The organism is Streptomyces sp. NPDC040405, assembly GCF_055595765.1.
In genome coordinates, this window is sequence record NZ_JBVIVI010000001.1 from 1523827 (window position 1) to 1580791 (window position 56965).

General features: G+C 72.7%; 46 protein-coding genes and 1 tRNA gene. 23 read left to right on the forward strand and 24 right to left on the reverse strand.

The window, feature by feature from the left end; all coding sequences use genetic code 11:
- Positions 1-156 precede the first annotated feature (156 nt).
- Positions 157-390, reverse strand: coding sequence for a hypothetical protein (locus tag ACZ59A_RS06085; RefSeq protein WP_470954067.1), 234 nt, complete (start codon positions 388-390; stop codon positions 157-159).
- Positions 391-498: 108 nt separating this feature from the next.
- Positions 499-1224, reverse strand: coding sequence for a Clp protease N-terminal domain-containing protein (locus ACZ59A_RS06090; protein ID WP_470954070.1), 726 nt, complete (start codon positions 1222-1224; stop codon positions 499-501).
- A gap of 115 nt (positions 1225-1339) precedes the next feature.
- Between ACZ59A_RS06090 and ACZ59A_RS06095 the strand changes: the two genes are divergently transcribed.
- Positions 1340-1912, forward strand: a complete 573-nt coding sequence (locus ACZ59A_RS06095; protein WP_470954072.1) for a TetR/AcrR family transcriptional regulator — start codon at positions 1340-1342, stop codon at positions 1910-1912.
- Positions 1909-3336, forward strand: coding sequence for an MFS transporter (locus ACZ59A_RS06100; protein ID WP_470954075.1), 1428 nt, complete (start codon positions 1909-1911; stop codon positions 3334-3336). The genes ACZ59A_RS06095 and ACZ59A_RS06100 overlap by 4 nt, the downstream gene beginning before the upstream one ends.
- On the opposite strand, the gene ACZ59A_RS06105 is transcribed toward ACZ59A_RS06100, so the two are convergent.
- Together ACZ59A_RS06105 and ACZ59A_RS06110 are read right to left on the reverse strand one after the other, a co-directional pair.
- Complete coding sequence (locus tag ACZ59A_RS06105) at positions 3281-3553, reverse strand: hypothetical protein (RefSeq protein WP_470954078.1); 273 nt, start codon at positions 3551-3553, stop codon at positions 3281-3283. The genes ACZ59A_RS06100 and ACZ59A_RS06105 overlap by 56 nt on opposite strands.
- Before the next feature lie 139 nt (positions 3554-3692).
- Positions 3693-6590, reverse strand: a complete 2898-nt coding sequence (locus ACZ59A_RS06110; protein WP_470954081.1) for a glycoside hydrolase family 48 protein — start codon at positions 6588-6590, stop codon at positions 3693-3695.
- A gap of 297 nt (positions 6591-6887) precedes the next feature.
- On the opposite strand from ACZ59A_RS06110, the gene ACZ59A_RS06115 reads away from it, so the two are divergent.
- Positions 6888-8411 (forward strand): cellulose binding domain-containing protein, encoded by a 1524-nt coding sequence (locus ACZ59A_RS06115; protein WP_470954083.1) that lies wholly within the window; start codon positions 6888-6890, stop codon positions 8409-8411.
- A complete protein-coding gene (locus ACZ59A_RS06120) occupies positions 8408-9832 on the forward strand; it encodes a glycoside hydrolase family 6 protein (RefSeq protein WP_470954085.1) in 1425 nt (474 codons plus the stop codon). Before ACZ59A_RS06115 ends, ACZ59A_RS06120 begins: the two co-directional genes overlap by 4 nt.
- A gap of 103 nt (positions 9833-9935) precedes the next feature.
- Here the strand turns inward: ACZ59A_RS06120 and ACZ59A_RS06125 are convergent, their stop codons facing one another.
- Complete coding sequence (locus ACZ59A_RS06125) at positions 9936-10982, reverse strand: LacI family DNA-binding transcriptional regulator (protein ID WP_470954088.1); 1047 nt, start codon at positions 10980-10982, stop codon at positions 9936-9938.
- 276 nt (positions 10983-11258) lie between these two features.
- Between ACZ59A_RS06125 and ACZ59A_RS06130 the strand changes: the two genes are divergently transcribed.
- The 5 genes from ACZ59A_RS06130 to qcrB all read left to right on the forward strand — a co-directional run bounded on the left by ACZ59A_RS06130 (position 11259) and on the right by qcrB (position 17816).
- Positions 11259-12599, forward strand: a complete 1341-nt coding sequence (locus tag ACZ59A_RS06130; protein ID WP_470954091.1) for an ABC transporter substrate-binding protein — start codon at positions 11259-11261, stop codon at positions 12597-12599.
- Positions 12600-12604: 5 nt separating this feature from the next.
- The gene (locus tag ACZ59A_RS06135; protein WP_470954093.1) at positions 12605-13621 is read left to right on the forward strand and encodes a carbohydrate ABC transporter permease; all 1017 of its coding nucleotides are present in this window, start codon (positions 12605-12607) and stop codon (positions 13619-13621) included.
- Between the two features lie 18 nt (positions 13622-13639).
- Positions 13640-14545: a carbohydrate ABC transporter permease gene (locus tag ACZ59A_RS06140; protein ID WP_470954095.1), complete on the forward strand. Its 906-nt coding sequence runs from the start codon at positions 13640-13642 to the stop codon at positions 14543-14545.
- Positions 14546-14621: 76 nt separating this feature from the next.
- Positions 14622-16052, forward strand: a complete 1431-nt coding sequence (locus tag ACZ59A_RS06145; RefSeq protein ID WP_470954098.1) for a GH1 family beta-glucosidase — start codon at positions 14622-14624, stop codon at positions 16050-16052.
- 165 nt (positions 16053-16217) lie between these two features.
- Entirely contained in the window at positions 16218-17816 is a 1599-nt protein-coding gene (gene qcrB, locus ACZ59A_RS06150; RefSeq protein ID WP_470954100.1) for a cytochrome bc1 complex cytochrome b subunit, read from the forward strand.
- Between the two features lie 31 nt (positions 17817-17847).
- On the opposite strand, the gene ACZ59A_RS06155 is transcribed toward qcrB, so the two are convergent.
- From ACZ59A_RS06155 to ACZ59A_RS06165, 3 genes are all read right to left on the reverse strand, one after another.
- Positions 17848-19002: a chitinase gene (locus ACZ59A_RS06155; RefSeq protein WP_470954663.1), complete on the reverse strand. Its 1155-nt coding sequence runs from the start codon at positions 19000-19002 to the stop codon at positions 17848-17850.
- Between the two features lie 145 nt (positions 19003-19147).
- Complete coding sequence (locus ACZ59A_RS06160) at positions 19148-20041, reverse strand: spermidine synthase (protein WP_470954102.1); 894 nt, start codon at positions 20039-20041, stop codon at positions 19148-19150.
- A 76-nt stretch (positions 20042-20117) separates the two neighbouring features.
- Positions 20118-20531: a hypothetical protein gene (locus tag ACZ59A_RS06165; RefSeq protein WP_470954105.1), complete on the reverse strand. Its 414-nt coding sequence runs from the start codon at positions 20529-20531 to the stop codon at positions 20118-20120.
- A gap of 187 nt (positions 20532-20718) precedes the next feature.
- Between ACZ59A_RS06165 and ACZ59A_RS06170 the strand changes: the two genes are divergently transcribed.
- Positions 20719-22173, forward strand: coding sequence for a tetratricopeptide repeat protein (locus tag ACZ59A_RS06170; RefSeq protein ID WP_470954108.1), 1455 nt, complete (start codon positions 20719-20721; stop codon positions 22171-22173).
- Positions 22174-22200: 27 nt separating this feature from the next.
- On the opposite strand, the gene ACZ59A_RS06175 is transcribed toward ACZ59A_RS06170, so the two are convergent.
- The gene (locus ACZ59A_RS06175; protein ID WP_470954110.1) at positions 22201-22794 is read right to left on the reverse strand and encodes a histidine phosphatase family protein; all 594 of its coding nucleotides are present in this window, start codon (positions 22792-22794) and stop codon (positions 22201-22203) included.
- A gap of 298 nt (positions 22795-23092) precedes the next feature.
- On the opposite strand from ACZ59A_RS06175, the gene ACZ59A_RS06180 reads away from it, so the two are divergent.
- From ACZ59A_RS06180 to ACZ59A_RS06210, 7 genes are all read left to right on the forward strand, one after another.
- Entirely contained in the window at positions 23093-24181 is a 1089-nt protein-coding gene (locus ACZ59A_RS06180) for a phosphatase PAP2 family protein (RefSeq protein WP_470954111.1), read from the forward strand.
- Between the two features lie 31 nt (positions 24182-24212).
- Entirely contained in the window at positions 24213-25349 is a 1137-nt protein-coding gene (locus tag ACZ59A_RS06185) for a hypothetical protein (protein ID WP_470954666.1), read from the forward strand.
- The gene (locus ACZ59A_RS06190; RefSeq protein WP_470954113.1) at positions 25340-26944 is read left to right on the forward strand and encodes a hypothetical protein; all 1605 of its coding nucleotides are present in this window, start codon (positions 25340-25342) and stop codon (positions 26942-26944) included. The genes ACZ59A_RS06185 and ACZ59A_RS06190 overlap by 10 nt, the downstream gene beginning before the upstream one ends.
- Positions 26941-28308, forward strand: coding sequence for an AAA domain-containing protein (locus ACZ59A_RS06195; RefSeq protein WP_470954115.1), 1368 nt, complete (start codon positions 26941-26943; stop codon positions 28306-28308). Before ACZ59A_RS06190 ends, ACZ59A_RS06195 begins: the two co-directional genes overlap by 4 nt.
- A gap of 166 nt (positions 28309-28474) precedes the next feature.
- Positions 28475-28840 carry a hypothetical protein gene (locus tag ACZ59A_RS06200; RefSeq protein WP_470954117.1) on the forward strand — a complete coding sequence of 122 codons (366 nt, stop codon included), beginning with the start codon at positions 28475-28477 and terminating at the stop codon, positions 28838-28840.
- 160 nt (positions 28841-29000) lie between these two features.
- Entirely contained in the window at positions 29001-29618 is a 618-nt protein-coding gene (locus ACZ59A_RS06205; protein WP_470954119.1) for a bifunctional DNA primase/polymerase, read from the forward strand.
- Positions 29619-29707: 89 nt separating this feature from the next.
- Positions 29708-29781, forward strand: a tRNA-Lys gene (locus ACZ59A_RS06210).
- A gap of 19 nt (positions 29782-29800) precedes the next feature.
- Here ACZ59A_RS06210 and ACZ59A_RS06215 read toward each other — a convergent pair.
- The 6 genes from ACZ59A_RS06215 to ACZ59A_RS06240 all read right to left on the reverse strand — a co-directional run bounded on the left by ACZ59A_RS06215 (position 29801) and on the right by ACZ59A_RS06240 (position 35870).
- Entirely contained in the window at positions 29801-31120 is a 1320-nt protein-coding gene (locus ACZ59A_RS06215; protein ID WP_470954121.1) for a nucleotide disphospho-sugar-binding domain-containing protein, read from the reverse strand.
- 14 nt (positions 31121-31134) lie between these two features.
- Positions 31135-31809, reverse strand: coding sequence for an SDR family NAD(P)-dependent oxidoreductase (locus tag ACZ59A_RS06220; protein WP_470954138.1), 675 nt, complete (start codon positions 31807-31809; stop codon positions 31135-31137).
- Positions 31806-32762: an NAD-dependent epimerase/dehydratase family protein gene (locus tag ACZ59A_RS06225; protein WP_470954156.1), complete on the reverse strand. Its 957-nt coding sequence runs from the start codon at positions 32760-32762 to the stop codon at positions 31806-31808. Before ACZ59A_RS06225 ends, ACZ59A_RS06220 begins: the two co-directional genes overlap by 4 nt.
- Before the next feature lie 124 nt (positions 32763-32886).
- A complete protein-coding gene (locus tag ACZ59A_RS06230) occupies positions 32887-34134 on the reverse strand; it encodes an FAD-dependent monooxygenase (RefSeq protein WP_470954159.1) in 1248 nt (415 codons plus the stop codon).
- Positions 34135-34139: 5 nt separating this feature from the next.
- Positions 34140-34739, reverse strand: a complete 600-nt coding sequence (locus tag ACZ59A_RS06235) for a cyclase family protein (RefSeq protein ID WP_470954162.1) — start codon at positions 34737-34739, stop codon at positions 34140-34142.
- A gap of 306 nt (positions 34740-35045) precedes the next feature.
- Positions 35046-35870 (reverse strand): AfsR/SARP family transcriptional regulator, encoded by an 825-nt coding sequence (locus tag ACZ59A_RS06240; RefSeq protein WP_468052300.1) that lies wholly within the window; start codon positions 35868-35870, stop codon positions 35046-35048.
- Positions 35871-36119: 249 nt separating this feature from the next.
- Between ACZ59A_RS06240 and ACZ59A_RS06245 the strand changes: the two genes are divergently transcribed.
- From ACZ59A_RS06245 to ACZ59A_RS06255, 3 genes are all read left to right on the forward strand, one after another.
- Positions 36120-36317: a hypothetical protein gene (locus ACZ59A_RS06245; protein WP_470954165.1), complete on the forward strand. Its 198-nt coding sequence runs from the start codon at positions 36120-36122 to the stop codon at positions 36315-36317.
- Positions 36318-36331: 14 nt separating this feature from the next.
- A complete protein-coding gene (locus ACZ59A_RS06250; protein WP_470954167.1) occupies positions 36332-38713 on the forward strand; it encodes a TOMM precursor leader peptide-binding protein in 2382 nt (793 codons plus the stop codon).
- A 149-nt stretch (positions 38714-38862) separates the two neighbouring features.
- Entirely contained in the window at positions 38863-40107 is a 1245-nt protein-coding gene (locus ACZ59A_RS06255) for a sensor histidine kinase (RefSeq protein ID WP_470954170.1), read from the forward strand.
- Positions 40108-40153: 46 nt separating this feature from the next.
- On the opposite strand, the gene ACZ59A_RS06260 is transcribed toward ACZ59A_RS06255, so the two are convergent.
- The 3 genes from ACZ59A_RS06260 to ACZ59A_RS06270 form a co-directional block, all read right to left on the reverse strand.
- The gene (locus ACZ59A_RS06260) at positions 40154-40759 is read right to left on the reverse strand and encodes a response regulator transcription factor (protein WP_470954669.1); all 606 of its coding nucleotides are present in this window, start codon (positions 40757-40759) and stop codon (positions 40154-40156) included.
- Between the two features lie 144 nt (positions 40760-40903).
- Positions 40904-42541 carry an AMP-binding protein gene (locus ACZ59A_RS06265; protein WP_470954172.1) on the reverse strand — a complete coding sequence of 546 codons (1638 nt, stop codon included), beginning with the start codon at positions 42539-42541 and terminating at the stop codon, positions 40904-40906.
- Positions 42542-42675: 134 nt separating this feature from the next.
- Positions 42676-43941, reverse strand: coding sequence for a M6 family metalloprotease domain-containing protein (locus tag ACZ59A_RS06270; protein WP_470954174.1), 1266 nt, complete (start codon positions 43939-43941; stop codon positions 42676-42678).
- A gap of 312 nt (positions 43942-44253) precedes the next feature.
- On the opposite strand from ACZ59A_RS06270, the gene ACZ59A_RS06275 reads away from it, so the two are divergent.
- Positions 44254-46242: a putative bifunctional diguanylate cyclase/phosphodiesterase gene (locus ACZ59A_RS06275; protein WP_470954176.1), complete on the forward strand. Its 1989-nt coding sequence runs from the start codon at positions 44254-44256 to the stop codon at positions 46240-46242.
- Positions 46243-46276: 34 nt separating this feature from the next.
- Here the strand turns inward: ACZ59A_RS06275 and ACZ59A_RS06280 are convergent, their stop codons facing one another.
- From ACZ59A_RS06280 to ACZ59A_RS06305, 6 genes are all read right to left on the reverse strand, one after another.
- On the reverse strand, positions 46277-47416 hold the full coding sequence (locus ACZ59A_RS06280; RefSeq protein WP_470954179.1) for an LLM class flavin-dependent oxidoreductase: 1140 nt from the start codon (positions 47414-47416) through the stop codon (positions 46277-46279).
- 146 nt (positions 47417-47562) lie between these two features.
- Complete coding sequence (locus tag ACZ59A_RS06285) at positions 47563-49401, reverse strand: phospholipase C (protein ID WP_470954180.1); 1839 nt, start codon at positions 49399-49401, stop codon at positions 47563-47565.
- Positions 49402-49569: 168 nt separating this feature from the next.
- Positions 49570-50850, reverse strand: coding sequence for an iron uptake transporter deferrochelatase/peroxidase subunit (efeB, locus tag ACZ59A_RS06290; protein ID WP_470954182.1), 1281 nt, complete (start codon positions 50848-50850; stop codon positions 49570-49572).
- Complete coding sequence (locus ACZ59A_RS06295) at positions 50847-52076, reverse strand: EfeM/EfeO family lipoprotein (protein ID WP_470954185.1); 1230 nt, start codon at positions 52074-52076, stop codon at positions 50847-50849. Before ACZ59A_RS06295 ends, efeB begins: the two co-directional genes overlap by 4 nt.
- Positions 52077-52248: 172 nt before the next feature.
- Positions 52249-52992 (reverse strand): maleate cis-trans isomerase family protein, encoded by a 744-nt coding sequence (locus tag ACZ59A_RS06300; RefSeq protein WP_470954188.1) that lies wholly within the window; start codon positions 52990-52992, stop codon positions 52249-52251.
- Positions 52993-53074: 82 nt separating this feature from the next.
- Positions 53075-54040 carry a maleate cis-trans isomerase family protein gene (locus ACZ59A_RS06305; RefSeq protein WP_470954191.1) on the reverse strand — a complete coding sequence of 322 codons (966 nt, stop codon included), beginning with the start codon at positions 54038-54040 and terminating at the stop codon, positions 53075-53077.
- Positions 54041-54248: 208 nt separating this feature from the next.
- On the opposite strand from ACZ59A_RS06305, the gene ACZ59A_RS06310 reads away from it, so the two are divergent.
- Positions 54249-55196 (forward strand): D-2-hydroxyacid dehydrogenase, encoded by a 948-nt coding sequence (locus ACZ59A_RS06310; RefSeq protein ID WP_470954192.1) that lies wholly within the window; start codon positions 54249-54251, stop codon positions 55194-55196.
- Positions 55197-55239: 43 nt separating this feature from the next.
- The gene (locus ACZ59A_RS06315; protein WP_470954195.1) at positions 55240-56652 is read left to right on the forward strand and encodes an amidase; all 1413 of its coding nucleotides are present in this window, start codon (positions 55240-55242) and stop codon (positions 56650-56652) included.
- The last annotated feature ends 313 nt before the right edge of the window (positions 56653-56965 follow it).

Sequence of the window (56965 nt, forward strand, 5' to 3'; positions counted from 1 at the left end):
AGCGCGGGCGGGGAGTTCTCTCTTCTTGCAAGCAGTCCCGTTTCCTCTCAGCCTTCCCCCCCCCCGGTCGCGGAGGGCGCCCGCCCTCATCGTCGCTCAGCCGGGTCCGGGGAGGGAACACGCGGCGGGGTCGCGCACCTCACACCGCGGGGGCCGTCAGCCGTCGGCCGGGGCCGGATGTCGTACGGACCTCTTCACCGCGGCCTCCAGCGCGGCCCGGCTGAGCCCCGCTTCCCGGGCGTGCTCGGTGACGGCGGCCTGCACGGTGACCGCGGCGTCGCGCCAGTGCTTCCACTGGGTGTCGCGGTCGGCGTCGACGAGGCCGGTCAGCTTGGTGTGCTCGGCGTCGGCGGCCTGCTGGAGGGAGATGAGTCTGTCGGGGATGTCCACGCGTTGGATCATAAGTCCGACGCTTCGGGCGTATGTGCGTACCTCTCACCCAGCGCGCCGCCCGCGTGACTCTTTCGGCGGGCGGCGCGCGAGGGGCGTGGGTGCGGGTTACGCGTCCTTCTCGGGGAAGTCCACCGCGATCTGCTCCAGCATCCGGGCGAGGGTCGCCTCGATACCGGCCTTGTCGATGCCGAGGCCGGCGAGCAGACCCGAGCCGTCCTCGTGTTCGAGGAGGGCGAGCAGGATGTGCTCGGTGCCGATGTAGTTGTGGCCCAGGCGCAGGGCCTCGCGGAAGGTGAGCTCCAGGACCTTCTTGCTGCCCGCGTCGAAGGGGACCAGCGCGGGCATGGGGTCGGTGGCGGGCGGGAGGGCGGCGGTGGCGGCCTGACGGACGGTGTCCAGGAGGACGTCCTGGGCGACGATCGCCTTGGCGGCCAGCCCCTCGGGCTCGACCAGGAGGCCGAGGACGAGGTGTTCGGTGCGGATCTCGGCGTTGGAGGCGGCGCGGGCCTCGTTCTGGGAGGAGACCACGACGTTCCGGGCGCGCGGCGTGTAACGGCTGAAGCCCTGGCTGGGGTCGAGGTCCGGGGCGGCGGAACCCTTGGGGACGAAGCGCTTCTGGGCCGCCTGCCGCGTCACCCCCATGCTCTTGCCGATGTCGGTCCAGGACGCGCCGGAGCGGCGGGCCTGGTCGACGAAGTGGCCGATGAGGTGGTCGGCCACGTCACCGAGGTGATCGGCGGCGATGACCGCGTCGGTGAGCTGTTCGAGGGCGTCGGTGTGGGTCTTCTTGATGGCCTTGATCAGGTCGTCGAGGCTTACGGAGTTCGTCATGCCAACAGGGTTCGAGTCCGAGTTCGTCATGTGTCAACTATGGGTTGACATCCCGGCGATGTCAACTCGCGGTTGACAATAGACAGTGTCTACCTATGGGTGGTAGACACTGTCTATGAGCGATGAGGACACGGGCCTACGGGCCCGACTGGTCGACGCGGGCGTCGAATTGGTGGAGCGCGAGGGCGCACCGGCCCTGTCGCTGCGCGAGATCGCACGGCAGGCCGGGGTCTCGCACGGGGCCCCGCGGCGCTACTTCCCGACGCATCTTTCGCTGCTGTCGGCCATCGCACGGCGCGGCTTCGAAGCGCTGGCCCGGGAGGCCGGGACGGCCGTCCGGGACGAGGACCAGGGGCCCCGGGAGCAGCTGATGACCCTGGGCCGGGTCTATCTGGAGTTCGCGCGGACCCACCGGGGCATGTTCGAGCTGATGTTCCGTCACGACCTGCTGGAGAGCAACCGGCTGGGGCTGCGGGAGACCAGCCTGCCGTTGTTCGAGGTGCTGGTGGGGCTGGTGGGCCGGGTACGTCCCGAGACGGAGGCGGCCGTCGTCGCGGGCGCCCTGTGGGCCAATCTGCACGGCCTCGCGCAGCTGCGGGAATGGGGCAGCCTCCAGCTCGCGACCGGCTCCGAGGACATCGAGCCGCTGCTGCGGGCGGCGATGGACGCCCACCTGGGGACGGCGTGAAGACGCGGCAACGGCAGCGGCTCGTCCTCGTCGGCAGCATCACCGGCGCCGTGATCGTCGCCCTCGACGGCACCGTGCTGACCGTCGTCCAGCCCGCCCTGCAGCGCGATCTGCACGCCTCGTTCGTGCAGGTCCAGTGGACCAGCACGGGCTATCTCATCGCCGTCGCCAGTCTGCTGGTGTTCGCCGGGCGGCTCGGCGACCGGTACGGCCATCAACGGGTGTTCGCGATCGGCACGCTCGGCTTCGCCGCCGCGTCGGCGGGGATCGGGGCGGCGCCCGGCATCGGCTGGGTGATCGGACTGCGGGTCGCGCAGGGCGTGTTCGGCGCGCTGCTCCAGCCCGCCACCCTCGGGATGCTGCGCGCCGCGTATCCGCGCGACGGGCTCGGGATGCCGATCGCGCTGCGCACCAGCGCCATCGGGCTGGCGGCCGCCGCCGGGCCGGTCGTGGGCGGGGCGCTCGCCGCGCAGTCCGGCTGGCGGTCGGTGTTCTTCCTGAGCGTGGTCCCGGCGGTCGCGGTCGGCGTGCTGGCGTTCGTCGTACGCCTCCCCGCGGACGGGCCGCGTCCCGGCGTGGCGCTCGACCTGCCGGGCGCCGGTCTGCTGGCGCTGGCCCTGGTGTGCCTGGTCCATACGCTCGCCGGGATACCGGAGACCGGCTGGACGGCGGCCACCGCGCTCGGGTTCCTCGCCGTGGCGGCGGCCGGGGGCGCGTTCGTCGCGCATGGGCGCCGTACGCCGAGCCCGCTGGTGCCGCCCGGCGTGCTGCGCTCGGCGACGGTCGCCTCGGCGCTCGGGGTGCTGGTGACGGCGTCGGCGGCGCTGTTCGGGGCGCTGTTCGTCGGCACGTACTTCCTTCAGGACGTCCTCGCCCTGGACCCGCTGGAGAGCGGGCTGCGGGTGCTGCCACTGGCCGCGACGATGGTGCTGGGCGCGCCGGTCTCGGCCGTCCTGCAGCACCGGTACGGGGCACGGCGTACGGCGGGCGCGGGGATGGTCCTCGTCGCGCTCGGCATCCTGTTCTTCTCCCGGCTCGACCGGGCGGCCACCGTGCCGGAGATCGGCGGCTGCTTCTTCGCGCTCGGGGCCGGTTTCAGCACCGTGATGGTCACCGCGACGGCCGCCATCGTGCATCACGCGTCCCTGGAGCACGCGGGGGTGGCGGGCGGCCTCCAGCAGACCGCCATGAACATCGGGCCGACGCTGGGGGTGGCCGCCGCGACGATGCTGCTGCGGCTGCCGGGCGGCGGAACCTTCGCCTCCGCGATGGGGCCCGCCCTGGCCGCCCTCGCGGCGGTCGCGGGGCTCGGCGCGCTGCTCGCCGTAGCCCTGCCCGGCCGCGGATCAGAGAACCGTTCGCAGCCGCTCAGGCGCGATGCGGGCGCTTCGGTGGGTGGCGGGGCCACCAGGGGGTCCAGGTGAACTTGTCGCCGCCGACCCAGCGGACCACGTCCGGGTCGTCCAGATCGATGTCGTCCAGGCCGAGCTGGCGGGCGATCTCGATGATGTCCAGGACCGAGTGCGCCTTGCCGACCAGCTCCCCCGCGACCTCCACCAGACGGTAGGGGGGAGCGCCCTGCTGGACGCCGAGCACCACCATCGTCGGCCGGGTGACGCGCGGGCTCTCGCTCTCGGTCATGGCTCCACGCTGCGGCCGGGAGGCCGCCGTCGCTACCCCGGATGCCCCAGACGGGCGAATCCGCGACGCCTCCGAGCGGCCGCGGAGAGGCGGGGCCCCCGACCCTGAGGGCCCCGCCGGTCCGGTGCGATGGGTTCCGCTACTCGAAGAGTTCCGCGTACGAACCCATCGCCAGCGCGATATCCGCCTGGGCCCAGAAGCGGTGGTACGTGAAGCTCGGCACCGCGCCGCCCTTCAGGTACGCCTCGACCTTGGACCAGGCCGGGTCGTTCTTGTAGAAGGAGCGGATCGACAGGAAGGTCGAACTGGAGTCGATCTTGTCTCCGTTGGGCATGGTGCCGGTCCAGCCGCTGGGGACGTAGACCGGGTCGTCGAAGCGGTTGTAGTCGGCGCGGGACTCGGGGACCGAGATGCCCAGCGCGTCCTGGTGGTGGTCCCACATGCCGTCGAGGAGCGCCTTGGCGGTGTTCTTGGCGGCGGTGTGGCCCGACTTGGCGGCGTAGTACGACAGCGTCTTGGCGTACGCGGCGGCCACGCCCACGTCGTTGGTGTAGTCGGCGACGGTGACGTGCAGGCCCGTGTTGGCGCCGGGGCTGGACGCGTTCCAGGTGTCGGGCTGGCCGGACCACTGGAGGGTGGACGGGAACTGGTAGGTGCCGTCCGGGTTGATGGTGGTCTTGGACAGCGCCCAGGTGACCCACTTGTCGAGCACGGCCTTGGCCGAGGCGTCACCGGTGCGGTTGTAGTACTCGGCGACGCGCTCCATGGACCACGCCTGGAAGCCGAACCACTGGTTGGACGGCGGGTCGTGGTAGACCGGCGCCTCGTCGTAGTACATGCCGTAGAAGGTGGACTTGCCCGCGGGCGGGGTGGCGTAGCGGCCCTGCCAGCTGTTGGTGGCGCCGCCCGCGATGGCGCCCTCGCTGGACTGCAGCCACCGGTAGAACTCCAGCTGCCGCTTGAGGCTGGTGGACCAGTCGCTCGCGCCGGTCGTGGACTTGGGCTTGAGGTCGGCGTAGGAGCTGAGCGCCCAGGCCGCCATGGGGTTCTGGTAGCCGCCGTGGGCGTGCGAGGAGCCGATGCGCCAGGCCCAGCCCGCGGAGGTGTCGGTGGCGCCGCCCCAGGCGTAGTACCAGGAGAGCAGATAGCTGGAGCTGTTCTTGCCGCTGCCCGCCGGGCAGGTGGTCTCCCCGGCGCAGTTGCCGACCTTCTTGAAGTACTTGTCGTACATCGCGTAGCGCAGATAGTCGCCCATCTTGGCGGCCTTGGCGATGTTCCCCGAGATCTGGCCGCCCTTGCCCTGCGCCTTGGCCCACTCCGAGGCCCAGTAGGCGGCCTGGACGACGCGGGCGTCGGCGTCGGGGGCGTTGGTGAACTTCCACTGCTTGGAGTAGGAGGCGTCACCGGTGAACAGGTCCAGATAGCCGTTCTTGCCGCCGTACTTGAAGCCGTCACAGGTCGGCTGGGTCACGGTCTCCCAGACGGACTCCTGCGGGCCGCGCTGGAAGGTGTTGACGTACGACGGGCCGGTGTCGGAGGGTCCCGCCTCGCACTTGCCGGGCGCGTTGCCGTAGCCGTACGTGTTGTCGACGTCCTGGATCCAGTGCATGCCGTAGACGTCGGAGGTGCCGTACGCGCTCTTCAGCTCGGCCGCGATGGGGTCCTGGCCGACGGGCACGTTGCCGTCGAGCTTCGACGGGTACTGGGAGGGCTGGTCCCACTCGGGCGCGTAGGTGGCGGGCTTGGAGGGGTCGTAGAAGCTGTTCGTGGGCTGGTCGGCATGGGTGGGGATCATGTACTTCTCCATGATGTCCCACGCCGAGTTGAACTTGGCCCAGTCGCCGGTGACCTTGCCGTACATCGCCTGCAGCCAGATCAGATAGCTGTACGCCTCGGAGGTCGTCTCATGGCCCTGGTCTGGCGCCTCGACGATCAGGGTCTCCACGGAGTGGTACGGGATGCCCTCGGGCGAGAAGTAGCCCGCCGAGGGGGCGGTGATCTTGTTGTACAGCTCCAGGAAGCGGGCGTCGTACGTCTTGGCGGCGGCCAGCTGGGTGACGGTGACCTCGGCCTTGGTGTGACCGGCGGCGGTCGCGGTGAAGGTCGCGCTGCCGGTGCCGGAGCTGGCGGCGGCAACCGTCACCTGCTGGGCGGTGTTCCAGTTGGTGGGGGTGAAGGTGAGGCTGGCGCCGGAGGAGACGCTCAGGCCCGTATTGCCGGAGGTGCGGGCGACCGCGACGGTCACGTTGGCGGACGGCTTGGTGGACAGCCGGAGGCCGAAGGTGCCGGTCTTGCCCTGCTCGACCCCGAGCTGGGCTGGGCTCGCGACCAGCGCCGGACCGGCCGCGACATGGATGCCGACGGGGGTGGACTCCGCGGCGGCGCCCTGGCTGTCGTACGCCTTGGCGTACAGGGAGAAGTCGCCCGCCGGGACGTCCGTGTAGTCGAAGCTGTACGGCGAGGTGGTGTCGGTGCCCAGCAGCTTGGTGTCGCTGTAGAACTCGACCTTGGCGACGGTCGCGCCGTCGGCGGCCGCGGCGGTGGCCGCCATCGGGACGGTGCCGCCCGTCGTGTACACGGCCCCGGGGGACGGGCTGGTGAGGACGGTGATGGGCGGCTGGTGGGCGCCGCGGCAGGTGACGCCGTTGACGGCGAAGGCGGTGGGCGCGGCGTTGGTGCCGCTGTAGCCGAACTGGGCGCCGGTGGTGACGTTGCCACCGGCCGCGATGTTCGCGTTGTGGGCGGCGTTCTTCACCGTGACGGTCTTGCCGGACTGCGACCAGGTGCCGTTCCAGCCGTTGCCGAGCTTCTGGTTGCCCGCGTAGTCGTAGGTCAGCGTCCAGCCGTTGATGGCCTCGGTGCCGGGGTTGGAGATCGTGAGATCGGCGGTGAAGCCGGAGCCCCAGTCGTTGGTCTTGTAGTCGACGTTGCACTGGACGGCGGCCGCCTCGGCGTGGGCGGGGGCGGCGCCACCGGCGGCGGTCATGGCCACGGGCAGCGAGAGGGCTGCGGCCAGCGCGGTCACCAGCCGTCTCATTCGCCGACGCGCTCCTGACAAGGGTGAGCCTCGCTGTACACGCATGGGAGTCCTCCACGCGGGTTCGGAAGTGAGGGGGGGAGTGCGAACCAGTGGGAGCGCTCCCAAGCGTCGGTTCCATCTGAGGAAGTGTCAAGTCTTTGAACAAGATGGGCCGGTCGAACGTCTTCGACCGATAAATCTGTGAACGCCTCTGTTGACATGTACGCCTCTGGCGCTACGGTCTGCTCAACCAGTGGGAGCGGTTCCAGCAGTCAGCGCCGCACGGGACGGCGCGAGGACCCGAGGAGTCGCTCCATGCGAGCACCACCGCGCCTTTACACCTTGGCGGCCGCCGTGTCGCTCACCGTCGCGGGCATGACGAGCACCGCTGCCGCGGTCTCCGCCGCGCCCGGCACCGCCGACGCTCCCCGGGCGGCCGCGGCCTGCACCGTCGCGTACACCACCACCAACCAGTGGGACACCGGCTTCCAGGGCAACGTCACGATCACCAACAACGGGGCCGCGCTCGACCACTGGACCCTCACCTTCGACTTCTCCGCCGGACAGAAGGTGAGCCAGGGGTGGAACGCCGCCTGGTCGCAGTCCGGGACGACGGTGACCGCGGTCAACGCCTCCTGGAACGGCAAGCTCGCGACGGGCGGCAGCGTCAGCGCCGGGTTCACCGCCTCCAAGTCCGGCTCCAACCCGGCGCCCTCGGCGTATCGGCTCAACGGCGTGGCGTGCGACGGCGGCTCCGGCCCGACGGATCCGACAGACCCGACAGATCCCACCGACCCGACCGATCCCCCGCCGGGCCAGGGCGGCACCCCGCCGAAGCTGCGCGTCTCGGGCAACGCGTTCGTGGACGCGAACGGGGCCACCCGGCGGCTGCTGGGCGTCAACCGCTCGGGCGGCGAGTTCATGTGCGTCCAAGGGCGGGGCATCTTCGACGGTCCGGTGGACGACGCATCCGTCAAGGCCATCGCCGGGTGGAAGGCGAACGCGGTCCGCGTGCCCCTCAACGAGGAGTGCTGGCTCGGTCTTTCACACATCGACTCCGCCTACCGCGGCGCCAACTACATCAACGCGGTCAAGGAGTTCGTCACCCGGCTGGAGGCCAACGGCCTCACCCCGATCCTCGAACTGCACTGGAGCCACGGCAAGTACACCGGCGGGGACAACCACTGCCCGGACACCGAGTACGCCACCTGCCAGAAGCCGATGCCGAACGCCCAGTACACCCCGGCGTTCTGGTCCTCGGTCGCCCAGACCTTCAAGGGCGACCAGGCCGTGGTCTTCGACCTGTTCAACGAGCCGTTCCCGGACCGCGCCACCACCGACCTCACGGCGGCGTGGAAGTGCTGGCGGGACGGCGGCAGCTGCCCCGGCATCGACTACCCGGTCGCCGGGATGCAGTCCCTGGTGACCGCGATACGGACCACCGGCGCGCAGAACGTGATCCTGCTCGGCGGCCTCGCCTACTCCAACGACATGCGCCAGTGGCTGACGTACAAGCCGAGCGATCCGGCGGGCAACCTCGCCGCCGCCTGGCACACGTACAACTTCAACACCTGCTCCAGCGAGAGCTGCTTCAACGAGCAGCTGGCCCCGGTGATCGCCCAAGTTCCCTTCGTGGCGGGCGAGATCGGCGAGAACACCTGCTCACACGGCTACATCGACCGCGTCATGGCCTGGCTGGACGCCAAGCGCGCCTCGTACCTCGGCTGGACCTGGAACACCTGGGACTGCTCCTCCGGCCCGTCCCTCATCAGCGATTTCAACGGCACCCCCACCGCTTTCGGCATCGGACTCCGCGATCACCTGAAAGGACTGTCATGAGCCGCATCACCTCACCTCCCCCACCCACCCCCCGCACCGGTCACCGCACCCGCACCCGCACGGCCGCGCTCGCGGGCGGCGCTCTGCTGGCCGCCACCGCCCTGACCGTCGGCTCGCTCGCGGGCACCGCCTCGGCCCAGGCCGACGGGGCCACCAAGGCCGCCGCCAAGGTCGACAACCCGTACGCGGGCGCCAAGGTGTACGTCAACCCGGACTGGTCCGCCAGGGCCGCCGCCGAACCCGGCGGCTCCAAGATCTCCAACCAGCCGACCGGTGTCTGGATGGACCGCATCGCCGCGATCAACGGCACCTCCGGCGCCCGCGGCCTGCGCGCCCACCTGGACACGGCGCTCACCCAGTCCGGCGGCAGCCCCACCGTCGTCCAGCTCGTCATCTACAACCTGCCGGGCCGCGACTGCGCGGCGCTCGCGTCCAACGGCGAGCTGGGCCCGACGGAGATCGACAAGTACAAGACGCAGTACATCAACCCGATCGCGTCGATCCTGGGCGAGTCGAAGTACGCCAACTCCAACCTGCGGATCGTCACCACCATCGAGATCGACTCGCTGCCGAACCTGGTCACCAACACCGGCGGCCGCCCTACCGCCACACCGCAGTGCGACACCATGAAGGCCAACGGCAACTATGTGAAGGGCGTCGGCTACGCGCTCAACAAGCTGGGCGCCATCGGCAACGTCTACAACTACGTGGACTCCGGCCACCACGGCTGGATCGGCTGGGACGACAACTTCAACGCCACCGCCCAGGTCCTCAAGCAGGCCGCGACCGCCGAGGGCAGCACGGTCGACAAGGTGGCGGGCATCATCGTCAACACCGCCAACTACAGCGCCCTGAAGGAAAACAACTTCACCATCAACGACAACGTCAACGGGACCTCCGTCCGCCAGTCCAAGTGGGTGGACTGGAACCGTTACGTCGACGAGCAGTCCTTCGCCCAGGCGTTCCGCCAGGAGCTGGTGAACGTCGGCTTCCCGTCCAACATCGGCGCGCTCATCGACACCTCCCGCAACGGCTGGGGCGGCTCCGCCCGCCCGTCCGGTCCGGGCGCCACGAGCACCGTCGACACGTACGTCAACGGCGGCCGCTACGACCGCCGCATCCACATCGGCAACTGGTGCAACCAGTCCGGAGCCGGGCTCGGTGAGCGGCCGAAGGCGGCGCCCGCCGCCGGGATCGACGCGTACGTGTGGATGAAGCCCCCGGGCGAGTCGGACGGCTCCAGCTCCCAGATCCCGAACGACGAGGGCAAGGGCTTCGACCGGATGTGCGACCCGACCTACACGGGCAACGCGCGCAACGGCAACAACATGTCCGGCGCGCTCGCGAACGCGCCCCTGTCGGGCCACTGGTTCTCGGCCCAGTTCCAGGAGCTGCTGAGGAACGCCTACCCGGCGCTGTAACAGGCCGTGCTGTAACAGTCCGCGCGTAACTGTCCGTCCCCCGGCGGGGCCGGTGGACCGCACCCAGCGGCCCACCGGCCCTTTCGCGTTCACGACCTCGCGTTCACGACGACGCGCGGCGCACCAGCTGGGTCGGCAGCACCACCTGCGGGCGCTTGGACGGGCGCTCCGAGGGGCCCTCGATCTCCTCCAGCAGCACCCGCACCATCGCCCGGCCCATCTCCTCGGTCGCCTGCCGGACGCTGGTGAGCGGCGGGTCCATGTGGCGGGCGACGGCGGAGTCCTCGAAGCCGACCAGCGCGACGTCCTCCGGGACCCGCCGCCCGGACTCGCGCAGCACCTGGCGGGCGCCCGCGGCCATCACGTCCGAGGCCGCGAAGACCGCGTCGAGACCGGGCCGCAGCTCCAGCAGCCGGCGCATCGCCCGGCGGCCGCCCTCCTCGGTGAAGTCGGCGGACGCCACCAGCTCCGGATCCGGCTCCCGGCCCGCCGCCCGGACCGCGGCGCGGTAGCCGTCCAGACGGCACTGGGCGACGTACATGTCCAGCGGTCCGGTGATGGTGGCGACGGTGCCGCGGCCGCGCCCGATGAGGTGCTCCACGGCGGACTGGGCGCCGCCGGTGTTGTCCGAGTCGACGTACGGCACCGACTCGTGCACCGAGCGGCGCCCGCTGAGCACCGCGGGCATCTCGATGCGCTCCAGCAGGTCCGGAAGCGGGTCGTCCGCGTGGACGGACACCAGCAGGACGCCGTCGACCCGGTGCGCGGAGAGGTAGTCGGCGAAGCGCTGCCGCTCCTTGGGCGTGCGGATGAGGGTCAGCAGCAGCTGCAGATCGGTGTCGGCCAGCTCGGCCCCGACGCCGCGGATGATGTCCGAGAAGTACGGCTCGGCGAACAGCCGGGTCTCGGGCTCGGGTATGACCAGTGCGACGGCGTCGGCCCGGTTGGCGGCCAGCGCGCGGGCCACCCGGTTGGGTACGTAGCCGAGTTCGGCGACGGCCTGCTCGACGGCCGTACGGGTGCGGTCGCTGACCCTCGGCGAGCCGTTGATCACCCGGGAGACGGTGCCGCGGCCGACACCGGCCCGGGCCGCGACCTCCTCGAGGGTGGGCCTACCGCGCCCCGCACCATGCCGCCGGGTTCCTGCCATCTCGCGCCTCCAGCCTCCGTACCCAGCAGATCCACCCCATCCGGGCGGCTGCGGTGGACATTCAACAGCAGTGTGGTTTCCGGAAGTTGTTCCGCTCTGTCCCTTGACACCCCGACGGGGAGCCGCAACCCTTCAACACATCAACCTGGGAGCGCTCCCACAGTACCTGAGTCATACACAACCCGCACGCTGCCCGCCCGTGCCGATGCATCTCAAAGTCCCATGGATTCCCCCTTTTTGGCCGGGAGCGGTACGTCAGGGCGCTAGGAGGACGGAATGCGCAGGATCACTGGTACGTACCGCAGCAGAGCGGTGGCCCTCGCGGCCATCGCCGCGTTAGGGGCCGGACTGCTCAGCGGCTGTGCCGACGACGGCAAGAGCGACACCAACAAGTCCGGCGGCGGCGGTGGAGGCGGTGGCGGCGGCGAGACAAAGATCATCATGGGTCTCTTCGGCACCATGGGCTTCAAGGAAGCCGGGCTCTACGACGAGTACATGAAGCTCCACCCGAACATCAAGATCGAACAGACGGTCATCGAGCGCAACGAGAACTACTACCCGCAGCTGCTCAACCACCTGAGCACGGGCAGCGGTCTCGCCGACGTCCAGGGCATCGAGGTCGCCAACATCGCCGAGGTCGTCCAGACCCAGGCAGACAAGTTCGTTGATCTTTCGAAGACAGAGGGCGTCAAGAAAGAGAACTGGCTCGACTGGAAATGGCCGCAAGGCGTCACGAAGGACGGCAAGGCGGTCGGCCTCGCCACCGACATCGGCCCGATGGCGATCTGCTACCGCAAGGACCTGTTCCAGAAGGCCGGGCTGCCCACCGACCGTGAGAAGGTCGCCCAGCTCTGGGCCGGGGACTGGAACAAGTACCTGGACGCGGGCAAGAAGTACATGAAGAAGGCCCCCAGCGGCACGGCCTTCGTCGACTCGGCGGGCGGCGTCTTCAACGCGGTGGTCGCGGGCAACGCGGAGCGCTACTACAACAAGAGCGGCAAGATCATCTACAAGGACAGCCCGGCCGTGAAGGACGCCTGGAAGATGGCGACCGAGGCGGCCACCGGAAAGATGACGGCCAAGCTCCAGCAGTTCCAGAAGACCTGGGACCAGGGCTACGCCAACGGGCAGTTCGCCACCGTCTCCTGCCCGCCGTGGATGCTCGGTTACATCCAGGAGAAGGCCGGGGCCAAGGCGAAGGACAAGTGGGACGTCGCCGCCGCGCCCAAGCCCGGCAACTGGGGCGGCACCTTCCTCGGCGTGCCGCAGGCGGGCAAGAACAAGGAAGAGGCGGCCAAGCTCGTCGCCTGGCTGACCGCACCCGAACAGCAGGCCAAGCTGTTCAAGGAGCGCGGCAGCTGGCCGAGCGCCCAGGCGTCGTACTCGCTGCCCGATGTGAAGGACGCCAAGCACCCCTACTTCGCGAACGCGCCCATCGGCTCCATCTTCGCCGAGGCCGCCAAGGGCATCCCGGTCCAGGTGCTGGGCCCGAAGGACCAGATCATCAACCAGAACCTCGTGGACATCGGCATCCTCCAGGTCGACCAGCAGGGCAAGTCCCCTGAGGAGGGCTGGAAGGCCGCGACCAAGACGATCGACAACGCGCTGGACCAGTGACCGGAATGCCCACCACCTCCGGTACTGCCGCGCCCCCCGCAGGGCAGGGGGGCGCGGCCCCGCGCCGCGCCGCCCCGGTGGCGCCCCTCGATCCCAAGGAGCAGCGGCGGCGCGCCTGGCGCTCCCGCCGCCACCACTGGGACGTGAAGTGGAGCCCGTACGCCTTCGTCGCCCCGTTCTTCGTCTTCTTCGCCGCCTTCGGGCTCTTCCCGCTGCTCTACACGGGCTGGTCCGCGCTGCACCGCGTGGAGCTGACCGACCCCACCCACATGGAGTGGGTCGGGATGCGGAACTTCTCCCGGCTGTGGGAGGACGAGTTCTTCTGGAACGCGCTCCAGAACACGTTCACCATCGGGCTGATCTCCACCGTGCCGCAGCTGCTGATGGCCCTCGGGCTGGCGCATCTGCTCAACTACAAGCTGCGCGGCTCGATGTTCTTCCGGGTCGCCGTCCTCACCCCGTACGCCACCTCGGTCGCCGCCGCGACGCTGGTGTTCGTACTGCTCTTCGGGCGTGACTACGGGATGATCAACTGGGCGCTGGGCTCCGTCGGCATCGACAAGATCGACTGGCAGAACGGCACCTGGACCTCGCAGTTCGCCGTCTCCACCATCGTCATCTGGCGCTGGACCGGCTACAACGCGCTGATCTACCTGGCCGCCATGCAGGCCGTGCCGCACGATCTGTACGAGTCGGCGTCGCTTGACGGGGCCTCGCGCTGGCAGCAGTTCGTCCATGTCACGATCCCCTCGCTGCGCCCCACCATCCTGTTCACCGTGGTGGTGTCCACGATCGGGGCGACCCAGCTCTTCGGCGAGCCGCTGCTGTTCAACGGCAGCGCGGGCGCGACCGGCGGGCCCAGCCACCAGTTCCAGACGCTCGGGCTGTACCTGTACGAACAGGGCTGGGTGAACCTGCACCTCGGCCGGGCCTCGGCCATCGCCTGGGCCATGTTCCTGATCCTGCTGCTGATCGCCGCGGCCAACTGGCTGGTGCAGCGACGGCTGCGGAAGAGCCAGTGAGGGAGACGAGGGACCACCATGACCGCCACCGTGTCTTCCCGACCGGCATCCGCACCACCCGAACCGCCCCCGGCCGGGCGGAAGGGCCGTAACCGCGCGGGCAAACAGCTGCACGGCGGGAAGATCACCTATGCCGTGCTGACCCTGTTCACCATCGGCTCGCTCTTCCCGCTGGTGTGGACCGCCATCGCCGCCTCCCGCACCAACACCCGGCTCGCCGAGACCCCGCCGCCGTTCTGGTTCGGCGGGAACCTGTTCCACAACCTCGACGTGGCGTGGAACGACGCCAACATGGGCGAGGCGCTGCTGAACACGGCCGTGGTGGCCGGGACCATCGCGACCGGAACCGTGCTGTTCTCGACCATCGCCGGGTTCGCCTTCGCCAAGCTGCGCTTCCGCTTCAAGAACCTGCTGCTGATGCTCACCATCGGGACGATGATGGTGCCGCCCCAGCTCAGCGTGGTGCCGCTGTACATGGTGGTCGCCAAGCTGGAGTGGACCGACCAGCTCCAGGCCGTCATCCTGCCGACTCTGGTGACCGCCTTCGGGGTGTTCTTCATGCGGCAGTACCTCAGCCAGGCGCTGCCGACGGAGCTGATCGAGGCGGCCCGGGTGGACGGCGCGAGCAGCCTGCGCATCATCTGGCACGTCGTCTTCCCGGCGGCCCGCCCGGCCATGGCCGTGCTGGGGATGCTCACCTTCGTCCAGGCGTGGAACGACTTCTTCTGGCCGATCATCGCGCTCACCCAGACCGGCAACCCCACCGTCCAGGTCGCGCTGAACGGACTGGGCCGCGGCTACGTCCCCGACCAGTCGGTGATCATGGCGGGGGCGCTGCTCGGCACCCTGCCGCTGCTGATCGCGTTCGTCCTCTTCGGCAAGCAGATCGTGGGAGGCATCATGCAGGGCGCGGTCAAGGGCTGAGCCGCCCGCCCGCACCGCCGTCGCCTCCCTCTCCCCCGTCCCTCCCCGCATCACGACCTCGAATGGGAGCGCTTCCATGACCCTTTCCTTCCCGCCCGGATTCCTGTGGGGGGCGGCCTCGGCCGCCTATCAGGTCGAGGGCGCCGCGCAGGAGGACGGCCGCACCCCGTCCATCTGGGACACCTTCAGCCACACCCCCGGCAAGGTGCTCGGCGGCGACACCGGCGATGTCGCGGTCGACCACTACCACCGCTTCCGCGAGGACGTCCGGCTCATGGCCGACCTCAACCTGGCGGCGTACCGCTTCTCGGTCTCCTGGTCACGCGTCCAGCCCACCGGCCGCGGGCCCGCCGTGCAGCGCGGGCTGGACTTCTACCGCGGCCTGGTGGACGAGCTGCTGTCCGCCGGGATCCAGCCGGTGCTGACCCTGTACCACTGGGACCTCCCCCAGGAACTCGAAACCCGGTTTCCTAGCGGCTCCGCCGCGGGCGGCGGCTGGCCGGAACGCGAGACGGCCGAGCGGTTCGCCGAGTACGCCGGGATCGTCGCGGAGGCACTGGGCGACCGCGTCGAGTACTGGACCACCCTCAACGAGCCGTGGTGCAGCGCCTTCCTCGGCTACGGCTCCGGCGTGCACGCCCCGGGCCGCACCGAGCGGCTCGCCCCGCTGCGCGCCGCCCACCACCTCAACCTGGCCCATGGCCTCGGCGCGCAGGCGCTGCGGGCCGCCCTCCCGGCCCGCGCCCAGATCGCCATCAGCCTCAACCCGGCGGTGGTCCGCCCGCTCACCCAGGACCCGGCCGACGTGGACGCCGCGCGCCGTATCGACGCGCTGGCCAACCGGGTGTTCAGCGGGCCGCTGCTGCGCGGCGCGTATCCGAGCGACCTCATCGAGGACACGGCGGCTATCACCGACTGGTCCTTCGTCCGCGATGGCGACCTGGCCGTCATCAAGCACCCCCTCGACGCGCTCGGCATCAACTACTACACGCCCTCATTGGTATCAGCCGCCACCGACAACGAGGGCCGGGCCGCCCGGCACGACGGCCACGGTGCCAGCTCCCACTCCCCCTGGCCGGGCTCCGAGCGGGTCGCGTTCCACCAGACACCGGGCGAGCGCACCGAGATGGGCTGGACCGTCGACCCGACCGGCCTGTACGACCTGCTGATGCGCTACACCCGGGAGGCGCCGGGCGTGCCGCTCTACATCACCGAGAACGGCGCCGCGTACGACGACAAGCCGGACGCGGACGGCCAGGTCCACGACCCGGAGCGGATCGACTATCTCCGTGCCCACCTGGCCACCGCCCACCGGGCCATCGCGGACGGCGCCGATCTGCGCGGCTACTTCCTGTGGTCGCTGATGGACAACTTCGAATGGGCGTACGGCTACAGCAAGCGCTTCGGCGCGGTCTACGTCGACTACCCCACCCAGGCCCGCGTCCCCAAGTCCAGCGCCCGCTGGTACGCGGATGTCGCCCGCACCGGAGAGCTGCCGGAGGCGTAATTCCGGACCGCGGGGAAAAGCCGCGGCTCCGCCCAGCCTGGGGGGTGGGCGGAGCCGCTCTTTCCTCCCCGTAGGCAACCGGCACTCCCCCGAATGGATTACGGCGTGGTCCACACGCCCGGCCGACGGGGCGGACAGCGGAAGGTGCTGGTAAATGCATGAGATATGAGCAAACCAAAGGGCGAGGCACTTGCCGGGTGGTTCGACGGGCGGGTCGGCCTCTTCAAGATGGCCAAGGCCAATCTGCGGAAGGTCTTCCCCGACCACTGGTCCTTCCTGATCGGTGAGATCGCCCTGTACACGTTCGTCATCATCATCCTGACGGGCGTCTATCTCACCTTGTTCTTCGAGCCCGCCATGAACGAGGTGGTCTATCGCGGCTCGTACGGACCGCTCAACGGCATCCGCATGTCCCAGGCGTTCGAGTCCACGATGGACATCAGCTTCGATGTGCGCGGCGGCCTGCTGGTGCGGCAGATCCACCACTGGGCGGCGGTCCTCTTCATCGCGAGCATGATCGCCCATATGATGCGCACGTTCTTCAACGGCGTCTTCCGCAAGCCGCGCGAAATCAACTGGCTCTCCGGCGCCGGACTGCTGATTCTCGGCATGTTCGACGGCTTCATGGGCTATTCGCTCCCCGACGACCTGCTTTCCGGCACCGGGCTGCGCTTCATGGAGGGCGCGATCCTGTCGGTCCCGATCGTCGGCACGTATCTCTCGTTCTTCTTCTTCGGCGGACAGTTCCCCGGAACGATCGTCATTCCGCGGCTCTTCACCCTCCACGTGCTGCTCATCCCCGGTATCATGCTCGGCCTGCTGGCCCTCCATATGATCCTGCTCGTCTATCACAAGCACACCCACAGCCCGGGGCCCGGCAAGAAGAACATGAATATCGTGGGTCCCCCGCTGTGGCCGGTCTATGTCGCCAAATCCGGCGGGTTCTTCTTCCTCGTCTTCGGCATCACCACCCTGATGGCGGGCATCGCCCAGATCAATCCGATCTGGGCGTACGGCCCCTACCGGCCCGACCAGGTCTCCACCGACGCCCAGCCCGACTGGTACATGGGCTACTCCGAGGGGCTGATCCGGCTGATGCCCGGCTGGGAGATCCATCTGTGGGGCCACACCCTGGTCCTCGGTGTCTTCATCCCCTTGGTGGTCTTCCCGATGGTGCTGCTCGCCATCTGGCTCTATCCGTTCCTCGAAGCGTGGATCACCGGCGACAAGCGCGAACACCATCTGAACCAGCGCCCGCGCAACGCCCCCACCCGCACCGCCTTCGGCGCCGCCTGGATCGGCCTCTACACGGTCCTGCTGATCGGCGGCGGCAACGACCTCTTCGCGACCCACTTCCATCTGTCGATCAACGCGATCACCTGGGCCGGGCGGATCGGCTTCTTCGTGGTGCCGCTCGTGGTCTTCGCCATCACCAGACGGGTCTGTCTCGGTCTCCAGCGGCGCGACCGGGACACGGTGCTGCACGGCCGCGAGTCCGGCATCCTCCAGCGGCTGCCGCACGGCGAGTACATCGAGGTGCACGAGCCGCTGTCACAGGGCGAGCGGTACACGCTGACGGCCTACGAGCAGTACGAGCCCCTGGAGCTGCCACCGACCGTGGACGGGGCCGGGGTCGAACGGAAGCTGTCCCGCTCGGTTCGGCTGCGGGCCCGGCTGTCCCGCTTCTACTTCGGCGACGGCGGCCAGATCGCCAAGCCGACGGCCGAGGAGTACCGGGAACACCAGGAGACCCCGCACCACTAGGGGGTGTCCGGAGCTGTGGGGCTTCCGGGGCTCAGCCCTGGAAGCCGCCCAGCGCCTTGGTGAACGCCAGCGCGCCCTGCTCGACCGAGCTGCAGATCGCCGACGCCGACTTCTGGGTGCCGCCCGCGCACTGCCTGTCGCGGGTCGCGGACCACATGGACAGCCTGCCCACCCCCTTGGCCTCGGCGAACCGCACCAGCTGTGCGGCGTCGTCGACCGTGAATATCTCGTTCTTGACGTCGTTGACGCCGATCATCGGGGTGACGGCGACGGTCTTCCACGCCGCCTCGTCGCTCAGCCCGAGGGCGCGCTTGAGCTGCTTCTGGGTCGCGGTGGCAGCGTCGATCGCGTACTGGCCCATGTCGCCGTCGTAGAAGGTGCCGTAGTCCATGGCCATGATGTTGACGGCGGAGACCTCCACCCCGTTCTCCCGGGCGTCGGCGACCAGCTCGGCGCCGTCCCTGGTGAGACCGGTGGGCATCACGGGCAGGGTGAAGGAGACGTCCAGACCGGGTTTCCGCTTCTGCAGCGCGGTGATGGCCTGTGCCCGGCGGGTGCTGGCCGCGGCGTTCTTCAGCGCCTTGCCCTCGATGTCGAAGTCGACCTTGGTCAGCTCGAACCGCTCCACGACCTCGCCGTACGCAGCGACCAGCTCGTCCACGGAGGAGCAGGCCAGGGCCAGTTCGTTCCCGGACTGGCCGCCGAAGGAGACCCGGATGTCGCCGCCCTGCGCGCGCAGCTCCGCCGTCTGCCGGGCCACCTTGTCGGCGCCGAGTCCGGTCCTGCCGCCCCACTTGGGGGTGCAGCCGCCGCCGGGCGAGACGAAGCCGAGGGTGAACTCCTTGACTCCGGTCTTCTTCGCGGTGCCGACCATGTCGTAGGGGACATGGAGCGAGGTGTCGATGTACGGGGCGAAGCGCGCGGACGTGGCCGTCCCCGCTCCGTTCCCCGGCTGCTGTCCCGGCTGCTGCCCCGGTGTCGTCTCCGGTGCCGTGCCCGGAGCGGTTCCCGGTCCCGTCCCGGGTCCCGTGCCCGCGCCCAGGTCCGGTGCCTCGCCCACCGCGTCCCCGCCGCCGGCCGCGCTGCTCAGCGCGAACGCCGCCCCTCCTGCCACGAGGACGGCGGCGGTCGCTCCGATCGCCATCGTGCTCCGGCCCATGCCGCTGCGGCGGCTCCTGCGGCTCATCATGTGCCTGCCCTGCGTACGGAGTCGGGGGTGGTCGTACGCGCGTCACGGTAGTGAGCGGAGCCCGGGGCCCACGAGCAGAACTGTGGAATGGCCACAGTTTTGCGGTTCCGCTTGATCGGCCGGTTGATCGCCTGGGCCGTGGTCAGTCGAAGACGGCCGCCGGGGGCGCCGGGGACCGCGTGGCGGTCGCGTCGGTGACCGGGGCCGCGCCGCCGGTGAAGTCCGCGAGCGCGCGGCCGTGCTCGACCCGGGCCGGGTGCGGGTCCCCGGCGGCGCGGCGGGTCAGCTCGGCCACCGGCAGCTCGTGGTCGGCGGCCAGCAGGACGGCGTTGCCGAAGCGGCGGCCGCGCAGCACGGCGGGGTCGGCCGTCAGGCACACCTGGCCGAACGCGGCACGGGCGGTGGCGATCTGGGCGCGCAGATGGGCCAGCGGCGGGCCGTCGGCGACGTTCGCGGCGTACAGCCCGCCGGGGCGCAGCACCCGGTGCACCTCGGCCAGGAACTCCACGCTGGTCAGGTGCGCGGGGGTGCGGGCCCCGCTGAAGACGTCCGCGATGACCAGATCGGCCCAGCCCTCGGGCACCTTGCCGAGCCCGGCCCGGGCGTCGGCGCCCCGCACCCGTATCCGGTCGCCGGGGTCGAGCGGCAGCTCGCGCCGTACGAACTGGACGAGCGCGGCGTCGATCTCGACGATCTGCTGGGTGGAGCGGGGCCGGGTCGCCGCGATGTAGCGGGCCAGCGTGAAGGCGCCGCCGCCCAGATGGACGGCGTGCAGCGGGCGCCCAGGCGGAGCGGCGAGATCGGCGGCGTGGCCGAGCCGCCGCTGATACTCGAAGCCGAGGTGGGCGGGGTCGTCCAGGTCCACGTGTGACTGCGGCTTGCCGTCCAGCAGCAGCGTCCAGCCGCGCGGGCGGTCGCGGTCCGGCACCAGCTCGGCGAGGCCCCCGTCGACGGGTGCGGTGATCGGCTCCGGGGTGCGCCCCCGGCCCGCCGCGCGCCCGCTCGCCGCCGCTCGCTTCTTCGTGCCTTTCGCCATGTGCCCCAGTATGAGCCGGGCCACCGACAGCCGGGTCACCGGCGGTCCGGCCACCGGTTCCGCGGGCCCCGCGGGGCTACTGGCAGCGGTCGACGGCCTCGATCGTGCGGGCCGCCTCACCGAGCGCGGCCCGCAGATCCACCGGGTCGGTGGCGCCGGTGTACGCGGCGTCCGGCGGCACCAGCCAATGGGTGGCGCCCTGCCCCGTGGCGCCGCCGTCGCTTATGCGCATGCCGCGCCCGGCCGTCTCGGTGCAGGCGCTGCCCGGCATGTCCCAGCCGTCCGCGGTGCCGGGAGGCACCAGGAAGCCGAGGGTGTCGCAGGCGTTGTCGTGCATCACGGGGCCGAGGCCGTCGCAGCCGCGGCGCAGGATGTCCACCGCCTCCAGCCCCTGACGGGCGGGCACGGTGACCAGATCGCAGTCCTGGCGCGGGTGATGTTGGGCAGTCGTCCGCGAGCGGCTGATGTCCACTCCGGCCTCCCTCTTCATCGGGTTGCACAGGGTTCAACGCTCGGCAGTGTCAACGGCTACGGCCGAATGCCGCCGTAAAGGATGGCAGTTCATGGCAGATCGCAGGCGACTTGTCTTTATTGCCTGAAATGCCCCAATGTCAGGAACGTCTTAACCGGTACGGTTCTCCCCCGCCGACTCGGCAGCACCGTAGGGGAGGGTCACCATGAGGCCGCTTCCGGAATCCTCGTCATCCTCGTCACCCCGGCCGAACAGCGCGTTCCGGCTGTTGCGCGGGCCGCTCTCACCGGCCGAGTTCGCGGCGTCCGTACGGCGGGCGGCCCGCGAGATCGGCGAACAGGTCTCCTGCGACGCGCGCTACATCGGCCGCGTCGAGTCGGGCGCGATCCGCTGCCCCAACTACGCCTACGAGCGCGTCTTCCGCCATATGTTCCCCGGCCGTGCCCTCACCGACCTGGGGTTCACCCCCCGCGAGGCGGTCCGGGGCCGCCCGGTCGGGCCCGCCGCCGTACCGGCGCCCCGGCCGGAGCCGGTGTCGCGTCCGCAGCCGTCACGTCCGCAGCCCGTGCGGCGTCCCGAGCCGGTGTCACGTCCCGGCCCGGTGCCACATCCCGGGCCGGTGCCGCGTCCGCAGCCGGAGTCGCCCGCCCCGGCCGACATCGACGTCTTCGAGGAGAGCGAACTGCTACGGCGCGCGTTCATGGCCGGCGGGGCGGTGGCCGCCGCCGAGGCCGTCCGGACCTCCCGGCGGGCCGGACAGGCCGAGGCGGCCGCCGTGGAGGAGGCGGTGCGCCGGATCCGGCTGCTGGACGACCGGCACGGCGCGGACAGCCTCTACGTCCACACCGCGCGCCCGCTGAGCGCCGCGTACGCGCTGCTCGACGCGGGCGGCTACAACCGGTCCGTCGCGGAGCGGCTGTACGCGGGCGCGGGCGAACTGGCCATCTCGGTGGGCTGGCTCGCCCATGACTCCGGGCGGCTCACCGACGCCCGCTCGCACTACGCGGAGGCGCTGGCCACCGCACGCGTGATGGGTGATCCCGCCCTGGAGGCCCACGCGTTCTGCAACACCGCCTTCCTGGCCCGCGACGCGGGCCGCCCGCGCGAGGCCGTACGCGCCGCCCAGGCCGCGCAGCGGGCCGCCCGGCGGCTGGCCTCGCCCCGGCTGCTGTCGCTCATCGCGCTGCGCGAGGCGGGCGGCCGGGCCTGGCTGGCGGACCGCGGCGGCTGCGAACGGGCCCTGCTGCGCGCCCAAGCGCTCTTCGGCCGCGGTCCCTGTGGCGACGACCCGGAGTGGATGACCTTCTTCGGCGAGGCCGAGCTGGAGGGGCTGGAGGCGCAGTGCTGGTCGGCCCTGGGCGACTGGGGGCGCGCGGCGGAGCACGCGCGCCGCGCGGTCTCCCTCCAGAAGCCCCACTTCACCCGCAACATCGCCCTGTTCACCACGGAGCTGGCGAGCGACCTGGTCGCGGACGGCGAGCCGGAGGCGGCCGCCGCGGCGGCGGGCCGCGCCCTGGGCCTGCTGAACCAGGTCACGTCCTCCCGGATCCGCCGCATGCTGGAGGACACCGCCCGGCTGCTGCGCCCGCACGGCCGCAACGCGGCGGTCGCGGACTTCCTCGCCCGCTATCAGCAGGTCGCCCGCGAAAGCCCGGCCTGACGGCGGGGCCGGTGCGGTGGCGGGAGGTCAGGCCAGGTGCCCGGTGTCGTTCCAGCGCTCGATGGCCGGTTCGCCGTACGCCCAGCCGAGAATCGACAGGGACGTGGGGTCGAGGCGTATGCGGGCCGCGAAGGAGGCGTCGTAGCCGAGCCAGCGCGCCCCCAGGGTGCGCAGGATGTGGCCGTGCGCGAAGACCAGCACATCGCGGTCGGCGGAGCGCGCCCACTCCACCACCGCGTCCGCCCGGGCCGTGATCGCGGCCAGCGACTCGCCCTCGGGAACGCCGTCGCGCCAGATGAGCCAGCCGGGGCGGACCGCCTTGATGTCGCCCGGGGTCATCCCCTCGTACGCGCCGTAGTCCCACTCCAGCAGGGCGTCCCACGCACGCGCGCGGTCGCCGAAGCCCGCCAGTTCGCAGGTCTCCTTGGCGCGTACGAGCGGGCTGGTGCGCACCTCGACATCCGGCAGGCCCGCCCACGGGGCCTGCCGCAGCCGCTCGCCGAGCAGTTTGGCGCCGCGCCGCCCCTCGTCCAGCAGCGGAATGTCCGTACGGCCGGTGTGCTTGCCGGAGAGCGACCACTGCGTCTGTCCGTGCCGGGCCAGGAGGATGCGTGGTGCCATGGGGGTCGCCTTTCACCGGATACGTGCCTGTCGCGCGCCCCGTGCGCCGTGACACGCGGCCGCCCGCGGATATCTGCGCTCTACGCGCTCCGGGAACGAGACTCTGTCCGTCCGCCGTCCATCCATCATCGCGTACGTGATCGAGAGGCAACCTTGGGGGGACTCCCGGCGTCTTCCCCCTCGCGCGGTCGTAGGCCGTGGGACCCCGGGGGCGGTGCGGGGACCGCCTCGACTACACCGTACGGTTGACCGCGCGCCATGTTGTGGCCGCCTGACTTTTAACTGGGAGAGCGTCCGGATGCCCCAAACCGCGCCCCGTGCCGGAGTGACACTGGGCAATCGGCCCCGTTGGTGGACCGAGCTGCCGCTGATCGCGGTGGTGTACCTCGCGTATGCGGGCGGTCGGCTTCTGGGCCAAGGCGATGTGTCCACGGCCGTCAACCACGGCCTGGGAATCCTCCGTTTCGAACGACGGCTCAACATCGATTTCGAGTCACCGCTCAACGACCTGTTCACCAGCCACGCCTGGATAGGCATACCGGCTGACTTCGTGTACGCGTCACTGCACTACGCGGCCACCCCGGCGGTCCTGGTGTGGCTGTGGAAGCGCGGCCGGTCCGCGGACTACCGCTTCGCCCGCACCTGGCTGCTGATCACCACGATGATCGGCCTGATCGGGTTCGTCGTGGTGCCGACCTGCCCGCCGCGGCTGCTGGAGGAGGGCCAGGGCTTCGTCGACACGATGGCCCAGTACAGCGCGTACGGCTGGTGGGGCGGCGACGCGAGCGCACCGCGCGGCATGGGCGGACTCACCAACCAGTACGCGGCGATGCCGAGCCTCCATGTGGGCTGGGCGCTGTGGTGCGGAATAGCGCTGTGGTGGCAGGGGCGCTCGGTGTGGTCGAAGATCGTCGCCGTGGTCTATCCGCTGGTCATCGCCCTTGTGGTGATGGGCACCGCGAACCACTACTTCCTCGACGCGGCAGCCGGTGCTGCCGCCGTCGGCGCCGGAGCGCTGCTGACCCGGCCCGCGCTGCGGCTCGCGAGCGCCGTCCGCGAGCGCTTCCGCCCGGCCCAGGTCGCCACCGCGACCCGTACGGCCGGCGCTTCCGCCGAGGCGGGCGCCGCCGGAATCACCGCCGGGACCCCCGCTGGAAACGCGGGCGCGGCCGCGAATGTCAGTGACAAGTGCGAGACTTCGGCCCGTGAACGGGAACGGATCCCCCGACAGCAGAGCAGGGGCGCGGACAGGCAACGTACGGCTGGCGGCGACAGCGTCGGACGGGAAGCCGGTGCCGGTGCCGCCGCCGGCCGCGCCCGGGGAACCGGCGCGGGAGGCGGCAGCTCCGCGGCAGCGGGCGACGGTTCTCCGGCACCAGCTCGCTGAGCTGCGCGGCAAGTCCACCGTTCCGCATCCGATGGACGCCCGCGCGCTGGCCGCGCTGGCGGCCAACCCCGGCTGCCGCCGCCGCTCACTGCTCGACGGCGCCGGGGTCGACAAGGGGGCGCTCGCACGGGCGCTCGGGGCGCCCGCGCCCTTCGGCCAGTCCCAGTTCGCGCACCAGCGCGGCAACACCTTCGAGGCCCGGGTCAAGGCCGACCGCGGCGCGCTGCTGATGCGGCTGCTGCACGAGCGGCTGGCCGACGGTTCGGCCGCGCCCGATCCGGACACCACCGCGACCCCCGACCTGACCGCGGCCGGTCCCCAGGGGCGTACGGCCCGTACGGCGCTGGCCCTTCGGGAGGCCACGGCGGCGGGGCGGTGGGCACTGTTCGACCATCCGATGGTGAGCCTGGACGTCGCGGGCTCCCCCGCCTTCCTGGAGCCGGACGCGGTCGTGGTGCACCCCGACGGCTCCTGGACGGTCATCGAGATCAAGTCCTTCCCCATGGTGGACGGCGCCGCCGACCCGGCCAAGGTCGGCGCGGCGGCCCGGCAGTCGGCCGTCTACGCCCTGGCCCTGGAGCGGGTCGCGGCCCACCTCGGGGAGCCTGTGGAGGGCCCGGAGGGCAAGCGGGACGGCGTCTCGGCCCGGGTGCGGCACGAGGTGCTGCTCGTCTGCCCCAAGGACTTCTCCAACCTGCCGACCGCCGAACTCGTCGATGTGCGCAAGCAGCACGCCGTGACCCGGCGGCAGCTGGGCCGGCTCACCCGGATCGAGGAGATCGCCGCGGCCCTCCCCGAGGGCACCACCTTCGACCTGCGCCTCACCGAGGACGGACAGACCGCGACGCGGCCCGTCGAGGAGCTGACCGCCGCGGTCGAGGCGGTGGACGCGGCGTACGCGCCCGAGTGCCTGTCCACCTGTGAACTCGCCCTCCACTGCCGGGCACGGGCCCGGACGGAGGGCGCCGTCGAGTCGCTGGGGCGCGGCGTCCGGGGCGAGCTGGGCGGGCTGACCACGGTGGAGGCCGTGCTGGCGGCCGCCCTCGAGGGCTCGGACGACCCGGTGCCGACCGGCGACCCGGCCGTGGACACCCTGCGGCGCGCGGCGGCCCTGCGCGCCGAGGCCCTCGCCCTCGCACCGGGATCCGCGGAGGCGGTATGTCGCTGATCACCACGCTGGCCCGGATGGAGGCCGTCCGGGAGGGCCGGGCGCGGCCCGTCGCCACGGTGCGGCACCGTCATCTCTCGCAGCGGCCGCTGGTGTTCGTGCCGCTGACCACCGCGGGCGAGACGGGTGCGCCGCTCGGCGCGCTGGTGGGCACCGACCGGGACGCGCCGCGGCTGCTGACCGTGGCGCAGCCGCGCAACCGTGATCTGCGGTTCGCGTTCCTCGCCGAGCTGGCGGAGGAGATGCTTCCGTACCTGGAGGGGTACGCGGACGACGTCGAGGCGGTGGAGCGCAAGGAGACCGACCCGGAGACCGGGAAGAAGGTTCCGGTCCAGGTCGAGCTGTGCGCGGACGCGCCGCAGCTGCTGGTGCCCAGCGGTGCGGGCGTGGCGTTCGTACGGCTGCTGGGGCGCTCGATGCGGTTCCGGCGCACCGCCGAGCAGGACCCGGAGACGCCGTTCCCGGCGCCCGCGCGGGTACCGCTGCTCGGCCGGTGGCTGACGCACTACGGGGAGCGGTCCCGGGTGCCCGGCTCCTCGCTGCTGCTGTCGCTGACCGAGCTGCTGAGCCGTCACTGGGCGACCGGGCAGAGCAACCTGGAAGACCAGCACCTGGGGTCGCTGCTGGCGTGGATCGACCCGCCGGAGGGCATTCCGGGCGCGGAGGCGGCGCTGCGCACCGAGACGGCGCGGGACGGGGCCGGGCAGCTGCTGCACCCGCCCGCGGGCCCCGCGACCGATCCGGCCTTCGACAACAAGCTGCTGGCCCCGGCGATGTCCCGGTACGACGCGGCGCGGTCCGAGGTGACCGGCGGCGTGGCGGGCGGGGAGGCGCGGCTGCGGGCGGCCGAGGCGGAGCTGCGCGAGCTGCTGGCGTCCCAGCTGCGGCCCACCTGGGACGCGCTGTGGCGGGGCGTGGACCGCTTGCGGGACCTGCCGGAGGGGGCGCGGGTGGCGGACCGCTGGAAGCGGGACCGCTGGTCGTACACGGCCCACCGGGACCGGGTCCGGGCCGGTGAGCCGCCCCAGCCGAAGCGGGACGACGCGGTGACGGCGGCGCAGAAGCTCGCGGCGCGGGAGACCGCGCAGGCCCAGCTGGACGCGCAGGAGGCGCTGGACGACCCGCTGGTCATGGCGGGGCGGCGGCTGTCCGGGGAGGCGTTCGCGGGCGAGGTCACCGAGGTGGAGATGGCCTGGTCGGAGGCGAAGGTGCCGCGGCCGAGGCCGCTGGTCACGGTGTGCACCGAGGACCGTCCGCATCTGGCCGAGCGGCTCAAGCTGTACCGGGTGATGGACGACGGCAGGACGCAGACCGCGGAGTTCGCCGGGGAGGCCGAGGAGCCCGCGGGGCTCGGAGAGGCTTCCGCCGCGTTCGTGGTGCGGCTGACCGGTGGGATGGGCCGGGGCAAGGAGCCGGAGCCGGGTTCGGTGCCCGAGCCGGGCGACCGGGTGTGCTGGACCCTGTTCGAGCACGCCCCGCGCGGCGGTCCGGACCTGCCCGACCCCGAGAGCACGCCGTGGACCCACGGCGGCCCGCCGGACGCCGCCGCTCCCGATCAGGCTCCCGACCCCGTGACCGAGGAGGACTATCTGTGATCGCCACGGACCGGGCGGCCCGTACGGGGAAGGGCGAGCCGTTCGACCCGTCGGCCGCGGCCGCGCGCGCGACCGACGCGATCCTGCACGACACGCTGCACGGCACCCACCGCGGTGTCGTCGTGGACTCCCCGCCCGGTGCGGGCAAGTCGACGCTGGTCGTCCGGGCGGCCCGGGAGCTGGCCGCCGCCGGGCGGCCGCTGATGGTGGTCGCGCAGACCAACGCGCAGGTGGACGATCTGGTGGACCGGCTCGCCACGGCCGACCCCGACCTTCCGGTCGGCCGGTTGCACAGCAGCGATCCGCATCCGTACGACCCGGTGCTCGACGGTCATCCGGCGGTGCGCTGCTCGGCGAAGGCCGCCGATCTGGCCGGGCTCGGCATCGTCGTCTCCACGGCCGCCAAGTGGGCGCACGTCAGACACGTCGAGCCGTGGAGCCACGCGATCGTGGACGAGGCGTACCAGATGCGCTCGGACGCGCTGCTGGCCGTCGCGGGGCTCTTCGAGCGGGCGCTGTTCGTCGGCGACCCCGGGCAGCTCGACCCGTTCAGCGTGGTGGGCGCCGATCAGTGGGCGGGGCTCTCGTACGACCCGTCGGCGAGCGCGGTGACCACGCTCCTGGCCCACAATCCGCAGCTTCCGCAGCACCGGCTGCCGGTGTCCTGGCGGCTGCCCGCGTCGGCCGCGCCGCTGGTCTCGGACGCGTTCTATCCGTACACACCCTTCCGCAGCGGTACGGACCACGGCGACCGGCGGCTGAGCTTCGGGGTGCCCTCGGACGGTTCGGGCCCGGACCGGGTGCTGGACGAGGCCGCCGTCGCGGGGTGGGGGCTGCTGGAGCTGCCCGCCCGCCGTACGCCGCGCACCGACCCGGAGGCGGTGGCGGCCGTGGCCCAGGTGGTCCGGCGGACGCTGGACCGGGGCGGCGCGGCGGTCAGCGAGCGCGCCGACGAGCCGGTGCCGCTGACCGCCGACCGGATCGCCGTCGGCACCGCGCACCGCGACCAGGCGGCGGCCGTGCGGGCGGCGCTGGCGGAGCTGGGGGTGTCGGGCGTCACCGTCGATACGGCGAACCGACTCCAGGGACGTGAGTTCGATGTGACGGTGGTGCTGCACCCGCTGTCCGGCCGCCCGGACGCGACGGCCTTTCATCTGGAGACGGGCCGCCTGTGCGTGCTGGCGTCGCGCCACCGGCACGCGTGCGTGGTGGTGTGCCGGGCCGGGGTGGCGGAGCTGCTGGACGAGCATCCGTCGACGGAGCCGGTGCAGCTGGGGGTGACGGTGAAGTTCCCGGACGGCTGGGAGGCGAACCACGCGGTTCTGTCGCATCTGGCCGAACACCGCGTCTCCTGGCGGCCCTAGAGATCTCCCGGCGGTGAGCCGGGGCCCGGGGCCGGGCGCTGGGTTCGGAGGAGGGGCCGGTGGGGAGACACCCCTGGTGGGGGCGGCGGTCTTGCCTCTCGCGCGACAATGAGAGCAGGACGCACCGCGAACCGAACGTGTCTCACGAGCCAGGAGGAGAGATCACATGCCCGAGCCGGAACCGGCTCAAGGCCCGCACAGCGCCGCGCCACGGCGAATGAAACCGGCCGCGCTGCTCTTCGAACCTGCCGCCGCCGTCAAGGACGAGGCGCACTTCTTCGACCTGGAGTCGATCGAGGATCCGCGCGAGCTGCTCACCCGCTCGACCGAGCTGGTGCTCGCGTTCCGCGCGGCGACCGACCGGGCCATGGAGTTCCAGGCGATGGCGGCCGCGCAGCTCGCCGACCCGAGGCGGTTCGACCGGCTGACCCCCGCCGTGATCGCCGAGCGGGCGGAGTGGACCGAGGACTACGCCAAAAAGATGATCGAGTTCGGTCGCGAACTGATACAAAGCGGCGAGCTGCCGGACTGATGGGCCTACTCCGTACGAGAAACCCGCACAAACGAGCGGCGTCCTGCCATGATCATGCGCCGGGGGCATATGCGAGCGGAAGGTACCCCATCGCTCCGCTCCATGTCCTGGTTTTGCCGCATCCCCCGACTCCTCCTCCGTCGACGGTAATTGTAGAAATATGAGCAGAACGCCTCGGGACTCAGTTCACACCGCCTCCTACGTCACCCCGGCCGGCGCGGACTGGCTCGCCTCCGCCAGCCGTTCCCCTCGCGGCGTCCACGCGCTCTGGGCGGAGCATCCGGCGACCTCGGTCCCGCTGCCGTGCGGCACCGCGTTCGACGTCGTCAGCATGGATCCGCTCTTCGGGCGCCGGGTGGTGAGCCGGTTATGGACCGATGGCCCCGGCACGGGTCCGGTGGCCGCCCAGGGCGGCCGGGTCATGCTGTTCGCCACCCCGGGCGCGGCCCAGCGGCTGCCCGCGCTGCTCGGCTGGGAAGAGTGGGGCGGCGCGGCGCCGCCGCTGCTCTGCTACGGCTGGGGGGACACGGTGACCGTGCCGCCCCTGTTCCCCCTGGACCCCGGCCCGGCGGAGCCCGAGCCCCCGGCGGAGATCGCCTCGTACGACGCCCCCTCGCCCCGCTGGCTCGTCGCCCCCGACGTCCGCAGCCCCTGGCTGCCCGGGCCCGAGGTGCTGCTGTGGGCCTGTGTGCGGGCGGCCCGCACGCTCCGCGCGGCCGACGGCGCAAACGCCGACGACACGGCTGTGACCAGCGCACCCGCCCTGTTTCCGGGCTGAAAGCGGGCCGGAGGCGGACCGGAAACGGGCTCAAAGATATCGATTTTCACTTCGCCTGACCCGGGTGCTAAGGTCTCCTACGTCAGCAGGCGCCGCTAGCTCAGTTGGTTAGAGCAGCTGACTCTTAATCAGCGGGTCCGGGGTTCGAGTCCCTGGCGGCGCACAGACATACGAAAGGCCCCTCACCAGGCGTGAGGGGCCTTTCGTGTGCCCTGGGGGCGTGCCGTGAGCCGGACGACCGCCGCCTCCGGGCCGGGCATCGACCGGGCCTCCTCCCGCAGCGCGCGGGCCGCGACCAGGTACGAGGGCTGTTCCAGCAGCGCGAAGAGGTCCCGGGCCAGCTGGGCACCGGCAGCCCGGGCGGTGCGCGGCGAACCGCCGAGCAGGTCGGCGGGGGCATACGCCCCGGCGCCCGTGAGGGCCACCCGCGCGCCGTTGAGCTGCTGCTCGGGGCGGGGCGCGACGATCAGCTGCGGCACCCCGGCCACGGCCGCGGCCAGCACGGCGGCCCCGCCGCCCTGGTGGAGCACCGCGCGGCAGCCCGGCAGCACCCGGTGCAGCGGTCCGGCGGGCGGCCGTCCCCCGGCGGCGCTGCCCAGCCGGACGACCTCCACCCCGCGCGCCTCGGCCGCCCGCAGCGCCGCCCGGACGGCTTCGGGCGGGCCCGCGGGGTCCTCCCACGCGGCACAGATCCGGGTGGGCCCGGGCCCAGGCCCGGGGCGGACCGGGTCGTACGACGGATCGCGCGCCGCGTCGCACGCCCCCTCATCCGCCCTGTCTGCCCCCTGAGCCTCGTACGCCCCGTGCGCCCGGCGCGGCGGCTCCGGCGACGCGTACGGCGGCTCATGCGCGGCCTCATACGGCGACTCGTACGGGACGAATCGCACCGGAAGCCGCCGCTCCGGCGAGGGCAGGGCCAGGCTCGGCGGGCAGGGATCGAGCCACAGCTCCGGTCCGCGCGCCGGGTCCGCCCCGTAACGCCGCATCAGGCGGGCATAGCCGGGCAGCGGCGGCCCGTCCAGCCGCTGCCGGTCGAGGCGCAGCAGCGCCGCGCTCCCCCACAACTGGCCGACCGCGGGCACGCCCAGCGCCGCCGCGGCCACCGTGCCCGCGTACGTACTCGCGTCGTGCACCACCAGCTCCGGCTGCCAGCAGCGGGCGTAGGCCACCAGCCCCTGGGCCATCGCCTCGGCGATGGCCACCCGCCGGTCGCCGAGGGCGCGCAGCGCCCCGTGCTGCTCCGGGCCGAGCACCCCGGGCCGCACCGGCCAGTCCGCGGGCCAGATGCCGCGCGAGCGGCGCGCCAGGGGCGGTGGGGCGCCGAGCGCGCGGGGCAGCACACCGGCGGGCACCGGCATCAGCCCGGCCCGGGCGACCGCCGCCGCGCAGCCGCCCGGGACCGCGACCCGCACCTGGTGCCCCGCCGCGAGGAACGCCCGGGCGAGCGGCACCAGCGCGACCAGATGCCCGCCCGGGGCCCAGGTCGTGAACAGGACACGCACGATCTCTCCCCCGGTCAGCCGCCTGTGAGCGTGAGGGTGTGGCCGGTGAGCTGGGTGTTGGCCGCCGAGCAGAGGAACAGCAGGGTCTGCGCGGCGGCCCCGGCCACGGAGGGCGCGCCCTCCGGGCATACCGCGTTGACCAGCACGCCGTCCGTCGCCACCTGCCCGCTGAGGCCGCGGGCCAGGCCGTGCAGCCCGGCCTCGGCCGCGCCATGGAACTCGTCGGGCACCCGGCGCGAGGACACCAGCGCGATCCGGCCCCAGCCGCGCTCCCGCATGCCGACGACGGCGCACTGCACCGTACGGATCACCGGGGCGAGGCTGTCCGCGACAACCGGCAGCCAGTCCCCCTCGGGGATGTCCTCGAAACGGGCGCGCGAATCGCCTCGCGCGCCCCGCCGCCACGCGTTCGCCACCAGGACGTCGAGCGCGCCCCAGCGCTCCTCGACGGCGGCCACGACCCAGCGCGGCGACGCGGAGTCCTCCAGTGCGTACGGCACGGCGAAGGCACGGTTGCCGTCCGGGCCCGCCAGCTCGGCGGCCAGCTCCTCGGCGGCCCCGCGGCGGTTACGGAAGGCGAGCGCCACCCGCGCGCCCTGCGCCGCGAAGGCACGGGCGGCGGCCCGGCCGACGACGCCGGTGGCGCCGGTGACCAGGACCGTACGCCCCTCCAGGCCGAGGTCCATCATGGTCGCGCCACCATCGCCCGGTCCGGCGCTCCCGCCTCGGCCAGCTGATCGCGCAGCGACCGGACCGTGCCGAACCGCGGCCGCCAGCCCAGCAGCAGCCGGGCCCGGGAGATGTCCACCCGCTGCCAGCCGGGGCCCGCGGGGTGACCACCGGCGCCCAGCTCCTCCACCAGCGGCACGCCGAGCCCGCTGAGCACGATCATCCGCTCCACAAGCCGACGCGCGCTCAGCGCCTGACCGCAGCCGATGTTGACGACCTGTCCGCTCACCCGGGGCGCCGTCGCCGCCGCGAGGGCCGCGGCGGCGACATCACGGATGTCCACGAAGTCCCAGTGCCCCTCCAGCGGTTCCAGCCGCAACGGGCCGGGGCCGTGGGAGGCCAGATGGCGGGCGACGGTGCCCAGGAGGTCGCCCCGGGGCGCCCCGGGGCCGAGGACCTGGGCGATCCGCAGCACCGTGCCGTCCACCGCACCGGCCCGGGTGGCGCGCAGCAGGGCTTGCGCGCCGAGCAGCTTGCTGCGGCCGTACGCGCTGACCGGCGCGGGCGGCAGGTCCTCGGTGATGCCGACGCCGCGGCACACCGGGCCGTACTCGTGGACGGTGCCCAGCTGCACCAGCCGGGGCCGGTACGGCAGCGCCGCGGCGGCCTCCACCAGGGTGTGCACCAGCCCGGCATTGGCCGCGGCCAACTTCTCCTCGGTGCCGCCATGGGTGAGCCCGGCCGCGTTCACCACGATGTCGGCGGCGGCCCCGGCGAGGACGGCGGCGAGCTGCCCGGACGGAGCGCGGGTCAGGTCCAGCCCGGCCCAGGAGACGGCCTCACCGGGCTCCGGCTCCCGGCGGGAGACGACCAGTACCCGGGCGCCCACGGCCTCGAAGGCGCGCTGGACCGCGCGGCCCAGGGCACCGGTGCCGCCCAGCACGACGACCGACAGCCCGGCTGCGTCCGACACCCTCGGCACCATCGGCGGCCTCCTCGCGGTCGTTCCCGGATGGCGTTTCTCGTGAGAACGCCATGGTCGCCGCCGTGACTCGAGCCCGCCTCGACCCGGGCCGGGGCCGACGCGCGCCGCCCGCTCATGGGCGCCCGCACACCCTGGCATCCATGACGCGGATCGACGGCCCGCCGAACGCGATGCGTTGGAGCATCCTGCGGTGCAGTGGGGTGTGGCGCAGCGCCCGGACGAGATGGGGGCGCACGCGCGTGGCGAACGCGCCGCCCGAGAGCAGGGCCCGGCTCTGCCGCGTCTGCATCCGTATGACGGCCGCGACATCGGGCCCCCGGCGCCCCTCGAAGGCGGCGAGGCGATCCGCGCCGAGGTCGCCCGCGGCCAGCGCACCGGCCAGCACCGGGTGCAGCACCACCGCGTCCTGGATGGCGAGGGTGATGCCCTGGGCGGCGATCGGGCCATGAGTGTGGGCGGCGTCGCCGATCAGCACCAGCCCGTCGTCCACCCAGCGCCGGGCGCGGGCCGAGAAGACGTCCAGCATCCCGAGGTCGCCCAGGGCGCGGACCTGTTCGCGGATGGCCGTGGCGTACGGCGGCACGGCCCGCGCGAGCCGCTCCCTCATCCGGTCCGGACCGAGCGCGGTGAGGGCACGGTGGCCGTGCTGGGGCAGCGTCCAGCCGAGGTGGACGCGGTCCGGCCAGGAACCGTAGACCACCACCGGGCCGTCCCCGGTGCGGAACACCCGCACCTCGCGCGGCGGCGGAGCGTCCGCGCCGCCCGCCCTGAGCGTGCACCACAGCAGCACCTGGTGGAGCGCCTCGGTGCGGCCCGCGCCGATTCCGGCCAGCCGCCGGACCCGGGAGTAGCGGCCGTCCGCCCCGACCACGGCCCGGGCCCGCACGGTGCAGCGCCCGGCCGGGCCGTCGGCGGTGACCCCGGCGATCCGCCCGTCCCGCCACACCAGACCGCCGACCCTCCGGCCGGGCAGATAGCGGAAGCCGGGCGAGCGGCGGCAGTGGGCGAGGAGTTCGTCCAGCAGATGCGCCCGGGGCAGGGACAGCAGATGGTCGTACGGGGCGGGGAGGAGCCGGTAGTCGGCCTCCAGCAGCACCCGGTCGCCCTCGAACAGCCGGAACCGGTCGTGCTCCTGGGCGCCGCGCGCCCGCGCCCCGGCGAGCACCCCCAGCTCGTCCAGCAGCGCCAGCGCGCCGGGCTGGAGGATCTCGCCGCGGGACTCCCGTTCGTGCGCGCGGGTGCGCTCCAGCACCGTCACCCGCGCCCCCGAGCGCAGCATCAGCAGCGCCAGGACGAGACCGGCCGGGCCGCCGCCGACGACACAGACCTCGGTGTCGATCTCCTGATGCGCCGTCACCACGGGCCTCACACCTCGTCGAGGAGGGCCACCGCGCGGGTCGAGCCCGCGCCCGCGCCCACGCCCGGGGTCTTCACGGGGAAGCAGGCGACCCGGAACCCGGTGGGCGGCAGGGTGTCCAGCCCCGTCAGCCGCTCGATCTGGCAGTACTCCCGGCGGCGGCCGGCGAAGTGCGCGGGCCACAGCGCCGACCGGTCGCCGGTGGCGTGGTAGCGGCGGATCATGTCGTGGAAGGGCGCGTCGAGGCTGAACGCGTCGGTGCCGATCACCCGGACCCCCAGGTCGAGGAGGTAGTCGGTGGCGGGGCCGTCGAGGCCGGTGAAGTCGGTGAAGTAGCGGGGCGTACCGGCCCAGCAGGCGGCGCCGGTGTGCAGCAGGACGACGTCCAGCGGGCGCGGGCGGCAGCCGGTCCGGGCGAGCGCCTTCTCGATGTCCTCGACCCCGGCGGTGCGGGTGTCCGGGTCGGCGCCGGTGATGTCCAGGACGTGCGCAGGGCGCAGGGACCACTCCACCGGCGTCCGGTCGATGACGCGCGACATCCCGTACGCACCGGGGGCGCCGCAGGGCACGGGGGCGTCCACCGGTGTGGACAGGTCGATGATGCGCAAGGCGCCCCCTCGGCTGGTGTCGGACGGGCGGTGTAGCGGGCGGTGGTGTATCGGGCGGGCGGTGTAGCGGACGGGCAGTGCATCGGGCGGGCGGTGCATAGGGCGGTCGGCGGGAAATGCACTACGGCTCCGCTTGCCCGCGCGGGGGGATCGGGCAGCGGAGCCGTAGCAGACCCGGCTGAAGGGCGGCGCCGGGCGTTTCGGGGGAGATCACCGGGCGGGCCCTGGGGAGGTGACGGGGCCGTACGGCGGGTCGAGCGGTCGAGCGGGGCGGGGCGTCGGACGGACCGTCCCCGGAAGGGCGGGTCAGGCGGCGAACAGGTCGAGCACCGGTCGGCGCCAGTGCCCTTCGAGGTCGACATCGAGCGCGGGGTCGGAGGCGAGCACCGCCTGCTGGAGCTTCTGGAGCCGCGGCGACGGCTCCAGCCCCAGGTCCTCGACGAGTCGGGCGCGCAGCCCCTGGTAGACCTCCAGCGCCTGCCAGGGACGGCCCGCCCGGTACAGCGCGGCCATGCACTGGGCGTGCAGCCCCTCGTGCAGCGGATGACGGGCGGTCAGCTCGGTCAGCTCGGTCAGCAGCTCGGCATGGCGGCCCAGCCGCAGATCGGCCTCGATGCGGCGCTCCAGGACGCCGAGGCGGCTCTCCTCCAGCCGGGCCAGCTCGATTTCCAGGACCGGACCGACCCGCACATCCACCAGCGCCGGACCGCGCCAGACCGCGAGCGCCTCGCGCAGCAGCAGGGATGCCTCGACATCGTCCCCGGCGTCGAGCGCGTCGCGCCCCGCGGCCACCAGCCGGTCGTACTCATGGATGTCGACCGCGCCCGGCTGCGCCTCCAGGACATAGCCGCCGTACCGGGTGGCCAGCACGTCCTTCGACGCCTGCGGCGCCTGGGGGCCGTAAGCGGCGGCCAGCCTGCGGCGGAGCTGAAGGATGTAGGTCTGCAAGGTGGTGGGCGCACTGCGCGGCATCTGCGTGCCCCAGATTTCCTCCATAAGAGTGGGCACCGGCAGCATCTGGTTGGCGTAGACGGAAAGCAGTGCAAGGATCTGCCGCGGCTTGCCCGCGCTGGGCACGATCGACTGACCGCACGCCTCGACGCTCAGCGGCCCCAACACCTTGATGTCCATGGTCCTGTACCTCCGTCAACGGTCCGTCAGGTGCCTCCTGGCCGCGCGGCCGTGCCATCGAGGCACAGAAAAGACTCGCGGGTGAGCGGTGCATCCGACCAGTGCCGGAATACCGAACTCGGTATGAGTCCTGGGAGTTCGACCCATGACAAATTCACACCCTGGCGATGACGGCGGTGCTGACCCGCGGCGGCGACCCCGCCGCGGCCCCCGGGCCACGACCGCCTCCCACCCCGAGGAGAGCCTGTGATGACGGAAGCCTCCATCCCCTCGCAACCCACACGGTCCCTGCCCGACGGCGGTGCTTGGGGCGTCCCGGACCCCGACATGGACGGCCTGGTCATCGACGACATGGTCCTCGACGATCTGGTCATCGAGGACCTGACCGGAGCCGCCTGGCAGGCCGTCGCACCGCGCATCTGCATCTGCACGTTCAGCGGGGAATGAGGGGGCGCGGACGCATGGTGGGCGAACTGGGCTTCACCCCGCATCTGCGGGTCGAGCCGGTGCCGGGCGAGGCCGTCTATCTGGTCTCCGAGCACGGCGTCACCGCGCTGCACGGCCGGGCGATCGCCGCGCTCGCGCCGCTGCTGGACGGATCGCGGGACCTCGCGCACATCCTCACCGAGGCCGCCCGCGCGCCGGGCGGCCCACCGGGCGCGGTGCCCGCCGGGCAGGCCGAGCGGGTCATCGCGCGGCTGCGGGCGGCGGGGCTGGTGTCCGAGCGGGAGCGTACGCACGCCCCAGGGCCCGAGGAGGCGTACTGGGAGCTGGCCGGTCTCGGCGGCGGGGACGGCCGCTCCATACGCCCGGCCGGACGCCCGGCCGCGGCCTCCGTGGCGTCGGTGATCCTCGGTTCGGCCGACCCCGCCGAAGTCGTCCGGGCGCTGCGGGCGGCGGGGCTGCGGGCGGCGGCCACGGCGGACGGGGAGCCGGACGACCGGGCGGCGGGCCCGGCCGCACAGGGCCGGGAGTGCCGATGGGCCGTACGTCAAGTGGGCCCTCGTCAACACGGCGCCGCCGAACTCACTCTTGTGGTGTGCGACGACTACCTCGATCCGAGGCTCGCCGCGGTCGACGCCGCCCATCGCGCCGCGGGCCGCCGCTGGCTGCCTGTCAAACCGGTGGGCACCCAGGCGTGGCTCGGCCCGTTCCTCGGCGCCCCCGACGACCCGTGCTGGGCGTGTCTGGCCGACCGGCTGTGGCGGGGACGGCAGGCCGAGGCGTACCTCCAGCGCAGGCTGGGCCGCCCGGGGCCGGTGCCGCGGCCGCCCGCCTCGCTCCCCGCGAGCCGCGCGGCCGCGCTCCAGCTGGCCGCGCTGGAGGCCGCCAAGTGGCTGGCCGGGCACCGGCATCCGGGCCAGCGGGCGCTGTGCACCCTGGACAGCCTCACCGCCACCGTGGACCGCCATCCGCTCTCCCGCCGCCCCCAGTGCGCCGGATGCGGGAATCCCGCGCTGGTCGCGGAGCGGATACGGGCGCCGCTGGCCCTGCCGTCGCCGCGGGCGCCGCATGACGACCACGTGGCGGCCACGGACACCTCGGACTCACCGCGCCACGTCATGGAGCGGTACGGCCACCTGGTCGACCCGGTCACCGGGCTGGTCACCGAGATCCGCCGCGATCCGCGCGGCCCGGCCTTCCTCAACTGCTACCACGCGCGGCACCCTTCGTACGCCGCGTACGCCGGGACGGCCACCCCGCCGAGCGGGCTGGACGCGGTGCGCGCCGGGCTGCGGGCCGCCGCCCATGGCAAGGGGCGGACCGCCGAGCAGGCCCGGGCGAGCGCCCTGTGCGAGGCCCTTGAGCACTACAGCGGCCACTTCCAGGGGGACGAGCCGCGTCAGCGCGCCGCCTACTGCGCGCTGGATCCGGCGGAGGCGGTGCATCCGGACACCGTCCAGCTCATGGACGTACGGCAGTTCGCTGACCGGGCCGCGCCCGCGCGCCACCGGCTCGCCGACCCGTTCGACGAGGACGCCGAACTCGACTGGACGCCGGTGTGGTCGCTCACCGCCGAGCGGCACCGGCTGCTGCCCACCGCGCTGCTGTACTACGGCGCCCCGCAGCCTCCGGGGCACCGCTCCTGCCGGGCGGACTCCAACGGCGCGGCGGCCGGGTCCACCCTGGCCGACGCCGTCGTACGGGGCTTCCTGGAGCTCGTGGAGCGGGACGCGGTCGCCCTGTGGTGGTACAACCGCACCCGTCAGCCCGCGCTCGCCCTGGACGCCTTCGACGACCCGTGGCTGGCCGAACTGCGCCGCGCCCACGGCGGCTTGCGGCGCGAGGTGTGGGCGCTGGACCTGACCACCGACTTCGGCATCCCGGTGGTCGCCGCGCTCTCCCGCCGGACCGACAAGCCCGCCGAGGACATCACGCTGGGCTTCGGCGCCCACTTCGACCGGCACACCGCGCTGGGCCACGCCTTCGCCGAGCTGAACCAGATGCTGCCCGCGGTGGTCGAGGCCCGCGCCGACGGCGGCGGTTACGGCGCGGCCGACCCGGAGGCGCTGCGCTGGTTCCGTACCGCGACCACCGTCAACCAGCCCTATCTGACGCCCGGCCGGGACGCGGCGCCGCCGCCCGGGATGGCCGCTCCCCCGGACGGGGACGCCCTGGCCGCCGTACGGGAAGCGGTCCGCGCGCGGGGGATGGAGCTGCTGGTGCTGGACCAGACCCGGCCGGATGTGGGACTGCCCGTGGCCAAGGTGCTGGTGCCCGGGCTCCGCCCGCACTGGCCCCGGTTCGCCCCCGGCCGGCTCTACGACGTCCCGGTGGCCCTGGGGCGGCTGCGGCGGCCGACCGCGTACCGCGACCTGAATCCCGTTCCCCTTTTCCTGTGATTCTTCCTGTGATCGCCGGTGACAACCCGTAACTCTGTGTACAGCATGAGCCTTCGCCGCACCCCTCCTCCCTCGCAAAAGATCGGATACTCTCGGGCAAGCCGCCCAATCCGGCCCGACCATCCGGAGGACGAGTGCAGGGGAGCCTCTTGCCCGACGATGCCGGGAAAAAGCCGCCGCGCGACCACGACGACCTGGCGCCGCGCCTGGCCGTGGTGATCACTGTGGTGGTGCTCCTGGGCTACTTCAGCGTCGCCGTGACCTATGTGGTCGAAGGGCTCCCCCCGGGGAGCGCGGTGGACGCGGTGGTGCGGATGCTGGAGATCCTGCCGGTGCTGGCCGCGCTGCTGGGCATCCAGCTGACCCACTCCTTCCCCTCGATGGCGCCCCGGCTGGCCGCCGCCCGGCACTGGACGCTGCTGCTCCAGGCGACGCTGACCTTCCTGCCGTTCGCCGTCTTCGAGCAGGCGTGGCTGGGCATGCCCGGCTTCCTGGCGGGCTCCGCGCTGCTGGTGCTGGCCCCGGTGGTGGCCTGGCCGGCGTTCGCCGCGATCCTGGTGATCACCGATGTGCTGCTGTTCCAGGTGGGGTTCGGCTGGGACAAGGTCGCGTACACCACGGTGTCCACCACCATCACCGGGCTGGTGGTGTTCGGCCTCTCCCGGCTCTCCGGGCTGGTCGCCGAGGTCTCCCGGTCGCGGGCGGAGCTGGCCCGGCTGGCGGTCGCGCAGGAGCGGCTGCGGTTCGCCCGGGACGTCCACGACCTGCTCGGCCTCAGCCTCTCCACCATCACCCTCAAATGCGAGCTGGTGCACCGGCTGGTGCCCCGGCAGAACGACCGGGCCCAGCAGGAGCTGGCCGAGATCCTGCAGACGTCCCGTCAGGCGCTGGCCGACGTACGGGCGGTGGCGAGCGGCTACCGCACGATGTCGCTGTCCACGGAGGCGGAGACGGCCCGGTCCATGCTGTCCGCGGCGGGGATCCGGGCCACGGCGGACATCGGCTGCGGACCGCTTCCCGAGCGGGTGGACACGGTGCTGGCCAGCGTCCTGCGCGAGGGGCTGACCAACGTGCTGCGGCACAGCAAGGCCGAGCACTGCGCGATCACGGCCCGGCGGGCGGGGCGCACAGTGCGGCTGACGCTGGTGAACGACGGGGTGGGCAAGCCGTCCACCCTGCTGCGCGCCGACAGCGTCACCGGCACCGCCGACGGCGGCAGCGGGATCGGCAACCTCCGGGTGCGGCTGTCGGGGCTCGGCGGGCGGCTCTCCGCGGACCTGCGGTCCGACGGCCGGTTCGAGCTGCGGGCCGAGCTGGAGGTGTCCACGGAGGCGCCGCGCGGCGGCCGGGGGCGCGGTACGGAGGAGGAGTTCGGCCCGGCGGTCACGGCGTGACCCCGGGCCGCTCGTAGCGCCTCGGCGCCGCTGCGCCCCCGCGCCCTTACAGCCAGCCCGCCTCGCGGGCGATCCGGATGGCGTCGACCCGGTTGCGCGCGTCGAGCTTGGTGACGGCGGAGGTCAGATAGTTGCGCACCGTCCCCACCGACAGAAAGAGCCGGGCCGCGATACGGGCGGCCTCCTCGCCCTCCGAGGCCATTCGCAGCACCTCCAGCTCGCGCGGGGTCAGCGGCTGCGGACCGTCGTCCAGGGCGGCCAGGGCGAGTTGCGGATCGATGACCCGCTCGCCCCGCGCGACCGCGCGAATGGCATCGCACAGGGTGGCCGGGCTGCTGTCCTTCAGCAGAAAACCGGCGACGTGGGCCGCGAGGGCACGCCGCAGATTTCCGGGGCGGCCGAGGCTGGTGAGCATCATGGTCCGGCATTCGGGAACGGCGGTGTGCAGCTCGGCGGCGGCGGTCAGCCCGTCCACTTCCGGCAGATCGATGTCGAGAATCGCGACATCCGGGCGGAGCTGACGGGCCTGCGGCAGAATATCGGCGCCACTGGCGAATTCGGCCACGACCTCGATATCGGGTTCGAATTCCAGCAGGGCGACCAGTGCCTTGCGCAGCATATGCATGTCTTCGGCGATGAGCACCCTGATCATTTCGCCCGCCCTTTCCCCCACCGGCCCCCGCACGACGATTATTCCCAAGCGTTTCCGGGCCTCGCAGCTTTTTCCGCCCTCTTCCCCCTTGTCGAACACACGTATTACTCCGCATACTCCGCGCCCGGACTCCGCGCCCGCCGTTCAGGCCGCGCCGCCCCGGCACGGTTCGGTGGGGCCTGGCGCGTACTCCGCGTGCAGGGCGCGCAGTTCACCGCGCAGATACCACTCGCGCAGCTGGGCACGGCGTACCTTCGCCGCTCCGTCCCGGCGCACCGTACCGGCGCGGACGAGCAGCACCGCGCCGGTGGTGACGCCGAACTCCTCCGCTACCCGGGCCCGGATCCGGGCGGCGAGCCGGGGCAGTCCGGTGCGGGCGGCGCTCGCCGTACGGACCTCCTGCACGACGACCAGCGGCCCGGCACCGGGCCCCGCGCAGAACACCCGGGCCGACCCCAGGGCCCGTCCGCAGCCGAGCAGTTCGCGCTCGACGTCCTGGGGGTGCACGGTGACCCCGTCCACCAGGAGGCCGTCGTGGACCCGGCCGGTTATGCGGATGCCGCCCGCCGCCGCGTGTCCGAGGTCGCCGGTGCGCAGGTATCCGCCCGGCCCGTCGGCGGCCCGGGCGGCGAAGAGCGGCACGGTGTCCGGTGGCCGCCCCCAGTGGCCGGTGGCGACGGCGGTGCCGCGCGCCCAGATCTCCCCGGCCGCCCCCTCGGGCAGCCGACGGCAGGTCAGCGGGTCGACGACGCCGAACTCCGCGCCGGGCACCGGGGCGCGGCCCTCGGCGATCAGCAGGGGCGCGCCTTCGGCGGGGGCGTATCCGGCGACCAGGGTTCCGGGGCGCAGCCCCGCGGCGGCGTAGCGGCGGGCGAAGGCGGCCATGGTGGCGGGCGAGACCGGTTCCCCGGCGTTGAGCGCGGTCCGCCAGCGGGAGAGGTCGAGCCCGGTGGGGTGTTCGTCGGCGGTGAGTGCGGCGCAGCGCGCGTAGTGGGTGTCGGGGGCGACGGCTTCGGTGATGCCGTGGCGGCTGATGGCCCGTAACCAGGCGGCCGGGTCGGTACGGAACGGGCGCGCGGGCAGCGGTACGGCGGTGGCGCCCAGCCAGAGCGGGTGGAGCACCTGCCCGATCAGGCCGGGGGTGTGGCGGCGGGGCAGCCAGCCGCCGATCCGCGAGCGGGGGCCGGTGCCCAGGGTGGCCCGCAGGGCGTGCATGGCGGCGAGAAGGTTGCCGTGGGTGAGCCGGGCGCCGCGCGGGGCGTTGGCGGGCCCGGAGTCGTACGCGAGCAGGGCGAGGCTGTCGGGACCGGTGCGCGCGGGCGGGGCGTGCCCGGTGGCGTGGTCCGGCCGCAGCCGGTCGACGGGCAGGCAGGTGAGGTCGGCGCGGCCGATGAGCGAGAGGCGGCGGGAGGTCTCGGTGGCGTGCGCCGTCTCGGTGAGGACAAGGTCCACGGCGGCGTCCCGGGCGATGGCCACGGTGCGCTCGGCGGCGGTGCGGGAGGCGGTGGGCGCGGGGACGGGGACGGCGACGGCGCCCGCGTACAGACAGCCGAGCAGGGCGGCCGCGGTGTGCGGGCCGGGGTCCATGACGACGAGCACCCGGCGCCCGGCGGCGTCGCGTCCGCGCAGCCAGGCGGCGACGGCCCCGGCGCGGGCGTCGAGTTCGGCGTAGGAGACCCGCCGCTCGCCGCCGCTTCCGTCCGGGTGGGCCAGCGCCACGTCGGCGCCTCTGTCCCGGGCCCGGTCTCTCAGTGACTCGGCCAGATTCGCGTGTCGTGGCATGGTCAGCTCCTGGGCGCCGGAGATCAAAACGAGGCCACAGTCTCGGAGCGTTGCCTCGAACGTTGCTTGATCACCGTTCGGACGCCGGTGAGACGCCGGTGAGACGCCCGCGCGGCGCCGGTGTGAGAACCGGTCTAGGAGCGTTCGCCGCGGGTGACCTGGACGGCCCAGGAGCCTCCGGTGGCGCGGCCGGTGACGGTCACCCGGACCGCCTCGTCCTTGGCCAGGAGGGAGTCGCCGACGCCGAGCGGGGCGTCGGCCAGCGCCGGGTAGACGGACTCGTTCCAGCAGGCGGAGGTGGCGGGGTGGCCGTCCAGCACCCGGACCGGGCCCTCGCCGGAGGCGGCGTCGTTGCGCACCCGGTAGACCAGGACGCCTTCGGTGCAGGTGCCCGCGTCGTTGCCGTACGCGCCGCGCGCCTCGATGGCCAGGGCGGTGGTGGGGCCGGTGCGGACCACCACCAGCCGGGTGCGGGTGTCGGCGCCGGGGCGGCCCTCCATGGGGGCGCTGAGGGGCTGGAGGGTGTACATCTTCGGGCCGAGGGCCCGGACGCAGGCCACCTGTCGGCGGGTGAGCCAGCCGAGCTTCCACTTGTGCCAGCCGAAGGGGTCCGGGGAGAGCCCGAACTGGCTGCCCATCAGGTCCCAGTCGCCGACGTAGGTGTCCCAGTCGCCGCTGTTGTCGGTCGTGCTGGGCCGGTGGTACAGGTCGGGCAGGTCGAAGACGTGCCCGGTCTCATGGGCGAGGACGTTGCGATCGGGCGGATGGTGCTCGAAGACGGTCACCAGGCGGCGCAGGTCCTTACCGTCGGCGCGCAGCGGGCGCTCGAAGTTGACCACTTTCGTCGCGTCGGCGTCGACGCCCGGGGCATCGGGGTCGGCGACGAGGTAGACGATGTCGTATCGGCCGAAGTTCAGGTGCGGATCGGTGGCGCGGATGGCGTCGCGCAGATACGCGGCGCGGCGCGCGGAGTTCCAGTCCCGCTGTATGGCGTACGCGGTGGACGCCTTCGGCATGGTGATCCAGCGCCGCAGCGGGTGGACGCGCAGCGAGAAGCGTCCATAGGAGGCGCGCTGGAAGAAGTCGCCGGTCGTGGGGGTGTGGTCGGCGGCCAGCCGGGCGGGGGTGACCCTGGGGGCGGCGTCCGGGAAGGACAGGAAGACCATGGCCGCGCGGAGCGAGCGGGCCGGGCGGGGGTAGTTGCGGTTCCAGGTGTCCAGCCCCTCGGAGTGGTGGGCGCCGGTGCGCTCCAGGGTGCAGGGCCCGCCCGCGCCGGCGGCCGTGGCGGGGCCCGCCACCACGGTGGTGGCGACCACGGCGCTCAGCGAGGTCAGGACGGCCTGGGCCCGGCGCAACCGGGTCGGCCGCCACGCCCCCGCGGACGCTTGAGGACGCGCCATGCCGACCTCCCGGGCGTAGAGGGAACACCCACTCCACCCTGGGTCGGATTGGCGCGGTACGCCCTGTTCGGCTGGACCGGTCGAGTGAACCGGCCGGGATGCGGGTACGTAACAGACGGTCACATCCGGTCAAGCGGGCGGTGCGCCCGCGCAGAGTCGAACAGATACGACCAAACACCTTGTCAAGGCGGCGGTGATCGCGATGGCGTCTATGGAACGCGCGGAGTACGAGCCTCTATGATCGGCACATTTCCAGCGGGGATTACCTATTCAGGCGGGCACTTATCGCCTGCCCGGCACCCGGTGTGAGAGATGCACGAGACGTGTACAACACAGATGACATACCTGGACAAGACAAACCCCACGCGGGAGCGAGCGGTGAGCGGAACCCCCGACGGGCAGGGCCGCGCGCCCGGCGCGACGCTGCCGACGATCACTGAGCGTGATACACCCCCCAGCGCTCCGCCCATCGGGGCGGGCGCCGGCGCACGCCCGGCTCCGGCGCCCCCTGCGGGCGCGCAACCGGGCACACATCCGTGCGCGCCGGGCACACCGCCCTGCGCGCACGGCACCCCGCCGGGCGCTCCGCCCGGCGCTCCCCCGGGCGCCGCGCCCAGCGACTACCGCGCCGCCTTCAACGCGGCGCGGCTCGCCATGGCCGTCATCGACCGCGAGGGCACGGTCCTCGACGCCAACCCCGCGCTGGGCACCCTGCTGGGCGCCGACCCCGCCCAGCTGGCCACCCGCGGCGCCGCCGAGCTGGCGGAGCTGCGGGAGGACGCGCGCACCTGGAGCGACTACCGCGATGTGCTGCTCGGCCGCCGCGAGCGGATGACGTGCACCCGTCGGCTGCATCACTCCGACGGCCACGCCCTGTGGGCCGAGATCACCGTCGAACCGGCCCCGGACAGCTGCAGCCTGCTGCTGTCGATGGCCGACATCAGCGACCGCCGGGACCTCCAGGGCAGGCTGCGCCATCTGCAGATGCACGACCCGGTGACCCGGCTGCCCAACCGGAACCTCTTCTTCGAGCGGCTGGCCGCCGCGCTGGAGGCGGGGGCGTACGACCGCGCGGGCACCGGCCGGATCGGGCTGTGCTATCTCGACCTGGACGGCTTCAAGGCGATCAACGACACCCTCGGCCACCGGGTCGGCGACCGGCTGCTGCGCGCGGTCGCCCAGCGGCTGACCGAATGCGCGGCGCCCGGCGACCATCTGGTGGCGCGGCTCGGCGGTGACGAGTTCGCCCTGCTGGTACGGGAGTCCAGCGGCACCGAGCAGGTGTGCGAGCTGGCCCGCTCCGTGCTGGCCGCGCTCCAGCGGCCGTTCGACGTGGGCGGGCAGCGGCTGTCGGTGTCGGCGAGCATCGGCGTCGTGGAGCGGCCCGCGGCGGGCACCCACACCACCTGGCTCATGCAGGCCGCGGACACCACGCTCTACTGGGCCAAGGAGGACGGCAAGGCGCGCTGGACCCTCTTCGACCCCGAACGCAACGCCCACCGCATGACCCGTCAGGCGCTGTCCAGCACGCTGCGTCCGGCGGTCGAGCGGGAGGAGTTCGTGCTGGACTACCAGCCGCTGGTCGGCCTGGTCGACGGGGTCGTACGGGGGGTGGAGGCCCTGGTGCGCTGGGACCATCCGCAGTTCGGACGGCTTTCGCCGAATCGGTTCGTCTCGCTGGCCGAGGAGAACGGCGCGATCGTGCCGCTGGGGCGCTGGGTGCTGCGTACCGCCTGCCGTCAGGCCCGCGCCTGGCAGCAGGCCCATCCGCGGCATCCGCTGGTGGTCAGCGTCAATGTGGCCGTGCGTCAGGTGTGGGACTCCGACCTGGTCGCCGACGTGGGCACGATCCTCGCCGAGACGGGGCTGCCGCCGCGGCTGCTCCAGCTGGAGCTGACCGAGTCGGCGGTCATGGGCTCGGCGGGCCGTCCGCTCCAGGCGCTCCAGGCGCTGAGCGACATGGGGGTGGCCATCGCGATCGACGACTTCGGCACCGGCTACTCCAACCTCGCCTATCTGAGCCGCCTGCCGGTCTCCACGCTCAAGCTGGACGGCTCCTTCGTCCAGGGCTTCCGGGCCGAGGAACACCCCAATCCGGCGGACGAGACGATCGTCCGGGCGCTGGTGGAGCTGGCGCACCGGCTGGGGCTCACGGTGGTGGCGGAGTGTGTGGAGAGCGCGGAGCAGGCGGAGCGGCTGGGGCGGATCGGCTGCGACACGGGCCAGGGCTGGTTCTACTCCCGCCCGGTCCCGCCGGACCGCATCCCGCCCATGCTCCCCGCCTGCCCGGCGGTCAGCTAGGGGGTGTCATGGGGCCTGCCGTACGGCCCCGTCATCAGGGCTGCGCGGGCGCGTCCGGCAGGCCGTACGCGTCCGCGATCAGGCCGTACGAACGGAGCTTGGGCTCCGGTCCGTGCGCCGTCGTCGTGATCTTGAGTTCGTCCGCCCCGGTGCGCTTGACCAGGTCGTCCAGCCCCTGGCGCACCTCGTCCGGCGTCCCGTACACCACATTGGCCAGCCAGTTGTTCACGAAGTCGCGCTCGATCTCGTTGAACGCGTGCGCCTCGGCCTCCTCCGGTGACGGCACCAGGCCCGGGCGCCCGGTGCGCAGACGGATCATGGAGAGGGCGCCGGTGAGCACCTGCCGGTGGGCCTGCTTCTCGTCCTCGGCCGCGAACGCCGAGACGCCGATCGACGCGTACGGCCGGTCCAGCACCGCGGACGGCCGGAACGACTCCCGGTAGAGGTCGAGCGCGGGGATCGTGTGGGCCGAGGAGAAGTGGTGCGCGAAGGAGAACGGCAGCCCCAGCTGCCCCGCGAGCCGGGCGCTGAACCCACTGGACCCCAGCAGCCACACCGAGGGCCGGTTCGCGGACTGCACCCCGCCGGGGACCGTCCCCTGGACGGGCCCGGGCACCGCGTGGATACGGGCGTACCGGTGGCCGTCCGGGAAGTCGTCGTCCAGGAACCGGATCAGCTCGGCGAGCTGCTGCGGGAACTCGTCGGCGCCCTCGCTCAGCCGCTCGGTGCGGCGCAGCGCCGCCGCGGTCGCCCCGTCCGTGCCGGGGGCGCGGCCGAGGCCGAGGTCCACCCGGCCGGGGGCGAGCGCCTCCACGGTGCCGAACTGCTCGGCGATGACGAGCGGGGCGTGGTTGGGCAGCATCACCCCGCCCGAGCCGAGCCGGATGCGCTCGGTGTGCGCGGCCAGATGGGCGAGGATGACGGCCGGGGAGGAGCTGGCGACGCCCGGCATGGAGTGGTGCTCGGCCACCCAGAAGCGGTGGAAGCCGCGGCGCTCGGCGAGCCCGGCCAGCTCGGTGGTGGTGCGCAGGGCCTGGGCGGCGGTCAGCCCGCTGCCGACGGTCGCCAGGTCGAGCACCGACAGCGGTACGGGCGCGCTCCCCCGGGCCCTGGCCCGGATGGTCTCGCGCTCTTCGTCCCGCTCTTCGCCTCGCCGGTCCCGCTCATCGGCCACGGTGGCCCGCCTCCCTGATCGCACTCCGGTGCGCAGTCGCGCACCGCGCACGGTCAACCGGATGAAGGCTCCGCTTTATTCCCGGCCCCGGGACCCGTGGGACTCCTGGGTTCTGTGGGTCCCTTGGGCCCCGGGGCCGGGCGGTGTCAGGCGGTACGGCGGCGGAGCACCAGGACGGTGGCCGCGGTGCCGAACACCAGCGCACCGGCGGCGATGCCGATCGGCAGGACGGCCGAGCCGCCCGCTCCCGCGCTCCCGTCGGCCCCGGCGAGGCGGTGCGGGGTGAGGGCGTCGGCGATCGGGGCGCTGGCGGCCAGGGCGCTGGTCGTGTAGTGCCCGGACCGGTGCACCGAGTCCACCGAACCGTCCTGCTTCAGCAGCACTTGGGTGTTGTTCGGGTGGCGGAAGTCGAACATGCCGGACAGCGAGTTCGCCCGGGCGTCGAAGGAGGCGTCACCGATCCGGCCGGTGTGCCAGTTGTCCTCGATGAAGCGGGTGATCGACGTCTGCTCGGTGGGCGTGTGATCCACCTTGTTGGCCTTGCTGTACGGGGAGATCACCAGCAGCGGCTGGCGCGGGCCGGGGCCGCAGCGGTCCTGGTAGCCGCGCGCGGGCCGGGGGGCGGACTGGCAGGCGGGGCTGTCGGTCGCCTTGCCGTTCGAACCGGCCGTGGTGTCGCTGGAGCCGTTGACGGGCTTGGCGTACGCATGGTCGTACCAGCCGTCGCTGTCGTCGTAGGCGACGACGACCGCGGTGTCCTTCCACTGCGGCGACTTCTGGATCGCGTTGATCTGCTTGACGAGGAAATGCTGCTCGTCGACCGGGTCCGAGTAGCCCGCGTGGCCGTCCTGGTACTCGGCGGCCTTCAGGAAGCTGACCGCGGGCAGATGGCCCGTCTTGAGGGCGGCGTCGAAGTCGGTCAGATCGTAGTTGTGGTTGGCCTGACCGCTGTGGCCGATCTCCGACACGTTCTTCGGCGGCAGATGGTGGGGGTTGGCCGTGGACTTGTAGTACTGGAACGGCGCGTGGTGCGGGCTGTAGTCCACCGAGGACGCGCCGCCGACGTTGGTGTGCGTGGTGCCCGAGCACTTGGCGTAGCTGCCCTGCTTGCCGTCCCAGGCGGTGCTGGGCCGGAAGCCGCCCTGGAACCAGCCCCAGCTGACGTCCCTGGCGTTGAGCAGGTCACCGATGTTCTTGCCCTTGAGCTGCCCGAGGGCGCTGCTGCTGGTGTGGTCCTTGTCCGAGCAGTCGTCGAAGGCCGGGTCCGGGTCGTTGATCATCGTGCCGACACCCTGGGCGTCCGGGGAGGCGACAGTGGCCGGGTCCGGCTTGTCGGTCTGCTTCGGGTCCTCGGTGGAGGACTTCGGGTCGGTGGAGACGATGCCGTGGATCTGGCCGGAGACCAGCTCGACGGCGCCCGGGCTGGACGGGCCGTAGGCGGAGCTGAAGGAACGGTCGCTCAGCGCGTAGTGCTGGGCGTAGTTCCACAGCCCGGTGACCGTGTTGCCGTCGAAGTAGTCCATCACCAGTCCGGGCTCGCCGAACAGCCCGGTGCACTTGCTGACCTCGGTGTTCTCGACGAACTTATCGGCCTTGCCGCCATTGGCCGCGTACTGCTCGGGGCCATAGGAATGGTTCTGGTCGCAGGTCATCGCCTGCGAGGACGCGAGCCGCTTGGGCTTGTAGAGATTGGGGTTCTTCTCCAGCAGGCCCGCGTGGGCGAGGGTGTCGATGTTCTTCGGGGTGTCCTCGGCCGGGGTGAACTTCGTGCCGTCGGTGTTGGCGGCCTTGGGATAGGTGCCGAAGTAGTGGTCGAACGAGACGTTCTCGTCGAAGAGCACCACCACATGCTTCACGGGCGTCGCGGTCCGCTGCGCCGCCCCCTTGGCGGGCGCGGCCCATGCGGGCGCCACCCCGCCCGCGGTCGCCAGCACCGCGGCACCGATGAGGGCACTCCAGCGCTTCGCTCGTCTTCTACCGCCCATGCCTAGCCTCCACACGTATCCGTTTCACGCCTGCGCCGTGATCCTCGTCCGCGGGCCGGACATTCCGATGGAATCCATGGAGGAGGGTGAATGAATAGAGAGTCAGGAAAACACAAGGAATTCTTGAGGCGTTCTTGACCGGGGGGTGGGCGGAAGAGCACCGGATGGTCAGGACAGCAAGGCCCGGCCCAGCCAATCCGCTTGGTGCCGCACCCCGGGCAGCGCGAAGAAATAGCCGCCGCCGAACGGGCTGATGTAGTCGACCAGCGGCTCGCCCGCGAGACGCTTTTGCACCGCCTCGAACTGCCGGGTCAGGTCCTGCTGATAGCAGCAGAAGAGCAGGCCCATGTCCAGATTCCCGTTCCCGTCCATGCCGCGGTCGTAGTTGTAGGCGCGGCGCACCAAGCGCTGGTCGTCGGTGCGCTCCGTGCGGGGATTGGCCATCCTGATGTGGCTGTCCAGCGGGATGATGTCGCCCTTGGGGTCCTGGGCGAAGCGCGGGGTGTCGAACTCGTGCCGCCCGTCCAGCGGTGCGCCGGACTCCCGGCTGCGGCCGAACATCCGCTCCTGCTCGGTGATCGACACCCGGTCCCAGAACTCCACCAGCATCCGGATCAGCCGGACCACCTGATAGCTGCCGCCATTCGCCCAGCCCGGCTCCCCGGAGCGCCCGCCCGCCCACACCAGGCGGTCCATCAGCCGGGCGTTACCGGTGTCCGGGTTGGCGGTGCCGTCCTTGAAGCCCATGTGGTTGCGCGGGGTGCCGGAGGGGCGGGGCGGGCTGAGGAAGCCGTCCATGCGCCAGCGCACCTGCAGCGCGCCCCGGGTGTGCCGGGCTATGTCCCGCAGCGCGTGCAGCACCGTGTCCGCGTTCTCCGCGCAGAGCTGGAGGCTCAGATCGCCATGGCACCAGTCGGGGTCGAGGTCGTCGTCGGGGAAGGACGGCATGGCGCGCAGCCGCCGGGGCTTGCGGTCCTTCAGCCCATAACGCCCGTCGAAGAGCGAGGCGCCCACGCCGACCGTCGCGGTCAGCCGGTCGGCGCCGACCAGCGGCCCCAGGGTGCCGGAGTCGACGGGCGGCGCGGTGATGCCCACCGGATCCGGGGTGCCGCCGGTGGTGAGGAAGCGGCAGCGCGCGGTGAGGGTACGGAACAGCTCGGCCAGCTCGGTGCGCCCGTCGGCGGTGGCGTCGAAGGCGAGGAACGCGGTGGCACGCTGCGGCGGGGTGAGGATCCCGGCCTGATGCCCGCCGTGAAACGGAACCCGCGCGGGCAGGCTTCCCGCACCCTCCGCGGTCGCGCCACCCGCGGTCGCACCGCCCGCCGCCGCACCATCCGTCCCCCCGTCGCCCGCCCGCGCGGCGGCCGGGGCGGCCGAGGCGCCCGCCACCGCGCCGACCGTGCCCGCCGCGGCACCCCGCAGAAAGCCCCGCCGCCGCACCTCGCTCACCGCGTCCTCCGCACATCCGTCAGGGCCGCCACATCGGCCAGCCGCTCCACCAGCGCACCCGCGGCGGCGTTGATCTTCTCCCGGCGCCCCCGGTCGAGCCGGTCCACCGGGGTCCAGCGGTCCCCCTGGTGGGCGGCGCCCAGGGCCTTGCCCGTGCGGTCCAGCCAGGTGTCGATCTCCGGCAGCCCGGGGTCACGGGACGTCAGCAGCGGGCGCAGCCGGGCCAGCACGGCCCGGGTGCCGTCGAGGTTGGCCCGCACGGTGGCCAGGTTGGTGCCGCTGCCGTAGTCGGTGCGGCCGGTCAGCTCGAACTGCACGCTGTTCTCCATGATCTCGTGCGCCCGCAGACCCAGGTCCGCGGGATCCATCCGCTGCTGCGGCCAGCTGTCCCGCAGCGCGCGGACGTCCTTGTCGAGCTGGTCGGCGGCACCGCGCAGACCGCTCGCGGACGCGTCGTGCCACAGCCCGTACTCGATGCGGTGGAAGCCGGTGAAGCCCGGATCGCGGACCCCGCCGGACAGCCCCGCCGTGGTGCCGTTGATCGCCCTGTCCGCGTCGCCGAAGGTGCCATAGGCGGCGCCCATCCGCTCGTACACCAGGTGGGCCGGGAGCCAGGCCGCGCGGGCGGCGGCCAGATCGCCCCCGCGGACGGCCGAGCGCAGCACGTCGGTGCGCCGCACCAGCTCGCCCATCCGGCCCTGGACCCATCTCTGGTAGGCGATGGTCGGGGGGATCAGGTCCTGCTGGGTAACCGGAACGGCGGCCGGGCCGCCGCCGCGTGCCGGTCCGGCCACGGTCACCGTGGGTCCGGTGACCGCGTCCGTGTCGTCGGGCAGGCAGCGGAAGGCATAGGAGCCCCCGCCGAGGGTGACCCGCAGCGGGCGGGTGGTGCCCGGGCCCAGGCCCTCGACCTCCCCGTAGACCGAGCCGTTCGCCGGGTTGGTCAGATAGACCTCGGCCGCCCTGCTGGACGTGTTCTTCAGGTCGAAGACCTGCTTGCCGCGGTACGGATGGGCCCAGCCCTTGCCGCAGCCGCCCTCCGACACCTCGACCGTGGTGTGCCGCAGCCCGTCGGCCGCGGTGGCGGAGGCCCGCGACGCCCGGGCGTCCGAGGACCCTCCGCCGGTGGCCAGGGTGGCGGCGGCCACCGCCGCGGCGACCGTCACCGCACCGGTGATCAGCAGCGGGCGTGGCGACCCGGGCGAGAAGGGAGGAAGGCGGCGCACGGCTGGATACTAAGCAGATTTCGGGAAGCGGAACCCTGTCGGGGATGTCCGGAGAGAGGGAATTCCCGCCCGGTTCACCGATCCGTCACCGCCCGCTCCCCCTTTTCCGCCGCTGTCCAGGAACCTCGCCGCCCGCTCCCCGGCTCCCCGGCCCGCTCCCCTGTTCTCCCGCTCAGCCGCTCGCCGCGAACAGCGTGCCCAGCCGGTCATGGACCGGCCTGCGGCCCAGCAGCCGCAGCCCCTCCCAGACCGTGACCTGGTTCGCGGTGAGCACGGGCTTGCCCAGGTCCGCTTCCAGATCGGGCAGCCAGGCGGCGGAGTGCAGGGCAGTGTCCGGCAGCAGCACCGCCTGAGCGTCGGGATGGTCACCATGGCGGGCCATCCGCAGCACCTCCTCCCGCCCCCAGGTGCCGACCTCGGCGGCGGTGATGATGCCGCTGCCCTGGGTGGAGACCACCTCGGCGCCCGCCGCCTTCAGAAACGTCTTGAAATACTCCGCGACATCCTCCGGATAGGTCGCGGCGATGGCCAGCCTCTCCACACCCAGCGCCTGCACCGCATGGGCGAAGGCGAAGGAGGTGCTGGAGGCGGGCAGCCCGGCCGTCTCCTCCAGCTCGCTGACCTGCTCCCGGGCGCCCTCCCAGCCGAAGACGAAGCTCGCACTCGTACAGGCCCAGATCACCGCCTGGGCGCCGCGCTCCTTCAGCTCGGCGACCCCGGCCGCGAGACGGGCCCCCGACCCCATTTCCAGCAGGGCGTCCACCCGGTGCGCGTCCTCACCGATGTCGGTGTGGACGAGCGGGAGCCGGACGCTGTCGCCGAGCATCCCTTCCAGCCGCGGATAGTCGTCCTCGGCGGAATAGCCCGGGTAGAGAAAACCCACCGTGTCCGGCGTCGCCCGCGTCGCGTCCGTCATGACTGCCTCCTTACCTGCGGCCCCCGTGAGCGCCGCCCCGCACTGTCATTTGTGATACACCGCAGCCGCCCGCCGGGTTCCCTCACATCGCAGACGAACCTCCCGAGTCGTCGAGGAACGGGCCCTCGCCGATCCCCGGCCCGAACCCCGGGTCGAGCCCGTCCGCCGGATCGCCGTCCGGCCCCGGCGACGCGGCCCCGGCCAGCGCCGCCTCCGGCGCCGGCTCGGCGTCCGCCACCGGATCCGAGATCGGGGGCATCGAGGCCATCGGGTCGGCCACCGGCGACGACGCCATCCCCGCCGGGCCCCGCCGCGCGGCCGGGTCCAGCAGCGCCTGGTACGGGCCGACGGCCTGGGCGCCGATCTCCCGCAGCGCGGCCCAGATGGTCACCTGGTTGGCCGACAGCACCGGCATCCGCAACTCCGCCTCGAGCTGCGGAATCACGTCGTACGTCGGCAGGTTGGTGCAGCTGATGAAGAGCGCGTCGGGCGACCCGACCACCGCCTCCCGCGCCATGTCGACCACGTCGCGGTAGGGCACCTTCCAGATGTGCCGGGTCAGTCCGAGATAGGCCCGGCCGGTCACGGTGATACCGGCCTCGCCCAGGTAGTCCTCCAGCGAGTCGGTCACCGACCGGGTGTACGGGGTCACCACCGCGACCCGCCGGGCGCCGATCTCCTGCAGCGCCGCCAGCAGGGCGCCCGAGGTGGTGAGCGAGGGCAGCTCGCCCGCCTGTGTCATCGCCGCGCACATCGCGCGCTCACCGGCCACGCCGCCGACGAAGCTGCCCGAGGTGCAGGCGTATGCCGCCACTTCCGGTGCGACGGCGCTCAGCGCCCGCACCGCGTTCTGAAGGGTTTCGTGCTCGCTCACGAGCCGTGCCAGGTCGAGACTGACCTCGACCGGGACGAAGGGTGTGCGGGTGAGGTGCAAGGAGACCTCGTCCGGCACCCAGCGCCACAGTTCGCGATCAAGCGCGAAGTCGAACGGTGCTACGACGCCCACGCCACGCTGCGGCTGCGGGCCACCCAGAAAGGAGACGTCCATATATCGAGCCCCAATACAGAAAGGGAGGGCTGGACCATTGGCCAGAGATATAAGAGAGAGCACCGGCCTGATGCCGGGACGTCGGGACAGATCCGTTGTTGACGACGGTAGTTTCCGCTGCCTAGCGTGGTCAATCCCCGCAAACCTTGGCGCCTGCCCCGACTCTCGACAGCCAAACTCACCCACGTTTCGAAACGGTTACCCGCCTATGTCCGAAAGCACTGTTGTCGTCTTCGGCGAGCAGCCCCCGGTCCGGCTGGACCGGCTGGCCGGCCGGGCCCAGGTCGTGGTGTGCGACGAGAAGACCCTGCCCGACGCCCTGCCCACCGCCGACGTCCTCCTGGTCTGGAACTTCACCTCCGACGCGGTACGCGACGCCTGGCCCGGCGACGGCCCCCGGCCGCGTTGGGTCCACACCGCCAGCGCCGGGGTGGACCGGCTGCTGAGCCCCGAACTGACCGCCTCCGACACCGTGTTGACCAACGCGCGCGGCGTCTTCGATCAGCCGATCGCCGAGTACGTCGCCGGGCTGGTCATCGCCCTGGGCAAGGACTTCCTGGGCAGCTGGGAGCTGCAGCGGCAGCGCCGCTGGCAGCACCGCGAGACGATGCGGCTGGCCGGGTCGCGCGCGGCGGTCATCGGCGCCGGGCCCATCGGCCGGGCCATCGGCACCACCCTGGCCGCGCTCGGGATCAAGGTCGACCTGGTGGGGCGTACGGCCCGGCCGGGCGTCCGCGGCAACGACGAGCTGCCCGAGCTGCTCACGCAGGCCGACTGGGTGATCTCCGTCGCCCCGCTCACCGAGGACACGCGCGGCATGTTCGACCGGACCGCCTTCGCCCGTATGAAGCCCACCGCCCGCTTCATCAACGTCGGACGCGGCCCCCTCGTCATCGAGGACGACCTGAAGGCGGCCCTCCTCGGGCGGCAGATCGCGGGCGCCGCGCTGGACGTCTTCGAGAACGAGCCGCTGGCCCCCGACGACCCCCTGTGGGACGTGCCCGGGCTCTTCGTCTCGCCCCACATGAGCGGCGACACGGTCGGCTGGCGCGACCATCTCGCCGAACAGTTCCAGGACAACTACGACCGCTGGCACGCGGGCGAACCCCTGCTCAACATCGTCGACAAGCGTCTCGGCTACGTACCGGTGGACTGATCGCACAGCCCGAATGATCTGCACGATCTGAACGGAGAGCTGGATGACCGACCTGCACGACCTGACAGCGGTTCAACTCCTCGAGCGGTACGGCTCCGGCGACCTCTCCCCGGTCGAAGCCACCCGAGCCGCCCTCGACCGGATCGAGCAGATCCAGCCGAGGGTCAACGCCTACAGCCGGGTGGACGACGAGGAGGCGCTGCGCCAGGCGGAGGAGTCCGCGGAGCGGTGGCGGCGCGGCGAACCGGCCGGGCTCCTGGACGGCGTTCCGGTCTCGGTGAAGGACATCCTGCTGATGCGTGGCGGCCCCACGCTGCGCGGGTCGCGCACGGTACGGACGGACGGGCCGTGGGACGAGGACGCGCCCGCGGTGGCCCGGATGCGGGACCACGGGGCGGTGTTTCTCGGCAAGACGACCACCCCGGAATTTGGCTGGAAAGGGGTCACGGACAGCCCCGTGTACGGGGTGACGGGCAATCCGTACGACCCCGGGCGCACCGCGGGCGGCTCCAGCGGTGGCAGCGCGGCCGCGGTCGCGCTGGGCGCCGGTCCGCTCAGCCTCGGGACGGACGGCGGCGGCTCCGTCCGCATCCCCGCGTCCTTCTGCGGCGTCTTCGCGCTCAAACCCACGTACGGGAGGGTGCCGATCTATCCGGCCAGCGCCTTCGGGACGCTCGCCCATGTGGGGCCCATGACCCGGGACGCGGCCGACGCCGCGCTGCTCATGGACGTCATCACCGGGGCGGACTGGCGCGACTGGTCGCAGCTCGCCCCCTTCGGGGGGAGCTTCCGGGAGGCGGTCGCCGCGGGCGGCGGCTCGGTGGACGGGCTGCGGGTCGCCTACAGCCCGTCGTTCGGCGGCTCGGTCGATGTCGACCCCGAGGTGGCCGCGTCGGTGCGGCGGGCCGTGGATCTGCTGGCCGGGCTCGGCGCGGTCGTGGAGGAGATCGACCCGGGCTTCGCCGACCCCGTGGAGGCCTTCCACACGCTGTGGTTCAGCGGCGCGGCGCGGGTGGTGCAGCCGCTCGGCCAGGAGCAGTGGGAACTGCTCGACCCGGACCTGCGGGAGGTCTGCGCCCAGGGGGCCGCGTACAGCGCGCTGGACTATCTGGCGGCGGTGGACGTACGGATGGCCCTCGGGCACGCCATGGGGCGCTTCCACTCCGCGTACGACCTGCTGGTCACGCCGACCATGCCGATCACCGCCTTCGAGGCGGGGGTGGAGGTTCCCGAGGGGTCGGGGCACACGCGGTGGACGGGGTGGACGCCGTTCACGTACCCCTTCAACATGACGCAGCAGCCCGCGGCGTCCGTGCCGTGCGGGATGTCTTCGTCCGGGCTGCCGATCGGGGTGCAGTTGGTGGGGGCGCGGCATGCGGATGCGGTGCTTTTGCGGGTGGCGCATGCGTTGTATGGGGCGGGGGTCGCGGAGGGCGTGCCCGCGCCGGTGGGGTGACGTGCCCCCCGGGGCTCCGCCCCGGGGACCCCGCTGGGGCTCCGCCCCAGACCCCCGCCGGGGCTCCGCCCCTGGACCCCGCTCCTCAAACGCCGGAGGGGCTGGGAGGTACGCCCGGAGGGGCTGGGAGGTACGCCCGGAGGGGCTGGATGTGGCGGACGTCGGCTGGATTTGGCGGACGTCGGCTGGATGTGCCGCGCATCGGCTGGATGTGCCGTCCCGGGGGGGGGGGGGGGGGGGGGGGGGGGGGGGGGGGGGGGGGGTGGGGGGGGGGGGGGGGGGGGGGCGGGGGACCCGCACGACAGAAAGAATA

What these genes read in the sequence shown, in the direction of transcription:
- ACZ59A_RS06090 (WP_470954070.1), bottom strand. Translation starts at nt 1,224, where the DNA reads ATGACGAACTCCGTAAGCCTCGACGACCTGATCAAGGCCATCAAGAAG.
- ACZ59A_RS06095 (WP_470954072.1), top strand. Translation starts at nt 1,340, where the DNA reads ATGAGCGATGAGGACACGGGCCTACGGGCCCGACTGGTCGACGCGGGC.
- ACZ59A_RS06105 (WP_470954078.1), bottom strand. Translation starts at nt 3,553, where the DNA reads ATGACCGAGAGCGAGAGCCCGCGCGTCACCCGGCCGACGATGGTGGTG.
- ACZ59A_RS06110 (WP_470954081.1), bottom strand. Translation starts at nt 6,590, where the DNA reads ATGAGACGGCTGGTGACCGCGCTGGCCGCAGCCCTCTCGCTGCCCGTG.
- ACZ59A_RS06115 (WP_470954083.1), top strand. Translation starts at nt 6,888, where the DNA reads ATGCGAGCACCACCGCGCCTTTACACCTTGGCGGCCGCCGTGTCGCTC.
- ACZ59A_RS06120 (WP_470954085.1), top strand. Translation starts at nt 8,408, where the DNA reads ATGAGCCGCATCACCTCACCTCCCCCACCCACCCCCCGCACCGGTCAC.
- ACZ59A_RS06125 (WP_470954088.1), bottom strand. Translation starts at nt 10,982, where the DNA reads ATGGCAGGAACCCGGCGGCATGGTGCGGGGCGCGGTAGGCCCACCCTC.
- ACZ59A_RS06130 (WP_470954091.1), top strand. Translation starts at nt 11,259, where the DNA reads ATGCGCAGGATCACTGGTACGTACCGCAGCAGAGCGGTGGCCCTCGCG.
- ACZ59A_RS06135 (WP_470954093.1), top strand. Translation starts at nt 12,605, where the DNA reads ATGCCCACCACCTCCGGTACTGCCGCGCCCCCCGCAGGGCAGGGGGGC.
- ACZ59A_RS06140 (WP_470954095.1), top strand. Translation starts at nt 13,640, where the DNA reads ATGACCGCCACCGTGTCTTCCCGACCGGCATCCGCACCACCCGAACCG.
- ACZ59A_RS06145 (WP_470954098.1), top strand. Translation starts at nt 14,622, where the DNA reads ATGACCCTTTCCTTCCCGCCCGGATTCCTGTGGGGGGCGGCCTCGGCC.
- qcrB (WP_470954100.1), top strand. Translation starts at nt 16,218, where the DNA reads ATGAGCAAACCAAAGGGCGAGGCACTTGCCGGGTGGTTCGACGGGCGG.
- ACZ59A_RS06155 (WP_470954663.1), bottom strand. Translation starts at nt 19,002, where the DNA reads ATGAGCCGCAGGAGCCGCCGCAGCGGCATGGGCCGGAGCACGATGGCG.
- ACZ59A_RS06160 (WP_470954102.1), bottom strand. Translation starts at nt 20,041, where the DNA reads ATGGCGAAAGGCACGAAGAAGCGAGCGGCGGCGAGCGGGCGCGCGGCG.
- ACZ59A_RS06165 (WP_470954105.1), bottom strand. Translation starts at nt 20,531, where the DNA reads ATGAAGAGGGAGGCCGGAGTGGACATCAGCCGCTCGCGGACGACTGCC.
- ACZ59A_RS06170 (WP_470954108.1), top strand. Translation starts at nt 20,719, where the DNA reads ATGAGGCCGCTTCCGGAATCCTCGTCATCCTCGTCACCCCGGCCGAAC.
- ACZ59A_RS06175 (WP_470954110.1), bottom strand. Translation starts at nt 22,794, where the DNA reads ATGGCACCACGCATCCTCCTGGCCCGGCACGGACAGACGCAGTGGTCG.
- ACZ59A_RS06180 (WP_470954111.1), top strand. Translation starts at nt 23,093, where the DNA reads ATGCCCCAAACCGCGCCCCGTGCCGGAGTGACACTGGGCAATCGGCCC.
- ACZ59A_RS06185 (WP_470954666.1), top strand. Translation starts at nt 24,213, where the DNA reads ATGGACGCCCGCGCGCTGGCCGCGCTGGCGGCCAACCCCGGCTGCCGC.
- ACZ59A_RS06190 (WP_470954113.1), top strand. Translation starts at nt 25,340, where the DNA reads ATGTCGCTGATCACCACGCTGGCCCGGATGGAGGCCGTCCGGGAGGGC.
- ACZ59A_RS06200 (WP_470954117.1), top strand. Translation starts at nt 28,475, where the DNA reads ATGCCCGAGCCGGAACCGGCTCAAGGCCCGCACAGCGCCGCGCCACGG.
- ACZ59A_RS06205 (WP_470954119.1), top strand. Translation starts at nt 29,001, where the DNA reads ATGAGCAGAACGCCTCGGGACTCAGTTCACACCGCCTCCTACGTCACC.
- ACZ59A_RS06220 (WP_470954138.1), bottom strand. Translation starts at nt 31,809, where the DNA reads ATGATGGACCTCGGCCTGGAGGGGCGTACGGTCCTGGTCACCGGCGCC.
- ACZ59A_RS06240 (WP_468052300.1), bottom strand. Translation starts at nt 35,870, where the DNA reads ATGGACATCAAGGTGTTGGGGCCGCTGAGCGTCGAGGCGTGCGGTCAG.
- ACZ59A_RS06245 (WP_470954165.1), top strand. Translation starts at nt 36,120, where the DNA reads ATGACGGAAGCCTCCATCCCCTCGCAACCCACACGGTCCCTGCCCGAC.
- ACZ59A_RS06250 (WP_470954167.1), top strand. Translation starts at nt 36,332, where the DNA reads ATGGTGGGCGAACTGGGCTTCACCCCGCATCTGCGGGTCGAGCCGGTG.
- ACZ59A_RS06260 (WP_470954669.1), bottom strand. Translation starts at nt 40,759, where the DNA reads ATGATCAGGGTGCTCATCGCCGAAGACATGCATATGCTGCGCAAGGCA.
- ACZ59A_RS06265 (WP_470954172.1), bottom strand. Translation starts at nt 42,541, where the DNA reads ATGCCACGACACGCGAATCTGGCCGAGTCACTGAGAGACCGGGCCCGG.
- ACZ59A_RS06270 (WP_470954174.1), bottom strand. Translation starts at nt 43,941, where the DNA reads ATGGCGCGTCCTCAAGCGTCCGCGGGGGCGTGGCGGCCGACCCGGTTG.
- ACZ59A_RS06275 (WP_470954176.1), top strand. Translation starts at nt 44,254, where the DNA reads ATGCACGAGACGTGTACAACACAGATGACATACCTGGACAAGACAAAC.
- ACZ59A_RS06285 (WP_470954180.1), bottom strand. Translation starts at nt 49,401, where the DNA reads ATGGGCGGTAGAAGACGAGCGAAGCGCTGGAGTGCCCTCATCGGTGCC.
- ACZ59A_RS06300 (WP_470954188.1), bottom strand. Translation starts at nt 52,992, where the DNA reads ATGACGGACGCGACGCGGGCGACGCCGGACACGGTGGGTTTTCTCTAC.
- ACZ59A_RS06305 (WP_470954191.1), bottom strand. Translation starts at nt 54,040, where the DNA reads ATGGACGTCTCCTTTCTGGGTGGCCCGCAGCCGCAGCGTGGCGTGGGC.
- ACZ59A_RS06310 (WP_470954192.1), top strand. Translation starts at nt 54,249, where the DNA reads ATGTCCGAAAGCACTGTTGTCGTCTTCGGCGAGCAGCCCCCGGTCCGG.
- ACZ59A_RS06315 (WP_470954195.1), top strand. Translation starts at nt 55,240, where the DNA reads ATGACCGACCTGCACGACCTGACAGCGGTTCAACTCCTCGAGCGGTAC.